The sequence below is a fragment of the Rhodonellum psychrophilum GCM71 = DSM 17998 genome (assembly GCF_000381545.1).
In the GTDB taxonomy this organism is placed as follows: Bacteria; Bacteroidota; Bacteroidia; order Cytophagales; family Cyclobacteriaceae; genus Rhodonellum; species Rhodonellum psychrophilum.
In genome coordinates this window covers 288,358-346,028 of the sequence record NZ_KB906675.1, presented here as the reverse complement: position 1 = coordinate 346,028, position 57,671 = coordinate 288,358, and the positions used below count along the sequence as shown (strand labels likewise).

The 57,671-nt window shown below is 40.1% G+C and carries 49 protein-coding genes (2 of these 49 only partly in view); 20 read left to right on the top strand and 29 right to left on the bottom strand.

What is annotated here, in order from left to right:
* Positions 1-356, bottom strand: the start of a protein-coding gene (gene mtaB, locus F824_RS0107550) for a tRNA (N(6)-L-threonylcarbamoyladenosine(37)-C(2))-methylthiotransferase MtaB (RefSeq protein ID WP_026333559.1). 964 nt of this gene lie to the left of the window's left edge; only the first 356 of its 1,320 coding nucleotides appear in the window; it begins with the start codon at positions 354-356; its stop codon lies beyond the left edge, outside the window.
* A 233-nt stretch (positions 357-589) separates the two neighbouring features.
* On the opposite strand from mtaB, the gene F824_RS0107545 reads away from it, so the two are divergent.
* Together F824_RS0107545 and F824_RS0107535 are read left to right on the top strand one after the other, a co-directional pair.
* Positions 590-2,752: a glutamine synthetase III family protein gene (locus tag F824_RS0107545; protein WP_026333558.1), complete on the top strand. Its 2,163-nt coding sequence runs from the start codon at positions 590-592 to the stop codon at positions 2,750-2,752.
* 319 nt (positions 2,753-3,071) lie between these two features.
* Entirely contained in the window at positions 3,072-4,109 is a 1,038-nt protein-coding gene (locus F824_RS0107535) for a LacI family DNA-binding transcriptional regulator (RefSeq protein WP_019597262.1), read from the top strand.
* A 285-nt stretch (positions 4,110-4,394) separates the two neighbouring features.
* Here the strand turns inward: F824_RS0107535 and F824_RS0107530 are convergent, their stop codons facing one another.
* Entirely contained in the window at positions 4,395-5,633 is a 1,239-nt protein-coding gene (locus F824_RS0107530) for an ROK family protein (protein WP_019597261.1), read from the bottom strand.
* A 254-nt stretch (positions 5,634-5,887) separates the two neighbouring features.
* Here F824_RS0107530 and F824_RS0107520 point away from each other — a divergent pair, with 254 nt between their 5' ends.
* A complete protein-coding gene (locus tag F824_RS0107520) occupies positions 5,888-6,412 on the top strand; it encodes a cupin domain-containing protein (protein WP_019597259.1) in 525 nt (174 codons plus the stop codon).
* A gap of 36 nt (positions 6,413-6,448) precedes the next feature.
* On the opposite strand, the gene F824_RS25645 is transcribed toward F824_RS0107520, so the two are convergent.
* The 8 genes from F824_RS25645 to F824_RS0107480 form a co-directional block, all read right to left on the bottom strand.
* The gene (locus F824_RS25645) at positions 6,449-7,873 is read right to left on the bottom strand and encodes a DUF6600 domain-containing protein (RefSeq protein ID WP_031327036.1); all 1,425 of its coding nucleotides are present in this window, start codon (positions 7,871-7,873) and stop codon (positions 6,449-6,451) included.
* A gap of 351 nt (positions 7,874-8,224) precedes the next feature.
* The gene (locus tag F824_RS27450) at positions 8,225-8,398 is read right to left on the bottom strand and encodes a Lacal_2735 family protein (protein WP_019597257.1); all 174 of its coding nucleotides are present in this window, start codon (positions 8,396-8,398) and stop codon (positions 8,225-8,227) included.
* A 44-nt stretch (positions 8,399-8,442) separates the two neighbouring features.
* Entirely contained in the window at positions 8,443-10,032 is a 1,590-nt protein-coding gene (locus tag F824_RS0107505; RefSeq protein WP_019597256.1) for a toxin-antitoxin system YwqK family antitoxin, read from the bottom strand.
* 84 nt (positions 10,033-10,116) lie between these two features.
* Positions 10,117-10,680: a hypothetical protein gene (locus F824_RS0107500; RefSeq protein WP_019597255.1), complete on the bottom strand. Its 564-nt coding sequence runs from the start codon at positions 10,678-10,680 to the stop codon at positions 10,117-10,119.
* Between the two features lie 10 nt (positions 10,681-10,690).
* Positions 10,691-11,689 (bottom strand): 3-oxoacyl-ACP synthase III family protein, encoded by a 999-nt coding sequence (locus tag F824_RS0107495; RefSeq protein WP_019597254.1) that lies wholly within the window; start codon positions 11,687-11,689, stop codon positions 10,691-10,693.
* A gap of 149 nt (positions 11,690-11,838) precedes the next feature.
* Entirely contained in the window at positions 11,839-12,738 is a 900-nt protein-coding gene (locus F824_RS0107490; protein WP_019597253.1) for an MBL fold metallo-hydrolase, read from the bottom strand.
* Entirely contained in the window at positions 12,738-13,436 is a 699-nt protein-coding gene (locus F824_RS0107485; RefSeq protein ID WP_019597252.1) for an SOS response-associated peptidase, read from the bottom strand. Before F824_RS0107485 ends, F824_RS0107490 begins: the two co-directional genes overlap by 1 nt.
* A 25-nt stretch (positions 13,437-13,461) precedes the next feature.
* A complete protein-coding gene (locus tag F824_RS0107480) occupies positions 13,462-14,421 on the bottom strand; it encodes a YheT family hydrolase (RefSeq protein ID WP_019597251.1) in 960 nt (319 codons plus the stop codon).
* 122 nt (positions 14,422-14,543) lie between these two features.
* On the opposite strand from F824_RS0107480, the gene F824_RS0107475 reads away from it, so the two are divergent.
* From F824_RS0107475 to F824_RS0107460, 4 genes are all read left to right on the top strand, one after another.
* Complete coding sequence (locus tag F824_RS0107475; RefSeq protein WP_019597250.1) at positions 14,544-16,253, top strand: pyruvate dehydrogenase complex dihydrolipoamide acetyltransferase; 1,710 nt, start codon at positions 14,544-14,546, stop codon at positions 16,251-16,253.
* Positions 16,254-16,349: 96 nt separating this feature from the next.
* Complete coding sequence (gene hslV, locus F824_RS0107470) at positions 16,350-16,892, top strand: ATP-dependent protease subunit HslV (RefSeq protein WP_019597249.1); 543 nt, start codon at positions 16,350-16,352, stop codon at positions 16,890-16,892.
* 120 nt (positions 16,893-17,012) lie between these two features.
* Complete coding sequence (locus tag F824_RS0107465) at positions 17,013-17,678, top strand: TetR family transcriptional regulator C-terminal domain-containing protein (RefSeq protein ID WP_019597248.1); 666 nt, start codon at positions 17,013-17,015, stop codon at positions 17,676-17,678.
* A gap of 11 nt (positions 17,679-17,689) precedes the next feature.
* Entirely contained in the window at positions 17,690-19,009 is a 1,320-nt protein-coding gene (locus F824_RS0107460; protein ID WP_019597247.1) for an ABC1 kinase family protein, read from the top strand.
* Positions 19,010-19,071: 62 nt separating this feature from the next.
* Here the strand turns inward: F824_RS0107460 and F824_RS0107455 are convergent, their stop codons facing one another.
* The gene (locus F824_RS0107455) at positions 19,072-20,199 is read right to left on the bottom strand and encodes a PQQ-dependent sugar dehydrogenase (RefSeq protein WP_019597246.1); all 1,128 of its coding nucleotides are present in this window, start codon (positions 20,197-20,199) and stop codon (positions 19,072-19,074) included.
* Positions 20,200-20,294: 95 nt separating this feature from the next.
* On the opposite strand from F824_RS0107455, the gene F824_RS0107450 reads away from it, so the two are divergent.
* Together F824_RS0107450 and F824_RS0107445 are read left to right on the top strand one after the other, a co-directional pair.
* Entirely contained in the window at positions 20,295-22,223 is a 1,929-nt protein-coding gene (locus F824_RS0107450) for an ABC-F family ATP-binding cassette domain-containing protein (RefSeq protein ID WP_026333556.1), read from the top strand.
* A 95-nt stretch (positions 22,224-22,318) separates the two neighbouring features.
* Positions 22,319-23,587, top strand: coding sequence for a type IX secretion system plug protein (locus tag F824_RS0107445; protein ID WP_019597244.1), 1,269 nt, complete (start codon positions 22,319-22,321; stop codon positions 23,585-23,587).
* A 39-nt stretch (positions 23,588-23,626) separates the two neighbouring features.
* On the opposite strand, the gene cas6 is transcribed toward F824_RS0107445, so the two are convergent.
* The 5 genes from cas6 to F824_RS0107420 all read right to left on the bottom strand — a co-directional run bounded on the left by cas6 (position 23,627) and on the right by F824_RS0107420 (position 27,770).
* A complete protein-coding gene (gene cas6, locus F824_RS0107440; protein WP_026333555.1) occupies positions 23,627-24,496 on the bottom strand; it encodes a CRISPR-associated endoribonuclease Cas6 in 870 nt (289 codons plus the stop codon).
* Between the two features lie 104 nt (positions 24,497-24,600).
* On the bottom strand, positions 24,601-25,698 hold the full coding sequence (gene ychF, locus F824_RS0107435) for a redox-regulated ATPase YchF (RefSeq protein ID WP_019597242.1): 1,098 nt from the start codon (positions 25,696-25,698) through the stop codon (positions 24,601-24,603).
* A 14-nt stretch (positions 25,699-25,712) separates the two neighbouring features.
* Positions 25,713-26,795 carry an AI-2E family transporter gene (locus F824_RS0107430; protein WP_019597241.1) on the bottom strand — a complete coding sequence of 361 codons (1,083 nt, stop codon included), beginning with the start codon at positions 26,793-26,795 and terminating at the stop codon, positions 25,713-25,715.
* Positions 26,796-26,920: 125 nt separating this feature from the next.
* Positions 26,921-27,250 carry a DUF3276 family protein gene (locus F824_RS0107425; RefSeq protein WP_019597240.1) on the bottom strand — a complete coding sequence of 110 codons (330 nt, stop codon included), beginning with the start codon at positions 27,248-27,250 and terminating at the stop codon, positions 26,921-26,923.
* Between the two features lie 172 nt (positions 27,251-27,422).
* Positions 27,423-27,770, bottom strand: coding sequence for a 4Fe-4S binding protein (locus F824_RS0107420; protein WP_019597239.1), 348 nt, complete (start codon positions 27,768-27,770; stop codon positions 27,423-27,425).
* 144 nt (positions 27,771-27,914) lie between these two features.
* Here F824_RS0107420 and F824_RS0107415 point away from each other — a divergent pair, with 144 nt between their 5' ends.
* The 4 genes from F824_RS0107415 to F824_RS0107390 all read left to right on the top strand — a co-directional run bounded on the left by F824_RS0107415 (position 27,915) and on the right by F824_RS0107390 (position 36,475).
* Entirely contained in the window at positions 27,915-28,928 is a 1,014-nt protein-coding gene (locus tag F824_RS0107415) for an acyl-CoA reductase (RefSeq protein ID WP_022582179.1), read from the top strand.
* An 857-nt stretch (positions 28,929-29,785) separates the two neighbouring features.
* Positions 29,786-32,047: an aconitate hydratase gene (locus tag F824_RS0107400; protein ID WP_019597235.1), complete on the top strand. Its 2,262-nt coding sequence runs from the start codon at positions 29,786-29,788 to the stop codon at positions 32,045-32,047.
* A 94-nt stretch (positions 32,048-32,141) separates the two neighbouring features.
* Entirely contained in the window at positions 32,142-33,377 is a 1,236-nt protein-coding gene (locus F824_RS0107395) for a porin (protein ID WP_019597234.1), read from the top strand.
* Positions 33,378-33,544: 167 nt separating this feature from the next.
* Positions 33,545-36,475, top strand: a complete 2,931-nt coding sequence (locus tag F824_RS0107390) for a PAS domain-containing hybrid sensor histidine kinase/response regulator (RefSeq protein ID WP_236613201.1) — start codon at positions 33,545-33,547, stop codon at positions 36,473-36,475.
* Here F824_RS0107390 and F824_RS0107385 read toward each other — a convergent pair.
* Both F824_RS0107385 and F824_RS0107380 read right to left on the bottom strand, forming a co-directional pair.
* A complete protein-coding gene (locus F824_RS0107385) occupies positions 36,463-37,404 on the bottom strand; it encodes a tetratricopeptide repeat protein (protein WP_051107548.1) in 942 nt (313 codons plus the stop codon). The genes F824_RS0107390 and F824_RS0107385 overlap by 13 nt on opposite strands.
* Positions 37,397-38,470 (bottom strand): AI-2E family transporter, encoded by a 1,074-nt coding sequence (locus F824_RS0107380; protein ID WP_019597231.1) that lies wholly within the window; start codon positions 38,468-38,470, stop codon positions 37,397-37,399. The genes F824_RS0107385 and F824_RS0107380 overlap by 8 nt, the downstream gene beginning before the upstream one ends.
* Before the next feature lie 166 nt (positions 38,471-38,636).
* Here F824_RS0107380 and F824_RS0107375 point away from each other — a divergent pair, with 166 nt between their 5' ends.
* Positions 38,637-39,626, top strand: coding sequence for a cation diffusion facilitator family transporter (locus F824_RS0107375; protein ID WP_019597230.1), 990 nt, complete (start codon positions 38,637-38,639; stop codon positions 39,624-39,626).
* Between the two features lie 392 nt (positions 39,627-40,018).
* Here F824_RS0107375 and F824_RS0107370 read toward each other — a convergent pair whose 3' ends face one another.
* The 3 genes from F824_RS0107370 to F824_RS0107355 all read right to left on the bottom strand — a co-directional run bounded on the left by F824_RS0107370 (position 40,019) and on the right by F824_RS0107355 (position 44,890).
* Positions 40,019-41,863: a DUF4153 domain-containing protein gene (locus tag F824_RS0107370; RefSeq protein WP_161629735.1), complete on the bottom strand. Its 1,845-nt coding sequence runs from the start codon at positions 41,861-41,863 to the stop codon at positions 40,019-40,021.
* A 59-nt stretch (positions 41,864-41,922) separates the two neighbouring features.
* A complete protein-coding gene (locus F824_RS0107365; RefSeq protein ID WP_019597228.1) occupies positions 41,923-43,965 on the bottom strand; it encodes a M3 family metallopeptidase in 2,043 nt (680 codons plus the stop codon).
* Positions 43,966-44,242: 277 nt separating this feature from the next.
* Complete coding sequence (locus F824_RS0107355) at positions 44,243-44,890, bottom strand: hypothetical protein (protein ID WP_019597226.1); 648 nt, start codon at positions 44,888-44,890, stop codon at positions 44,243-44,245.
* A 76-nt stretch (positions 44,891-44,966) separates the two neighbouring features.
* On the opposite strand from F824_RS0107355, the gene F824_RS0107350 reads away from it, so the two are divergent.
* From F824_RS0107350 to F824_RS0107325, 6 genes are all read left to right on the top strand, one after another.
* Positions 44,967-46,157, top strand: coding sequence for a hypothetical protein (locus F824_RS0107350; protein WP_019597225.1), 1,191 nt, complete (start codon positions 44,967-44,969; stop codon positions 46,155-46,157).
* Between the two features lie 211 nt (positions 46,158-46,368).
* Positions 46,369-46,851, top strand: a complete 483-nt coding sequence (locus F824_RS0107345) for an Lrp/AsnC family transcriptional regulator (protein WP_019597224.1) — start codon at positions 46,369-46,371, stop codon at positions 46,849-46,851.
* Between the two features lie 61 nt (positions 46,852-46,912).
* Entirely contained in the window at positions 46,913-47,452 is a 540-nt protein-coding gene (locus tag F824_RS0107340; RefSeq protein ID WP_019597223.1) for an NUDIX domain-containing protein, read from the top strand.
* Between the two features lie 27 nt (positions 47,453-47,479).
* Positions 47,480-48,853: an MATE family efflux transporter gene (locus tag F824_RS0107335; protein ID WP_019597222.1), complete on the top strand. Its 1,374-nt coding sequence runs from the start codon at positions 47,480-47,482 to the stop codon at positions 48,851-48,853.
* 40 nt (positions 48,854-48,893) lie between these two features.
* Positions 48,894-49,451, top strand: a complete 558-nt coding sequence (locus F824_RS0107330) for an acyl-CoA thioesterase (RefSeq protein ID WP_019597221.1) — start codon at positions 48,894-48,896, stop codon at positions 49,449-49,451.
* A gap of 3 nt (positions 49,452-49,454) precedes the next feature.
* Positions 49,455-50,807 carry a M24 family metallopeptidase gene (locus F824_RS0107325; protein ID WP_019597220.1) on the top strand — a complete coding sequence of 451 codons (1,353 nt, stop codon included), beginning with the start codon at positions 49,455-49,457 and terminating at the stop codon, positions 50,805-50,807.
* Positions 50,808-50,841: 34 nt separating this feature from the next.
* Here the strand turns inward: F824_RS0107325 and F824_RS0107320 are convergent, their stop codons facing one another.
* The 8 genes from F824_RS0107320 to F824_RS0107275 form a co-directional block, all read right to left on the bottom strand.
* Positions 50,842-51,552, bottom strand: a complete 711-nt coding sequence (locus F824_RS0107320; protein WP_081624979.1) for a lysoplasmalogenase family protein — start codon at positions 51,550-51,552, stop codon at positions 50,842-50,844.
* Between the two features lie 184 nt (positions 51,553-51,736).
* Positions 51,737-52,912, bottom strand: a complete 1,176-nt coding sequence (locus F824_RS0107310) for an MFS transporter (protein WP_019597217.1) — start codon at positions 52,910-52,912, stop codon at positions 51,737-51,739.
* 84 nt (positions 52,913-52,996) lie between these two features.
* A protein-coding gene (gene prfB / locus F824_RS0107305; RefSeq protein WP_139189650.1) for a peptide chain release factor 2 occupies positions 52,997-54,098 on the bottom strand; the annotation gives its coding sequence in 2 pieces (ribosomal slippage) (positions 52,997-54,037 and positions 54,039-54,098; 1,101 coding nt in all).
* 62 nt (positions 54,099-54,160) lie between these two features.
* On the bottom strand, positions 54,161-54,682 hold the full coding sequence (locus F824_RS0107300) for a hypothetical protein (protein WP_019597215.1): 522 nt from the start codon (positions 54,680-54,682) through the stop codon (positions 54,161-54,163).
* Between the two features lie 261 nt (positions 54,683-54,943).
* The gene (locus tag F824_RS0107290) at positions 54,944-56,017 is read right to left on the bottom strand and encodes a branched-chain amino acid aminotransferase (protein WP_019597213.1); all 1,074 of its coding nucleotides are present in this window, start codon (positions 56,015-56,017) and stop codon (positions 54,944-54,946) included.
* A 4-nt stretch (positions 56,018-56,021) separates the two neighbouring features.
* Positions 56,022-56,570 carry a cob(I)yrinic acid a,c-diamide adenosyltransferase gene (locus F824_RS0107285; RefSeq protein ID WP_019597212.1) on the bottom strand — a complete coding sequence of 183 codons (549 nt, stop codon included), beginning with the start codon at positions 56,568-56,570 and terminating at the stop codon, positions 56,022-56,024.
* Between the two features lie 83 nt (positions 56,571-56,653).
* Complete coding sequence (locus tag F824_RS0107280; protein WP_019597211.1) at positions 56,654-57,376, bottom strand: ABC transporter ATP-binding protein; 723 nt, start codon at positions 57,374-57,376, stop codon at positions 56,654-56,656.
* Positions 57,377-57,455: 79 nt separating this feature from the next.
* Positions 57,456-57,671 carry the end of a tetratricopeptide repeat protein gene (locus F824_RS0107275; RefSeq protein ID WP_019597210.1) on the bottom strand. The gene runs 2,604 nt beyond the window's last position, so the window shows 216 of its 2,820 coding nt (coding positions 2,605-2,820); its start codon lies off the right edge, out of view; it ends in the stop codon at positions 57,456-57,458.

Sequence of the window (57,671 nt, the reverse complement as noted above, 5' to 3'; positions counted from 1 at the left end):
TTGGTTTCCTGCTCCTTTGCAAATCCATCCAACAATTCGATCAGCCGAAATTTTTCGGCCGCGCCCAGTACAGCATCCACACCAGGAATTTGGGCAATTTCTTGGGGCTTGAGTTGTGCATAGCAACCAATAATGGCCACATAACCATTTGGTGAGATTTTTTTTGCCTCTTTGACGATCTTTTTACACTTCTTATCGGCATTTTCAGTCACCGAGCAGGTGTTGATGATAAAAATATCAGGGTTTTGATCAAAATCTACTTTTAAATACCCCTTTTGCTCAAACATCCTGCTGATCGAGGAAGTCTCAGAGTAATTCAATTTACATCCCAATGTATAAAACGCTACCTTTTTCAACTCAATTCCTTTTTTATGAAGGTCACAAAGTTAATTATTCTCCTGTATTTTTCAATTTTCTATTTTAGGCTCAAATTGATCGGTTTTTTAGCTGTCTTTATTAAAAATGACGCCTATTTATTAGAATTAATGTAAATATTTTGAAAAAATGCCTTTAAAAAGAGTCTTTATCTTGTAAATTAATAATAATTCCTATTTTTGTGGGTATTAAATCAAACCACATATTGTAGAAAATGGCAACTTTAAGACAAACAGCATTAATGATGGCACAAAACAGGCAACGCGTTCCAGTTGTCCCGCCATCCAACAAAATCTCTGATTATTATGGTACCAATGTATTCGGTATCAAGCAAATGAAAGAATCTTTGGCACCATCCGTTTTCAAAAAGGTTGTTGAGGCCATCGATAAGGGAAGCAAAATAGATTCAAGTACTGCTGAGGAAATTGGTTCAGCTGTGAAAACATGGGCACTTTCCAAAGGAGTAACACATTATACGCACTGGTTTCAGCCTTTGACAGGTTCCACTGCTGAGAAACATGATTCATTCTTTGATGCTCAGGCTGGAATTGAGAAATTCAAAGGATCTGCTTTGGTCCAACAAGAGCCTGATGCCTCTTCATTCCCGAATGGTGGGATTAGATCCACATTTGAAGCAAGAGGTTATACTGCTTGGGATCCATCTTCCCCAATATTTATTTTCGATAAGACACTTTGTATTCCTACGATATTTGTAGCCTACACTGGCGAAGCTTTGGATTACAAAACGCCATTGTTGAAATCAATGGAAGCCATCAATGATGCTGCTGTTGAAATTTGTCAATTATTTGACAGAAATGTCAGGAAAATCACTCCTTCATTGGGTGTTGAGCAGGAATACTTTGTGATAGACAAAGCACTCTATGCGACAAGACCTGATTTGGTGATGTCCGGAAGAAGTGTTTTTGGACACAATCCTGCAAGAGGACAACAATTGGATGACCATTATTTTGGATCAATTCCAACGAGGGTGAAGGATTTCATGATGGAATTTGAAATCGAGGCGCTTAAATTGGGTATCCCGGTTTCCACAAGACACAATGAAGTAGCTCCAGGGCAGTTTGAAGTTGCGCCATTGTTTGAAGAAATCAATATCGCGACGGACCACAATCAATTGCTGATGGATCTGATGGATAAGGCCGCTGAAAAGCACAACCTGAAAGTCTTATTCCATGAAAAACCCTTTGCCGGAGTCAATGGTAGCGGGAAACACAACAACTGGTCTTTGATCACGGATACCGGGGTCAATCTTTTCCAGCCGAGCAATTCTGCTAGAGAAAATCTTCAATTTCTTACTTTTCTGATCGCTACCGTAAAGGCAGTTTATGACTATGCCGATCTTCTAAGAGCAAGTATTGCCTCAGCAGGCAATGACTTTAGATTGGGCGCCAATGAAGCACCTCCTGCGATCATTTCTGTATTCCTTGGTTCTACGCTTAGTGGAATTTTGGATGAATTGGAGAAAAATGGGAATATCAAAATCGAGAAAGGTGACAATATGTACATGAAACTGGGAATCAGCAAAATCCCGGAAATCATATTGGACAACACAGATAGAAACAGGACTTCTCCTTTTGCCTTTACCGGGAATAAGTTTGAATTCAGGGCTGTAGGATCTCAAGCGAATGTGGCTGGACCGATGACCGTGTTGAACGTAATCGTGGCAGAAACCTTGAAAAATCTTTCCAAGGATATCGAGAAGGAGATGAATGGTGGTAAAGAGAAGAAATTGGCGATTGTCAATGTCTTGAGAAAATACATCAAAGAAAGCAAAAAAGTAAGATTCGAAGGAGATGGTTACTCTGAAGAATGGGAGAAGGAAGCAGAAAAAAGAGGACTTTCCAACTTGAAAAGCACTCCTTTTGCACTGGATACCTATCTTGATAAAAAATCAGCTGAGGTTTTCATTAAGCACAATGTGCTTTCCAGCATAGAGTTGCACGCAAGACATGAAATCATGTTGGAAAATTATATCAAAAAGGTACAGATCGAATCCAGGGTAATGGGAGATCTTTCCTTGAACCATATCATTCCTACGGCCATTTTGTATCAAAATAAATTGATCAAAAATGCAAATGGTTTACAAGGTTTGGGATTGGACAATACTGCTGCCATAGATACCATAAAGGAAATCAGCCGTCATTTAGAATCGGTTAAATCCAATGTCATCGGCATGACTGAAGCTAGAAAGCAATTGAATAAGGAGGAGAATCTTACCAAGCGCGCAAAAGGTTATAGCGTAGAGGTGAAAGATATGTACTTTGAAAAAATCAGGTATGCTGTCGATAAACTTGAGCTTTTGGTGGATGATGAATCCTGGCCACTTGTCAAATATCGCGAGATGTTATTCATCAAATAAATTGAAAGGGCCACCGATTCGGTGGCCCTTTTTTTCGACAATTATTTTCGAGGTGCTTCCATTCTTTTGGAATCCCAAAAAAATATTTGTTTTAAAACGTGTGAAGTTTATGAAAACAAGTATTTTTATGAACGCACATTTCAGAAGGATTTCAAATTAAATTCAATCCTGAAAGGATTCTTTTTTTGAATCTATACCTTAGGATGAGGTTTGGGGTTTGAAAATTGGCTATGTTGGATTAAAAACCATCAAACAGCTTGTTTGATGGTTTTTAATTTTATCAGTTCAGTGAAAATAAATTTGGGTAACATTACAGAGAATGGCCAAGAAAAAAATCTCCATTAAGGATATCGCCAAGGAATTGGGGGTTTCCATTACCACAGTTTCCTTTGTCATCAATGGTAAAGCCAAAGAAAAAAGGATTAGCGATGTACTTACCCTAAAAGTTGAGGAATACATCAAGGAAGTAAATTACAAGCCAAGTCATTTGGCCCAAAGCCTGAGATCGGGAAAATCTAAGGTCATTGTATTTATGGTGGAGGATATATCCAATTATTTTTTTTCAACCATAGCCAAATTGATTGAGGAAAAAGCTTATGTAAACGGGTATAAAATCATCTATTGCAGCACCGAAAATAAGCCGGAGAAAGCGAAAGAAATGATTGAAACCTTCAAAAATAGAAATGTGGATGGCTTTATCATTACACCCACTCCCGATTTGGAAGTAACCATTCAGGAGTTGTTGGACGAAGATTTTCCAGTCGTGTTGTTTGACCGATGGCTTCCAGCGGTAGACTGCAACTATGTAATTATTGAAAATGAAAAAAGTGCAGCGGATGCCACTGCATATTTGATCAAAACAGGCTGTAAGTATGTCGGTTTCGTGACGCTTGACTCCGATCAAAATCAAATGCAGGATAGGTTGAAAGGATATGTGAAAACCATGCTTGAAAACGGATTTCAAACCAACATCTTAAAAATGTCCTATGAAGGAGCAATTTCTGAGAGGGAAAGCATTGAGGTCATCCAGAAATTTATCCAAACTTCCCCCAAATTGGATTCGATTTTATTTGCGACAAATTTTTTGGCGCTTAAGGGATTGGCAGCCCTTAAGCAGTTAAATTCACAAATCCCAAGTGATATCTCCATAGTCACCTTTGATGACCACTTTTTCTTCAACCTTTACCAACCAAAAATCACTGCGATAGAACAACCACTGGAACTGATTGCGGAAAAGTTGATGGAAGGGATTCTTCTCCAGTTGAAAAATGACAATGATGAAGCACACACCATGAAAGTGGTCTTGCCTACAAAATTTCATATTCGGGAATCAACGATGAAGATTGAGAAAGATTGAGTGTAAAGGTCTTGATAAGAGAATCAAGATAAATTTTTTTCAAAGGATTGATAATTGTAGGCCTTCACAATGGAACAGATGCCATCGATTCATAACGTAAGGCGCATGTATTGTCGACTCTCTAAGTCTGAACGAGACATGCCTAATTCCATCTTAAAACATTGGCGAAGAGCCCTTGTGTCCTTGATCCAACTTGGGAAATGATTCCGGATACAGCCAGTTTTGTATATAGAAACCACCACATTCATTTTTTCAAACGAAGATGTCTGATGATTTTATTTTTTTTTATTGAAGAATGTCATCAAATATTTTTTCATTCACCACAGCCACTCCCCCAAGTAAACCGACCTCTTTTCCCAGTTTGTAAAGGGAGAGCTGTGTATTCTCACGGGATTTTGCCATACTGTAGATATTGAGGGCTTGTTGAATGGGTGTAATGAGATATTGCTTTGCTTCTGCAACTGAACCGCCAATGATGATCAATTCAGGATTGAGCAGTTGGATCAAAATGGATATGCCTCTTCCCAAGTTCAATCCAACTTCAGACAAAATCGTTATTGCCCTCTGATCTCCTGCAAGTGCGGCTTCCACCACCAAAATCGGTTCGATTTCTCCCTGATTTTCTTTTGCCATTCTCCCTAAAATGGATTCAACATCACTCTCAATCGCCTCTTTTGCCATTCGGACAATCGCTGTGCCGGAGGCAACGGACTCAAGACAACCTTTTTTTCCGCAAACGCAGGAAATCTCTCTGGATTCAAAAATGGGGGAGTGGCTGAATTCACCGGCAAATCCAGAAGCTCCCTGGTATATTTTGCCATCGATGATGATTCCCAAACCGATGCCCCATCCAATAAAAATACCCAATACATTTTTGAAATTGTCGTTATGGCCAAATTTGAATTCGGCCAAGGTCATCGCCCTCGCGTCATTTTCCAAAAACACTTTTCTTCCCAACCTGGATTCAAAACTGTCCACCAGACTTTTTTTACCAAATTTCAGATAAGTATGGTTGACGCCGTGGATGGAATCAATCAAGCCGGGCATGGAAATCCCCACGGCGATTACTTTTTCTTCGGGAAGTTGGGAGCTGGCCAAATGCTGTTGGATAAAATCACATATTTTTTCGAAAGTCTCCTTTTCGTTGTTCAATGTGATTTTCATTGTTTTCGCATCCGTAATGGCCTTATTTGAACTGTCATAAATGGCCGTTCGGATCCTGAATTTGCTGATGTCTACAGAAAGGACATAAAAAGAATCTTCTGCCAACCTATACAGATCGGGTTTTCGCCCCCCCTGAGATTCTGCCCTGCCTTGTTTAATGACCTCGCCAGAAGTCATTAAATCTGCCAAGAGTGAGTTGACTGTCGGAAGGCTAATGCCTACTTCATTGCATATTTCACCCGCGGTATTGCTTCCTTTTGAATAAAGGTTTTTGATAAGTTTGATTTTATTGATGTAGTTTTTGGTTTCTACAACACCTTCTTTTTGATCTAAGGATTTTTTCGGGTCAATAAGATTCATACACAAAATTTAATTTTTCAATTACGTGATTTTTTCAAAAAATTCAAAAGGGCTTCATCAAAAAAATAAAAAATGTTAGGAGAAGGTGCTTAAAAATTCAGCCTTAAAAGCATTTGAGAGAGGGTGTTTCTAAAAAGAATCTCCGAAATTCCCCAAATCCATTTTGTTTTGGCAAGGATCGCTTTTTTGGAGGATGTTTATGGAAAAAATATATATTTTTGGAGAAGATTCTAAGGTGTATCAAATACAATATTATGATTGAAAATCAACAGTTGGCTTCTTTTGGTTCAAAAGAAGAATTATTTGACTTTATAAGAGTACTTCTCCAAGAAAAAGGTTTTGAGATCATCCGTGAGGATATGGAAAGGCCATGGGGTGGATTTTTCGCAATCAAGGAAGATCAAATCCTCGCATTCAAGGAAATGTTTTTTGCAGAATTGGATTTGGATGATGCCCAACTCAAACAAAAATTAAGTCCCAAAATATTAATCGTGGGTCCTCACAAAAGACTTTCTTGGCAATACCATCACAGAAGGTCTGAAATCTGGAAGTTGGTGGCAGGAGAAGGAGGAATCGTCAGAAGTGACACAGACCAAGTGGGTTTGGAAAATGATTTGGAAATCGGAGTGCTGATTCGTTTGGCGCAAGGTGAAAGGCACCGTCTTGTAGGGAAAAATTCATGGGGCATCGTTGCAGAAATATGGATGCATACCGATCCAAGCAATCCCTCCAACGAGGAGGATATTGTTCGCGTTGAAGATGACTTTTCAAGAAAGTAAGAGGAAATTAAAAGAGGAGGCAATTTGCCTCCTCTTTTAATTTCCTCCTCTGGATCGATTGGTACTGGTGGTCCTGCTTCCAGTGGTGACTGTCTCGCCCCTTGTGTTGTTGGTAGGGGCAGAAACCCTAGTGTTTGACCTTGTGGGTTGGCTGGCTTGAGTAGAGTTCCTGCTTGAAGAGTTTCCGCTTGTCACTGTGCCGTTATTTCTATTTTGTGTCTGTGGAGCTGTGCTGACCCTTTGATTGCTTCTTGTTTCTCCTTGGACCACTCCAGAGTTTCTTGGCGTTTGTTGGGCTGGCGCAGTTCTGCTTTCTCGCACCGGTGCAGCTTGAGTCCTCACTGCAGGAGTGGATATCCTTTCTTGAGTGGGTTTGCTACTTTGCGCCGCCGATTCTCGAGTCCCGTTGGTCCTTGTAGGGGCTATTGTTCCTTGATTTACCCCTCCCTGACTAGAAACGGCACTTGGCTTTCTATTGGTGTCGATATTCCCTGATTCACTTCGGGTATTCCTGTTTGTAGGAATATTTTGCTGATTACTCGCGGCAGTGTTTGAGGGAATACTTCTCGTCCTTTCTGGTGCTAAAGCGCCATTCGCATTTGCTGTATTGGCTTGGTTTCTAGAAGGCGTTGCTACTGGGTTGTTTATGGAAGTCCCCATAGATTTGGATCTGTACTCTTCGGCCGTAAATGCTCTAGATGGTTTTGGCTGTGCAGCAGTTACGCTTCGTGAATTATTTACTTCAGGTCTGTACATCGCCACGGAATTATTGCTAACTGTGGTTCTTCCAGCTCTTTCGCTGTTTCTAACTTCGTATACAGGTACAGATTGCTTTGTTACTTTTTCGACTTCTCTCCTGCTTGGTCCAGTCACGTAAGTGGTGTTGTTGTACACATAGGTGTTGTTGATAATGGTAGTACGGTTGTAAATATTCACAACCTGATAACTTGGAACATGGTACCTGTGGAAGTTTCTATGTCTGAATCTTCTTTGGGGAACAAAAACCCAGTGGTTTCTGTGAAAATTGATAGAAACATTTATTCCAATTCCTGGGGCCAAAGGTGACCAACCATAATACCCACCTCCTGTTCTCCAATTCACCCAAGCTGGTCCCCACTCATAGCCAGGAACCCAGGCCCATCCGTAGAAATCATCCATGAGCCATCTTCCGTAGTGAAACGGTGCCCATCCCCAAGAATAATCGGAAACCCAAGTGTTGCCATAATTGGTCATTGTCCAATATCCATTGGTGGAGTAGGGGTGGAAATTTCGATCCACATTGGGTATCCAAACATATCCGTATGTTTGATCCATTACCCAATCGCCATAAGGACTTAACTCATTATAGAATATTTGAAAATTTACACCGTATGGTTGGGAAGCTTCAGCATTGTTATATTTAGCCATCCCAATTGTGAGCATTAGGAGAAGCCCGAAATTGAGGATTGTCGTCTTTTTCATAATAGTTTTGGTTAAGTATATTAGTTGGTTTTACGGGGGGATTAAAATAAAAGTTTTGATTATTATTGAATTGAAGAATTAAAATAATAAGAAAATCGATTTAGCAAAATATTAATCTTTTTTAGCTTTCAAATAATACCGATTTTATTTGATTTTCGATTAGAATAAGGCAAAAAAAAGCCCTGAGTTTCTGTCTCAAGGCTTTAAATGGTTCAATGATATGGTTTCGGTCGATTATCTGTCGCCCAAAGAATTAATTTTGAATTTCAAAAGCATTACTTGCCCCCAACTTCCTAAATGAAATTTTAGAATTCAAATGAAGTCAATGAAAAGGTTGCGGTCTTTCACCCACTACCCTTTGGCTTTCAAGGCATCAATTTTCTTTGCGATTTCCTCTGCCTCGGCCATCAATTTATCCGATGCGGTCCTGTCACGTTGCGATTCAAGGTGCGCTTTTCCAAGAATTGTTTTATAGGATTCTTGAAGCTTTTCTAATTCTGATTTTTTCTTAAATAGTCCGAACATGTCTTTTTCTTTTTAAAACCCTAAAAGTCCAGCAGTGTTTAATTTTAATCAAATGGATTGAACTTGATAAGTGGTTCTAGCTCCTTTTCCGGAACCACCTCATCTTCTTCGAAGGTGATGATCTGTTCCAGTCTTCCACTGGTATTGAAATACTTCCAAAGGCCTTCTTTCTTACCGTCAATCATACTTCCCTCTGAAGCCTTCCGTCCATTTTCATGGTAATAGATCCAAGTCCCATCTGCTTTTCCGGATTTGTATTGTCCTTCTGATTCTTTTTTTCCAGTGATATAATAGGTGATCCTTGTTCCATTCCCATCTTTTAAAGTTCCTTTGTCGAGAATTTGACTTCCATCATAACTGTAATAATCACCGACATTCAATAGTCTACCATTGCTCCAAGTTTCCTCCTGAGTCAATTGTTTATTATCATAAAACAAGCCCCAGATACCATTTTCAAATCCCAGGAAATAACTCCCAACCGATTTTAATTGGCCGCCATCATAGTAATAAAACCATTGTCCGTTTTCTGAACCTAAAATGTACTCCCCTTCTGCAACCAGAATGTTTATTTTGTTGAAATATTTCCAAAGGTCTGTTTTCAAGTCATTTTTGTATTCTCCGATGGAAAAAAGCGTTCCGTCCGGAAAGTAATTCTTCCATAAGCCAACTTTCATCCCATTTTCATATTTACCCGTTACTGATATATTTCCATTGGAATGGTGTTCGATGTATTCTCCAACAGGCATGCCCAGGGCATAAGTTTTTCTTTTTGCCAAATTTTGGTTGGGAAAAAACTCTTCCCATGTTCCTACAGGAACGCCATTTTCATATTTTTCAACCCTTGCCAGTCTTTTGTTTTCGTAGTAAAACTTCCATTCTCCCGAACTGTTACCATTGGCATCATAGGATTTTTCCGACTCGACTATTCTTGTCCCCGGAAAATAGGTGATCCACTTGCCTGTTTTTCTGCCCTTTGTGTATTCTCCTTGTTCACCCAACATGTTTTCAAAGGAGTAGCGTTTAAATGGTCCATTTGGAAAATTGTTTTGATACATTACCTCTACTATCAGCTGGCCATTTACGTTGTATTCCATGTATGGACCTTCCAAAATGCCATTCTTGTAGTTCTCCACTATCGCCAATTGGCCGCTATTATAATAGGTGATCCATCTCCCATCTTTTTTCCCATTGACAAAATCGCCTTCCTTCTTTATTTGTTTGGGATTAAAAAAATCAGGGTTTTCTGCGCGGCCGTAGTATTCCCTGTAAGGACCAACAGGGATACTGTCTTTGAAAATCAATTCCAGTTTTAATGCCCCCGTCACATCATATTCCATGAACGCCCCATTGAGCTTATTGCCTTTGTATTCAGCTTCTACATGCTTATTTTTGTTGGGGTGGTACTTGATGGATTTCCCCTCTCTCAGGCCATTTTGAAAAAACATGGTTTGAATGAGTTGGTTTGTTTTCGGGTTTTCAAATCTCCAAAATCCCTCCATCAATCCATTTTGCATTACCCCAGTTCCCATGAAAGTAGAGTCTGTATTATAGATTGTGACAATTTTGTTTACTTCCTGTCCAAATGAAAGGCTTGATAGTATAACAAAGACAAAAATTCCAAAAATTGATTTCATAAGGTTTTCGTTCAATTCCAGCTCTTAAATACGGAATCCTTAAAGGACAGTTCTAAATTAGGTTAAATTGATTAAATTAGGAAGTCATCCAGAATGATAATCCAATATGGATTCTACTTCTCTCGTCAATATGAAAAGTGTTTTTTGACTACATTTCTCAATTGTTATGAATTTGAAAAGCTGCACATGGTTGAATTCGGAAAGATGAATGGCAACATCGAATACCTGTTCAGGGTCAGGACTTAAGATCAATTGGCTGTAATCCCAAGGACTTGAAGTTTTGCTCAAATGAAATTCGGTTGAGATGCGTTCTATCGTTTTTTGAAAGCGGATGGCTGTTGTCGGAGCATAATGGAGGAAAATCATCATGCCATGTCCAAACCAATTCAATAAACGGATGTTGAAGCCAGTTTGGGGATGAAAATCCCGCAAAATATCCAGAACCTGATAGGGGCATTGAGAAAGCTGATTTCCTTTGCTTATTTTCATCCCTTTCGAATAGGGATGGATAGATTTCAACCGATCAAGGGAAATGAGATTGGCCAGTTCAGAAAATATATTTAAGAAATTTTCTGTCTGAAGGTTGATTTCTTCAAAAACATCTCTGTTTTTCCATAAGTCCAGGTTGATTTCTCTTCGATCGGGCATCCTTCGGGGTTTACCAGTACAACAAGGCTGAAGCCCATGTGAATCCACTTCCAAAGGCTGCTAAGCATACCAAATCCCCTTCTTTCAGTCTGCCTTGTTCCCAGGCCTCGCTTAGGGCTATTGGGATGGTTGCTGCGGTTGTATTCCCCAGTTTCATGATATTGTTGAACACTTTTTCGTCGGGCAACTCAAGTTTTTGCTGAATGTAATTGCTTATTCTCAGGTTGGCTTGATGCGTGACCAGAAGGTCAATTTCCGATTTATTCTTATGATTGGTTTGAAGTGCTTCTTCTATCACTTCCTGGAATCTCACTACTGCATGTTTGAAGACCACGTTTCCGTTCATGAACATCTTGAAACTTGGGTTTTCCACGATTTCTGGCGAAAGCCTGACATCTCGGCTGCTTCCTGGATCTTTCAGGTAAAGTTCTTCGGCAAAATCTCCATCTGCATGCAGATGTGTGGACAATATTCCCGGCTCATCTGACCCGACGGCCTGTAATACCACAGCACCCGCACCATCGGCAAAAATGACTGTGCTGGACCTTCCCGCATCACTTTTGTCCAATGCCGAGGACTGAATCTCCGCGCCAACGACCAAGATGTTTTTGTACATTCCCGTCTTAATGAATTGATCTGCAACTGAAAGTGCATAAATGAATCCTGAACATGCATTTCGGATGTCAAGGGCAGGTTTGCCCTGCATACCCAATTCCCTCTGGAGCAATACGCCGTTTCCAGGCACAAAATAATCCGGTGTGATGGTGGCAAATACGATGAAATCAATATCCTTTGCTGTCAATCCAGCACGGTCCAAAGCCATTTTTGAAGCGTTGACAGACATTGAGGTCACGGTGTCAATTCCAGGAGTAAACCACCTTCTTTCTTCTATTCCGGTTCTTTCCACGATCCATTCATTATTGGTGTCAATGATGGTGGAAAGGTATTCGTTGGTGATGATTTGCTCGGGAACATAATGTCCTGCTCCTGTTATTCTGGATCTTTTCATTTGCTGGATGCGTTATTTTGGGTGTTTATTCAAATCAATTTCAGGTGATAAAGAGGACAAATATCCCAATTCGTATCTGGATAACAAATTAAACGCCTCAAGGGACTGAAAAAAGACAATTTTAAGCTTATTTATTTTAACGGCGAGTTTTAAATCCTCCCCTGGCTTTTCAATTTCCAATACCGCATCAATCCTGCGACTGACATCCAGCTTGGATTTGCGTATTCGTATACTTGTATGGTTTTGGCATCCACACCTTTTGCCTCCAATTCACTTTTGGTATATTTCATGAATTCCGGGATGATTTCTTCTTGTGGAATTCCCTTTTCAAAATAAGGTTTCATCCATCCTGACCAGGTGTCCAAAATATCGTCAAGTGCCTCTAAGTGCTCTTCGGGGTTTTCTACGATTCCATAATGGGTCAAAAAAAGCCTCATCGGTTGGTTCTTCAGAATGAATTGGATCGAGTGTTTCCAGTTTTCAATGTGGATATCCGGCGGGGGGCAAGGAGGGACTACCGGGCCATTGTTGATTTTAACCCCAGCTACATCACCCGTGAAAATATCCCCATCCAATTTCCAAGCGATATGATGGACCGCATGTCCGGGTGTATGAAGTGCTTTCAAAGAAACATCTCCAACTTGGATAATCTCCAAATGATCAACAGGCACGAGTAAAGCTTCTGGAATGGGCTCCATTTTCCCCCACAGCCGATCCATATCTTTTCCATAAATGCGTGCAGCGGATTCCCAAAGTTTTTCAGGAGATGCCAAATGTGGCAATCCCAAGGGATGGAGGTGGATTTTTGCTCCCAATTTTGAGAATTGCCAAGCAGCACCTGCATGGTCGAAATGAATATGGGTTAAAAATACATTCTTGATGTCCTGAAGTTGAAACCCCAGTTGTTCAATTCCTTTTTGGAGCTGTGGAAAAGTGCTTTCCGGACCCGTTTCTATCAATATTGGTCCATCACTGGTTTCTATCAAAAAGGAAGCAATGGCTTCTTGGGTTTCCAAAAAGCAAAGGTCAATAATGTGGGTTTTTGCCATTATCCAAACAGGGTATAGTTTCCAAATTGATCCATAGGAGACGTTTTTCGCAAGATTTGTGGGCTGTCATTTCCCACATGGTTGACCAAAGGCGAGACTGTGTAGGACATCATTCCATCTGCTGGGTAGATTTTTAGGATATCCAAAAGAGTGTCTTCAGAGGAATATTTATCCAGCCATTTTTTCTCATCCTCCTTTTTGATAATGACAGGCATTCGGTCATGGACATCAGCCACCAGTCCATTAGGACTGGTGGTGAGAATCAAAAAGGTATGTTGGATAATTCCATTTTCATTTTCGTATTCTTCCCATAACCCAGCAAATGAAAATAGGCTTTCATCGGCCAGCGTAAATCTGTAGGGAACCCTTATTTTTTTCCCAACTTTTTTCCATTCAAAAAAACCATCTGCGGGAACGAGGCACCTTCTTTTTTCAAAGGAAGATTTGAAGGAGATTTTTTCTGTTATGGTTTCGGCCCTTGCGTTGATGAATTTTTGGGAGACAGGTTTGTTCTTCGAAAATTCAGGGGTTATTCCCCAGTAAAAATGGGAAAACCCCCTTGGACTATCTGAAGTGATTACAGGGACAAGTTGGGTGGGTGCTATATTGTACCTTGGATCAAAAGCTTCCAGCATTTCCGCTTGGTATCTTTCTTCCAATTCCAATTTACTTTTGCTGAGTGAATATCTGCCGCACATGTGGTTGTAAATAATAAAGTTTAAATTACTGATCTCCAGTGATAAATTCAAATGCCCTTTGTTCCGACCAATAAATATCCTGTTGTTTTCTTTGGATGAATCCCACATGTCCGCCATATTTCGGGAATTCCATCCATACATTTTCCAGATTTCTTCCCAGTTTGACAGGAAAGCATCTAGGACTCAAAAACGGATCGTTTTGGGCATTCAGGATGAGTGATGGAAGTTTGATGCCTTCCAAGAAATAAAGTGATGAATTTTGTTCATAATAATCATGGGCGTCATCAAACCCATGAATGGGGCCAGTAAAGAAATCATCAAAATCCCTCAAGGTTTTTATTTTTCTTAGCGTACCTGTGGAGATTTCTTTTGGGAATAATTGCGCTTTCTTAATTACTTTTTCTTTTAAGGTTTTGAGAAAGCGGTTTGCGTACATGAAATTTTCCCGGGAGGATATTTTTTCGCAGGAACTTTCCAAATGGACTGGTGCGGAAATGGCAACACCCTTTCTCAATTTAGGAGACCGTTTTCTTTCTTCCCCTAAATATTTTAAAGTGAGATTGCCCCCGAGGCTAAATCCCACCAAAAAAATCTCATCATAATTTTTTTCTGCATGTTCGATCACCGTATCCAAGTCATAAGTGGCTCCAGAGTGGTAAAAAATAGGTTTAAGATTAATTTCTTCTCCACAACCTCTGAAATTCCAATTCAAGACATCGAATCCTTTTGTGAAAAATTGTCTAGCCATCCCCATCATATAAGGTCTCTGGCTATTTCCTTCCAATCCATGGCTGATGATGACGAGTTTTTGTGAGTTGTTCTTGAGCCAATCCAGATCCAAAAAATCTCCATCAGGAGTGTTAATGCGCTCTCTTTCAAAAGCTAAGGGTTGGATGTTTCTGAACAATCCCGGCACGATGGTTTGCAAATGACCGTTGAAAAGCCATTTGGGATTTTCGTATTCGGTCTTGTTGATCAATGGCATTTTAAAACAAACTGTGGTGAAGTGAACTTTAAGATCATGAAAATACTATTATTAAATTTGAATAAGGATATTTTAAGAACTATTTTTGGACTGCTTAAAATTTGAATAAGGAAAACAAGCTTATGGCCGAAATAATACGAATGCCCAAGATGAGTGACACCATGGAAGAAGGGGTTATCGCTGCGTGGTTGAAGAAAGTTGGAGATGAAGTGAAACCTGGAGATATATTGGCAGAAGTGGAAACCGATAAGGCAACCATGGAGCTGGAATCCTATGATGAGGGTGTGCTCCTTCATATTGGTGTGCAAGAAAAAGATGCGGTGCCCGTCAATGGAGTCATTGCCATCATTGGTGAAAAAGGTGAAAACATAACCGATTTACTGAAGGAAATCGAAGGAGGGGGAAGTCCCTCATCAAAAAAAGAAGATAAAAAAGAGGAGGTTTCTTCCGAGGAGACAAAAGAAGAAGCTCCAAAAGAAAAACCAGAAGCCGCTCCAAAGCCAGCCAAAACTGAAGATGTGGACATCTCGGGCATCCATGCCACGGTGATAACCATGCCCAAGATGAGTGATACCATGACGGAAGGAACTATTTCTTCCTGGCTCAAGAAAGTTGGGGATGAGATCAAATCCGGAGATATACTGGCAGAAGTGGAAACTGACAAGGCCACGATGGAATTGGAATCCTACGAGGATGGTACATTGTTGTACATCGGTGTTGAGGCAGGTGATTCTGTTGAAATTGATGGAGTGATTGCCATCATAGGTGAAAAAGGAGCTGATTTCGAGAAACTTCTTCAGGCTCAAAAATCAAAAAACACTGCATCGGAGGCACCTTCCAAGGAAGTGGCTTCTGAGGAAAAAACCGCTGAAAAACCTGCTGAGCCAAAAGCCAAAGAAAGTACAAAAGATGCTCCAGTTTCCGAAGTAGCGCAACCTTCTTCAGAAAATGGGAGAATTAAAGCTTCCCCCTTAGCCAAAAAAATGGCTTCGGATAAAGGAATTGACATTTCCCTTGTAAAAGGATCCGGTGAAGCAGGAAGGATTGTCATGAGGGACATTGAGACATTTGATCCCGCGAGTATCAAGAAACCTGCTGCTCCAGCTGCTGCAGCAACGTCACAGGGAGCCGCTCCAGTAGCAATTGGACAGGAATCGTTCCGAGAGGAGAAAGTTTCGCAAATGCGAAAAACCATTGCAAAACGACTGGCCGAAAGCAAATTCACTGCTCCGCATTTTTACCTGACCATGGAAATCAACATGGACAAGGCAATAGAGGCGAGAAAAAGCATGAATGAGATTTCCCCAGTAAAAATCTCCTTTAATGACATGGTGATCAAAGCGGCAGCAGCTTCTTTGCGTCAGCATCCAAAAGTCAATACTTCCTGGTTGGGTGATAAAATCAGGTACAACGACCACATCCACATTGGTATGGCGGTAGCTGTAGAAGAAGGCTTGTTGGTTCCTGTTATCAGATTTGCTGACAGTAAGTCATTGTCCCAGATTTCAAATGAAGCCAAATCCTTGGGAGGAAAAGCCAAAAACAAAGAACTTCAACCGAAGGATTGGGAAGGAAATACCTTCACTATTTCCAATCTTGGGATGTTTGGTATAGATGAATTCACTGCGATCGTCAATCCACCAGATGCCTGCATCATGGCTATTGGAGGGATCAAAGAGACCGCCATTGTAAAAGACGGGCAAATTAAAATTGGGAATTTGATGAAAGTCACCTTGTCCTGTGACCATCGGGTAGTGGATGGAGCTGTCGGTTCCGCCTTCCTCCAAACCTTCAAAAGTTTGCTCGAGGATCCCGTTAGAATCCTGATCTAACCAATTGTACAAATGATGTCAAAAAGTCCTGTTTCTGCAGGACTTTTTGCTTGCGTATGGGTTTTGTTATTAAAGAAAAAAATAATTCATTCAACTATGGAAAGATTAAAATCAACCACTGTGGTGGCGATACGACATAATGGTGAAGTAGTGATCGGGGCAGATGGACAAGCCACCTTGGGAAATACAATTGCCAAGAGTACAGTAAACAAAATCAGGAAGCTTCAGGGAGGGAAAATCGTGACAGGTTTTGCCGGTTCCACCGCAGATGCTTTTACTTTATTGGAAAAATTCGAAGAGAAATTGGGTGCCTACGGCAACAATATGAAAAGGGCTGCGGTCGAATTGGCCAAAGAATGGCGCACAGACCGGATGCTGAGTAAATTGGAAGCAATGATGATTGTGGCTGACAGTACCGACATTCTGATCATCTCTGGCACAGGTGATGTGATAGAGCCAGACATGGAAATAGCCACTATCGGTTCAGGAAGCATGTATGCCCAATCTGCGGCCAGAGCAATGAAAAAATTCGCCCCCGAACTCACAGCCGAGCAAATGGTTCGGGAAAGCCTCGGGATAGCTGCAGATGTTTGTATTTATACCAATCATAATCTTGTGGTGGAAAAAGTCACGGGCTAACAGCCTTTTGAGTTTTAAGGAAATAAAAAAACCTTGGGTAAGCCCAAGGTTTTTTTATTTATAGATTCCCTAAACCGAAGCGCTTGTTTTTTGGTTATATCCATATCAAATGAAATCACTATGGAAAAAGCACCAGCAAAGAAGGCCGTGAAGACTGATCTAAAATCAAAAATAATTTCAGGTTATATAGAACATGTTTTGGAAAACGGTAAAGAACCTGTTTCTGTGTTTAAGTTCGCAAAAGACTTGAAGATGAAAGAGGAGGAGTTTTACAATTATTTCACTTCATTCGAGGCGATCAAATCAGCAGTATGGGCGCAGCTTTTTGAAAATACAATTGTCAATATTGAATCCCAAGAAGTTTTCAAAGAATACAGCGCAAGGGAGAAGCTACTGGGTTTCTTGTTCACTTGGGTTGAAGAGCTGAAAAAAAACAGGTCTTATTTGTTGTCCATTTACAAAGACCAAAAGTCAATGGATAAATTTTTACCAATGGAAGTTAAGGTCTTCAAAAGCAAATTCAAGGATTTTGCCAATGAGATCATCTTGGAGGGAAAAGAAACGGAAGAAATCGCCAATAGACCTGTGATCAGTGATCGCTACGATGATGCGCTTTGGTTTCAGGTGTGGTTTGTCTTTCAATTTTGGTTGAAAGATGCTTCACCAGCCTTCGAAAAAACGGATGCCGCTATCGAAAAATCAGTAAACCTTGCTTTCGACCTTATGGGGAAAAGCGCTTTGGACACCTTTATCGATTTTGCAAAATTTTTATATCAGAACAAATAATCAAAGGAATCATGGAGAGTAAGGTGAAAGAGCAGCAGAATATTCCCACATCAAAAGTACAGCGTGCAGCAAAATTTCTGACCACAGGAGCAAAGGTAGGTGGGAATTATGTAAAGCATTATGCTAAAAAAGTTGTCAATCCCTCCCATACCAAGGAAGAACTGCACAACAACAATGCAACCGACATTTACAATTCATTGAGCGAACTCAAAGGCTCTGCCCTGAAAGTTGCCCAAATGATGTCCATGGATAAAAATATCTTGCCTCGTGCATATCAAGATAAATTTACGATGGCGCAATACAGTGCGCCTCCGCTTTCTTTTCCCTTAGTCATAAAGACCTTCCAAAAGTACTTTGGGAAAAATCCAGATCAGATGTTTGATACCTTCACCAAGTCGGCCATCAATGCCGCATCCATCGGTCAGGTACACCAGGCAACGAAAGATGGAAAGACCTATGCGGTCAAAATCCAATATCCTGGCGTTGCAGATTCAGTAAGCTCGGATCTAAAATTGGTCAGGCCATTTGCATTGAGATTGCTCAATATGAATGTGAAGGAGTTGGATCACTACATGGATGAGGTGGAGGAAAAACTTCTCGAAGAAACAGACTATGTGTTGGAAGTTGATCGATCCAGAGAAATTTCTGAGGCTTGTGCACACATAAAAGATCTTGTTTTCCCTAAATATTACAGTGACTTAAGCAGTGAAAGGATCATCACCATGGATTGGTTGAATGGTCTTCATATCAAGGAATGGTTGGAGTCGAATCCCACGCAAGAGCAAAAAAACAGAATAGGACAGGCCTTATGGGATTTTTATCACCATCAAGTCCATAACCTGATGCAGGTACATGCGGATCCCCATCCGGGTAACTTTATCATTCAACCCGATGGAACATTGGGGATAATTGATTTTGGCTGCGTTAAAGTCATTCCGGAGGATTTCTATCATGGATACTTCTCATTGATCAAAAGGGATTTACTGATGAATGAAGAGGAGTTGAATGAGATTTTCTACAACCTTGAGTTTATCAGTGAAAAAGACAACGATGAGGAAAAACTCTATTTTAAGAGTGTTTTTAAGGAAATGATCTCCTTGTTGGGAAAACCTTTTCACGTAGACACCTTTGATTTTTCAGATGACACGTATTTTGAAAAAATCTTCCAATTGGGTGATCGGATTTCTAATGAGAAAATGTTTAGAAAGTCGAGGCAAGCAAGGGGTTCACGACATGGCCTTTATATCAATCGTACTTATTTCGGCGTGTACAATCTTCTGAATCAGTTGCAGGCAACTGTGGTCACCACAAAGCCCGATTGGTTGAAATAGTAGTATTCAAAGCATGAAAAAATATAAAATGCTGATTAGATTTAAACCTAATCAGCATTTTTTTATTTCTCATAAGTGATTCTATAAATGCAATTGGCCATATCGTCTGAGACCAAAAGACTTCCATCAGGCATTTCCAAAACATCCACTGGTCTTCCCCAGACTTCCTGGGTTTCGTGATTCAACCATCCCTCAGCGAAAACTGTCTCTTTTTCTACTCCACTGTTGGTGTCTAACGTAATGTTTGTCAGTTGATAACCCACTTTTTTACTTCTGTTCCAAGACCCATGTTTTGCGATGAGGATGGAGTTGCGATAGGTGTCAGGGAACATTTGGCCAGTATAGAATCGCATTCCTAAAGGGGCGGTATGGGCGCCTAGTTTTGCTTTTGGAGCAGTATAACTTCCCATCGATTTCCCTTTGTTTCCAAACTCCGGGTCCTTCACATCGCCAGCATGCCAATAGGGGTAGCCGAAATGCATGCCTTTTTCTGGAGCAGCATTCAATTCACAGTCCGGAACATCATCGCCCATCATGTCACGGTTGTTCTCCGTAAACCACAATTCACCTGTTTCAGGATGCCAGTCAAAGCCAACTGTATTCCTTACTCCTTTTGCGAAAATTTCTGGTTTTGACTGTGGATCGTTGACATCGATTCGGGTGATAGAAGCAAAAATTTCCTCTTCAGGTTCACAGATATTGCAGGGAGCACCCACCGGCACATATAATTTTCCGTCAGGCCCAAAGGCGATAAATTTCCAGCCATGATGTGCTTTGTCAGGAAATTGATCTGAGACTACTTCATACGTTGGGTTTCCCAGTGAATTGGAAATGTCCTTGAACCGCAATATGCGGCTGACTTCAGCCACATAAAGATCACCATCCTTGAAAGCCACTCCATTTGGCATTCGAAGACCTTCCGCCAAAACGTATTTTTTGTCTGCTTTCCCATCGCCATCCGTGTCTTGGAGCGCATATACTTTGTCTCCCTGCCTGTTGCCAACAAAAACGATCCCTTCATCGCTCCTTGCCAGCGATCTTGCATTGGGCACTTGATCTGCCCAAACGCTGATTTTGAAATTCTCTGGTAAGGTGATCGTTTCAAGTTTTATTTCCCCGGACTTGGTGTTTTGCCCCGAACAAGAAAGGCTTAAAAATAGAGAACTGAGGAAAAAAAGAGATCTGAACATGGTGAAAAGGTTTTTATTTGGCCTGTAAGATCAGAAATATCGTTAATTTTTTCCAGTAAATATTTTATGAATGGGAGATTCCGTATTTTTGCACCATGTTATCAATGAACAACCTATCCTATTTTATTGGAGGGAGAGCTTTGTATGAAAATGCCTCTCTGCACATAAAACCAAAAGACAAAATTGGACTTGTCGGCGCCAATGGAACTGGCAAATCCACCTTATTGAAAATAATAAACGGTGATTTTCAACCTTCTTCAGGGGATATCCAAAAAGCCAAAGATTGCACCATTGGATTCTTGAACCAGGATTTACTTTCTTATCTGTCTGAGGACAGTATATTGGATGTGGCTTTAGAGGCCTTTAAAGACACGCTAAAACTTCAGGACGAAATCGATGCAACGCTTAAGTTGATGGAAACCGATTATTCCGAAGAAGTATTGCATAAACTTGCCCATTTGCAGGATCAGTTTGAGGCAAATGAAGGCTACACCATCAAAGCCAAAGCCGAAGAGGTACTGGAAGGAATCGGTTTCAATACAAAAGATTTGAACAGGCCACTGAAGACTTTTTCCGGTGGGTGGAGAATGAGGGTAATGCTGGCGAAGTTGCTTTTGGAAAAGCCAGCATTGTTGATGTTGGATGAACCTACCAACCACTTGGATTTGCCTTCCATCCAATGGGTTGAAAACTATCTGAAGGGATATGAAGGAGCCGTAGTCGTGGTTTCCCACGATCAGGATTTTCTTGACAATTGCATTGATTCGGTGGTGGAAGTCACGAATGAAAGTCTCATACAGTATTCCGGTAACTATTCTTTTTACAAAGAAGAGAAAAAGGAGCGGATGGAAATCCAGCAAAATGCCTATGAAAACCAGCAGCAGATGATCAAGCAAACTGAAAAGTTTATTGAACGCTTCAGGGCAAAGGCTACCAAATCCAATCAAGTCCAATCTCGGGTGAAGGCCTTGGGAAGGCTGGATCGGGTTTCTGAGGTGGTGGACAATAATGTTTCAGTGAATTTCAAATTCAAGTTTTCCCAAAAATCAGGAAGGGACGTTGTTGTTTTGGATCATGTTTCCAAGGCTTATGGAGACCTGGTGATTTTGAAAAACACCACAGTAAGGATAGAAAGAGGAGATAAAATCGCTTTGATCGGTGCCAATGGAAAGGGGAAATCAACACTCTTGAGGATTTTGAGTGGGACAGAACCCGTGGAAGGGAAAAGTGAGCAAGGCTTTAACGTGATCAAGTCATTTTATGCCCAGCATCAGTTGGAGGCTTTGAACATCAACAATGAGATTATCCAGGAAATGGTGCAAGCAGGATCTGACAAGTCAGAGACAGAATTGCGCGGCGTACTAGGCTGTTTCCTTTTTAGTAGCGATGATGTTTTCAAGAAAATAAAAGTCCTTTCCGGTGGGGAAAAATCAAGGGTGGCATTGGCCAAGACTTTGATCTCTGAAGCCAATTTCCTGCTTTTGGATGAGCCAACCAATCACTTGGACATCCAGTCTGTAAATATATTGATTCAGGCGCTGGAGCAGTATGAAGGAACTTTTATCACGGTTTCCCACGATAGACATTTCATCAGGGGAGTTGCCAACAAGATTTGGTATATCGAAAATCATGAGATAAAAGAATATCCAGGAACCTACGATGAGTATGTGGAATGGCAAGCCAAAAATCAGGATAGTGTGGCCGCAAAGGTAAAAAGCGAGCCAAAAGCCAAAGTCGAGAACAAGAAAAAGGATGTTCCTCCTTCCGAAACCAACCAAGCTAAAAAGGACTTAAAAAAAAAGGAGCAGGAATTGACGCTTATTGAAGCGGAGATTCTTCAAATAGAAACCAAAAAGAAGGGATTGGAAGTAGAAATGGCCAGTCCAGAAGTTTTTGCCGATGCGGATAAATTGCAAAAAGCAAATCAAAAATATCTTCAGTTCAAACAAAAAGAAGAAACCTTGAATTTGAAATGGGAATCCTTGGTGGAGGAAATTGGTCTTCTCCAAGAAGTGCTTTCTTAAATCTGCGCATTGTTTTTCAAATAATGCCAAACTACTTTGTAAAGAGATAGTTTGGCATTATTTTTTTATATTGAATGTTCATTAAAATAAATAAGATGAAAGCCTTTCTATCCCTCCTTATTACTGGATTTGTATTCCATGCCCAATTATTTGGGCAACAAGTTATGTTTGACAGGATATTTGAAGAAAACATCCAGTCGGTTAGACTTTTTCCCAATTCAACCGATTTTGCCAGTCAATTGAGTTCTCCAGTGATCGCTTTGGGAGCAAATTTACCACTGAATCTTACCTTTGACGACTTGTCCTTTGACCCTGACCAATATTCAGCAAAGATCATCCACTGCAATTCAGATTGGAGCCCCTCTGATTTGAAAGAAAATGAGTACCTGAATCAGTTCAACGAGTTTAATATACTTGACTATTCTTATTCCATCAATACAAGGATTCCCTACATCCATTACAATTTCCTACTTCCTAAAGTTTCCAAATCTGGGAATTACATCATACAGGTTTACCGCAATAGGGATGAATCGCAAACCATATTGACCAGGAGATTCATGGTGTTTCAAAACCAAGTTCAGGTAGCGGCTAAGGTAGTTCCATCGAGCCAAACTGAGAAAAGAAGAAGTGCGCAGCAAATCAACCTGAATTTGAATTATAACAATCGAGAAGTATTTGACCCAAGAAACACTTTAAAAGTTATCATTCGACAAAACCAGCGCTGGGACAATGTCAAAATGGATTTAAAACCCACCATGGTGCGAGAGGACATCAAAATGATGGAATATCAATTGTTTGATGGAACAAATACCTTTATGGCGGGCAATGAATTTAGGTTTGTTGACCTAAGGTATGTGAGGACTAGAGGTGTCAACATAGCAAAAGTAACTATGGAGGAGGATATTGTCTATGCAGAAACCTTGGTGGATGTGCCCAGGCCTACTTTGACCTATTCTCAATATCTTGATGTGAATGGTCAATATGCGATTTTCAACTTTGAGAGGCAGAACCATGAACTTGAAAGTGAATACCTTCTGACGACTTTTAATCTGGCTTCAGATGGTATCCTTGAACCACCATATATCATTGGAGCACTGACCCAATGGGGGAGAGATCCAAATGCAAAAATGACACTCAACAAAAAAACCAATACTTATCAGGCCAAGCTATTGTTGAAACAAGGTTGGTATGATTATCAATTTGCTTATTTACATGCGAACGGATGGGAAACCAGCAGTTTGGAAGGGGATTATTTTGAAACCGAAAATGAGTATGAAGTTTTGGTTTATTACCGGGATATGGGATCCAGGTATGACGAACTGATCGGATATGTCAATCTTAATCCAAACAAAAGAAGGCTATAAAAAAAAATCCCGATCATTTGATCGGGATTTTTGAGGATGTTAATTTTCTTCGGTTTTCTCTTCAGATTCAGAGGGTCTGGTTCTTTCCTGAGCTTTGTAAGGAATAAAACCTTCTCTTTTGAACTTGTAGGTTTCCGTTCTTTGGACAGTGGCATGGTTTGCTAAATCCAGCATACCGAAGCCCTTGTGGGTGAAGGCACCCAAACCACATTTGAACACGAAATCTTGAACTTCTGGTGCTGCGTACAAGGTAAAAGGTAAAGTATATCCTCTCACCTCATATTTCACATCCATGTCATAGACGGAGTAGATTCTAGCAAATTTCTTTTGCTGCTCTCTCAGCTTATTTACATAATTCATATCCGGAACCACTTGGAACTTGTAAAAAGATTCCATTTGTTCCTGGCTATACCAACCTGATCTTTCCATACGAGTAAGGGTGGATTCATACAACAGATCAGAAAATTCATCTGTATCCGGGTTGATAAATCTTTTCCCCGACTCATCATTGAATGATGGAGTCAAAAGTACCAATGGAGAAATACAAACAAACTTGTTTGATGTTTCCAAGGTAGGTTCAATTTCCTGCTCGGTGTACTCAGGAGTGAGAATCAGATTGCCTAACTCAATTTTCGGAGTGTCAAATACTTGCTCAAGTAGATAGTCCATAAACTCTTCATTGGGTGATGAAAGCACTAAAGTGACTAAACTTGAGTAATAATGTAATCCGCTTCGACTTACTTTGGTCTGTCCTTTTAGACCAGAGAAATTGAAGTAATTGTAGTTGAAAAATTCTTCTCTCCCACCTTTTACGATGAGACCTTTGAGGAATTGCGCCAGTATATACTGGTGATGAAAGGGTAAATAAGCACCTTTGTTTTTTAACGAAAATATTAATCTTATTCTCACGGGTTTTTAAAAAAGAAAATTAAACAAAAATTTAAAACTGATAATTAAACGTTTTACAAACTGTAATGCTTCTTGCAAAAGTACAAAAAAAATTTAAGAATATATTATACATTAAACCTAAAATGCATGATATCACCATCTTGAACCACGTATTCTTTTCCTTCGATGGAAATTTTACCATTTTCCCTACAGGCAGCCTCAGTTTTAAATTGCTCGTAGTCAGGAAGTTTTATGACTTCAGCCTTGATGAATCCTCTTTCGAAATCTGTGTGGATCACTCCAGCGGCTTGCGGTGCTTTCCAGCCTTTTTTAATCGTCCAAGCACGTACTTCCTGTACTCCAGCCGTGAAATAGGTGATTAAATCCAATAATGAGTATGCTGCCGTGATCAATTTATTCAATCCGCTTTCATCCAATCCATATTCTGAAAGGAAAAGTGCCTTTTCTTCTGGCTCATCAAATTCCGCAATCTGCTCCTCGATGGAAGCACAAAGTACAATAACCGAAGCATTTTCTTTTTCAACTTCTGCCCTAAGCTTATCCACAAAGGCATTGCCTGTTAAAATACTTGCTTCGTCCACATTGGCGACATAAAGGACAGGCTTCAAGGTCAATAAATGCAAATCCCTAAGAACTTCAAGATCCTCTTTTTCTACGTCAATTGATCTTGCATTTTTACCCTCAGTAAGTTCTTTCTTGAACAACTGAAGGGTTTCCAATTCCCTTCTAGCCTTAGCATCTCCGGATTTGGCAACTTTTTCAGTTTTTTGGATTTTTTTATCCACCGAATCAATATCCTTCAGCTGTAATTCTGTGTCAATGACTTCTTTGTCAAAAAGCGGATCGACTCCGCCTGCTACGTGCACTACATTGTCGTCATCAAAACACCTGATTACGTGGATAATGGCATCAACTTCCCTGATATTTGCCAAGAATTTATTTCCCAAACCTTCGCCTTTGCTTGCGCCTTTGACTAGGCCGGCAATATCGACAAATTCGATGACCGTTGGCAAAACCCTTTGTGGTTTTACAAGTGCTTCCAAGATCTGTAATCTTCTGTCCGGAACAGTAACCATCCCGACATTGGGCTCAATAGTACAAAAAGGGAAATTTGCCGCTTCGGCTTTTGCACTGGATATAGCATTGAATAAAGTAGATTTTCCAACGTTGGGAAGTCCAACGATACCGCATTGTAAAGCCATTTTTGATTTTTATGTTATATTTTAAATATTTTGTATTCTCTATAACCTCTGTAGAATTCCAAAAACGAAACTCTAAAAATGGTATATATCGGAATGGCAAAGATCATTCCCAGCACACCGGCAATTTTTGCCCCCGCAAAGATAATAACAAAAATTTCAAGTGGATGTGCTTTTACGGATTTAGAGAAAATTAATGGCTGAAGGATGATGTTATCCATTATTTGAACCACAGAAAACACGGACAATATTTTAAATAGAAAGAAGTAAATCTCGTTTGGATTTGCAAATTCAGCAGTCGAGAGCCCGACAAGTACGCCAAAGGTAGCGCCAAGAAGTGGGCCTGCATAGGGAATCAAATTGGCTACTGCCGCAAAAACCGCTATGGTAAGCGCATACTCCACTTCCAAAATGGTCAATCCGATGGATGCCATAGAAAAAATGGAAGTCATCTGAATCAATAAACCAACCAGATAATTGGATAACAGTTTCTCAACTATATTGAATGTCGAAACCGAAATCTCAAAATAAGCATTTGGGATCAAATTGAGGATGTTTCTTCTGAGCAAACCATTTTCCAGCAACAAAAAAAAGGTGATGAAACCTATTGCCAAAATGGCGATAAGGAAGGAGCTTGTTGTATTAAGGACCGAATTGATGAATCCCTGAAGATTGATGATGTTTAGATTGGTGATTAAATTCTCCCGAACCTGAGTAATCAAAAAACCAGGTTCACTTTTCACGATTTCGTACCGGATAAGCAAATCCTCAATCCGACCTACGGGATTTTGAATTTGCTCATAAAGGAAATCCAAATCATAAGAGGCAATCAGGTTAATTTGTGCACTGATCAGGGGGATGAACATCAATCCGATGGAAAACAGCACCAAAAAGATGGCTCCATAGGAGAACAAAACCGCTATCCACCTTGGGACGTGTCTTCCAAGTAAATGGATTGAATTGATCCTATTGGTCAAGGGACGTAAAACTGCCGCAATGACCAGAGAAAAAATAAAATAAAGGGTTATGTTCGAAAAATACCATCCTACAAGTAAGAATAGAATGATGAAAATGAGAACGTAGATAATCAGCTTCTGCATAAGTGCAAAAATGAAACAAGAGAAAGAAACATACAAGCCTTAATTTTTGATTGACGCGTTTCCTCGGTAATTTTTACACTATCGAAGGTTTTGATTCTTTCTCCTGTTTGTTGTTTTTTGGGGTTTTAATCCCATTTTAGCTCATCATCAAACTCGCTTTGGGATGTTTCACTTTCAAACTGCTCGAAATCAAAATCCGCCATCAAATCATTTTTGACATGATCAACAGTTTCTTGAAGCGCCCCAACAAATTTAGCAAAATCCTCTTTGTATAGGAAAATTTTGTGTTTTTCGAAAACAAAAGTATCGTCTTTCAGTTTCCTTTTGCTTTCCGTGATGGTAAGGTAATAATCATTTGATTTTGTGGACTTTACATCAAAAAAGTATGTCCTTTTTCCTGCTTTTACTCTTTTTGAGAAAATCTCTTCCCTGTCATTACCTCTGTTGTCTTCCACTTTCCAAAGTTTTTGTTGTCTGAATTCAAAACTGATTTGAATGACAAGTTAAATGAATTCAACAATGAAATTCAAGAGGAATTTTAGTTTTTTTTAGATATAGAGACTGAAACCTAGAATAAACAGTCAAATCAAAGCTTCAAAAGAATAAAAAGTGGGAAACTCCCACTTTTTATTCTCCGTGCATAAATTCCTTTTTCGCCATAAGTTCTTCATCCGTTTCTCTATGGTCGGGATCATCCACACAGCAGTCCACCGGACACACTGCCGCACACTGTGGTTCCTCATGAAATCCAGTACACTCCGTACATTTTTCTGTCACAATATAATAAAACTCATCCGACACGGGTGGCAGCTTTTCATTCGCATCCACCACCGTCCCATCTGGTAAGGTCACTTCTTTTAGGTTTGTCCCGCCACCCCAAGTCCACTGTATACCGCCTTCATAAATCGCAGTATTTGGACATTCTGGTTCGCATGCACCACAATTGATGCATTCATCGGTTATCATTATTGCCATGGTAAATTCTATTTAATATTTTGCAAAATTAATAACCATTTAACAAATGAAAAAATAAAGTTGTTGTACGAATTAATTTATATTCATTTTATCTGGAATTTTTCTCTCTAAAAACAAATATCTTTGCCCTATAAACCGATCAAAATGACATTAGGAGAAAGAATTGCTGCATTTCATCTTTTGGGAAAAAAAATCCAAAAATTGACGGAAGATGAGCTGAATGCCCTGGCTTGGAAGGTTGAAAACAACAATAATTGGTTTACTCCGGAGCAAACCAAAGGTGCACTTCAGGGATTGATGGCTTTTTTGGACCAAGACAAGATCGAAAAATGGCTTTCACCGTATGAATTCCCGGAGACACCAAACCCTAAATCGGTAGGAATCTTGATGGCAGGCAATATTCCCGGCGTTGGTTTTCACGATATGTTGGCGGTATTGTTAACAGGACATCGGGCCTGTGTTAAACTGAGTTCTTCGGATCAAGTCTTGATTCCTTGGCTTGTCCAAGAATTGATAGAAATTGAGCATGAATTCAAGGATTTGGTGCTTTTCGAGGAAATGCTCAAAGCAAAAGACGCATATATCGCCACTGGAAGTGATAACTCGGCCAGGTATTTTGATTATTATTTTGGAAAATACCCCAGCTTAATCAGAAAAAATAGGACCTCCATCGGTGTTTTAGATGGGAGTGAAACCAAAGAGGACTTTTTGGAATTGGCAAAGGATATTTTTCAGTATTTTGGATTGGGATGCAGGAATGTATCCAAGATTTTTGTGAAAGACCAAGGTGATTTAATCAAATTCCTAGATGCCATCAATGAACTTAAATCGGTTGCCAATCACCACAAATACAACAATAATTATGATTACAATAAATCTATTTACTTGGTAAATGGCGTCGTTCATTTGGACAATGGATTTTTGCTTTTAAGGGAAAGCAAAGAATTGGTTTCACCCATTTCGGTCATTTATTATGAAACTTATGAAGATCAAGGCTCCCTTGATGAACGGCTATCGGAAATTTCAGAAAAGACACAATGCGTTGTCACCAGAAATGGATGGCTCAATGGAAGTTTAGTTTTCGGGCAATCCCAATGTCCCACTTTGGAAGACTATGCAGATGGAGTGAATACAGTTGAGTTTTTATCCAAATTGTAAATGAATTTTTAGGAAGCCTCTTCATTGTTTGGGGGAAGTTCAAAGCAGAACTGGCTTCCGTTTTCAAATTTTACTCCATAAAAGTTTTTATATGTCATTTTTGATGCAATCCCACGCCAAAAGAATCCCTTAACCTTTGCCGATTTTTTTCACACCTGTTGTACATTACCAACCCTATTTCAGTCTTAAATTGCTTGATAATCAAGAAATTGTTTGTGGTTTTTGACTCCACGATATCGATTTTGCATTGTTCTACTAATATTCTGATCCTCTTACATTTTCAACCGCTTAATAGGAAACCTAATGCATATTTCCATCTAACTTAATCAAGTTAGATGCTTTACGTTACTTTTTTGGTGTCTTAGAATTCGGGTTTAATTTTCAGGAATTTTCTTTTAGAATCTGCGAAACTCCAAATGATGCTCCGTAATCGATTGATCTCTCCATCGCTTTAGATGCTAAATAAATTGGGGACTGTATGGAAATGAAAACCAAAGAAATTATGTCAAATGATACTTCTTGATAACAACAGGATCTAGGTAATTATTGGACTTCATTCACATTTGGCCATGGCGAAAAATATTCAAGTGGGATTGCTCAAAAAAATTCAGATTTGTTTAAAAATAAAGCAAGCGATTTCAAAAGAAACTATCCCATTCTTCTTGGGATACCGGCTTGATTTTATTTTGAAAAACCGCTTATCTGTTATTTATCAGTAATTTCGGCAGTTTTCAACCTTCTATTTAGGCTTTGTTTAAATATCGACCAATGAAATGATTTTCCTTCTATTCTTAGGCTATTTTTTTATCTTTGTCAACGATTAAAATTATCATTTTCAACATAAACAAAATATTTCAATGGCATTTGATATAGAAATGATCAAAGCAGTCTATTCAAAATTCCCTTCTCGTATAGAGACTGCAAGAAAAGCAGTTGGAAGACCGCTTTCGCTGACTGAAAAAATATTGTATTCACACCTTTCTGAAGGGGCAGCATCCAAAGCCTACGAAAGAGGGGTTTCTTACGTTGATTTTAGGCCTGATAGGGTTGCCATGCAGGATGCTACCGCGCAGATGGCACTTTTACAATTCATGCAAGCGGGTAGGGATCAAGTTGCCGTTCCTTCTACGGTACATTGTGATCACTTGATCCAGGCAGAAGTCGGTGCTATTGCCGATCTTGACAAAGCAAAAGATAAAAACAGAGAGGTTTATGACTTTTTATCCTCTGTTTCCAACAAATACGGAATTGGATTCTGGAAACCAGGTGCAGGTATTATCCACCAAGTGGTTCTGGAAAATTATGCCTTCCCAGGCGGATTGATGATTGGTACGGATTCCCATACACCCAATGCCGGTGGATTGGGAATGATAGCCATCGGAGTTGGTGGAGCTGATGCCTGTGACGTAATGGCAGGCTTGCCATGGGAATTGAAATTCCCTAAATTGATAGGTGTAAGGTTGACAGGAAAGCTTTCTGGTTGGACTTCTGCAAAAGATGTAATTCTTAAAGTGGCAGGAATCCTTACAGTGAAAGGTGGAACTGGAGCTATTGTGGAATATTTTGGTGAAGGAGCAAGATCACTTTCGGCAACAGGTAAAGGCACGATTTGCAACATGGGTGCTGAAATAGGTGCGACTACTTCAGTTTTTGGATATGATGAGAAATCAGAGGCCTATTTAAGAGGGACTGAGAGAAGCGAAATTGCTGATCTGGCAAATGAAATCAAGGAACATCTTATGGGCGATCCAGAGGTGTATGCTCAACCTGAAAAATATTTTGATCAAGTGATCGATATCAACCTTTCGGAGTTGGAGCCTCATATCAATGGTCCATTTACCCCTGATCTGGCTTGGCCACTTTCTAAATTTGCTGCTGCAGTGAGAGAAAATGGTTGGCCGGCAAAGCTTGAAGTGGGATTGATTGGATCTTGTACCAACTCTTCCTACGAAGATATTTCCCGTGCGGCTTCATTGGCCAAACAGGCAGTAGACAAAAAGCTGATTGCAAAATCCGAATATACCATTACTCCTGGCTCTGAATTGGTCAGGTTTACAGTGGACAGGGATGGATTTCTTGATATTTTTGAACAAATGGGAGGCGTAGTCCTCGCCAATGCTTGCGGACCTTGTATCGGTCAGTGGGCCAGACATGGTGCTGATAAACAAGAGAAAAATTCCATCATCACGTCATTCAATAGAAATTTCGCAAAAAGGGCGGATGGTAACCCCAACACGCATGCTTTTGTAGCATCTCCAGAGATCGTTACGGCCTTAGCCATTGCGGGAGACTTGACTTTCAATCCTATGACTGACAGTCTTATCAATGAGGATGGGGAATCGGTGAAACTAGAAGGGCCGAGCGGTTTGGAATTGCCAAGCCTTGGGTTTGAGGTGAGAGATGCAGGATACCAAGCCCCAGCGACAGAGGGATCACAGATTCAGGTAATCGTAGATCCAAAATCCGAAAGGTTGCAACTTTTGGCACCTTTCATGCCATGGGAGGGAATCGACCTAAAAGGATTGAAATTATTGATAAAAGCCAAAGGAAAATGTACCACCGATCATATCTCCATGGCAGGTCCTTGGCTTAGATTTAGAGGCCATTTGGATAATATTTCCAATAATATGTTGATCGGAGCAGTGAATGCTTTCACTGATCAGACCAATAAGGTCAAAAATCAGCTGACGGGTGAATATGGGGAAGTCCCAGCTGTTCAGCGTCAATACAAACAACACGGCATCGGGTCTATTGTAGTGGGTGATGAAAACTATGGTGAAGGTTCTTCCAGAGAGCATGCAGCCATGGAGCCTAGGTTCCTAGGTGTTCGCGCGATTTTGGTGAAATCCTTTGCAAGGATCCATGAAACCAATTTGAAAAAGCAAGGAATGTTGGCCTTGACTTTTGCCAATCCTTCCGATTATGATTTGATCAAGGAGGATGACTCCATCGATATCGTCGGCTTGGATTCTTTTGCGCCAGGAAAACCACTATCTATGAATTTCTTTCATTCCGACGGAAGCATGGATAAAATCATCGTCAACCATACCTACAATGAGGGACAGATTGAATGGTTTAAAGCGGGTTCTGCATTGAATTTGAGCAAAGAACAAGTCTAAATATTCAATTTTCAAATGAAGGCTGTGGAATTTTCCACAGCCTTTTTTATGCACTAATTTTGTCAATTTTAGTTGTTAAACTATTTTAGAAGTTATGAAAACATATTTTTTCGCTGTTCGATCCAAAAATGTTCTAAAAATCATTTTTGGATTCCTTCTCCTGTTCTTCCTTCAGCCAATCTTCCTCGCAGCACAGACTGTGGAATCGGATGAAAGAGCGCTAATAAATGTCGAGGAAGGAATCAGTATCTCCAAAGATTCACTTTTTCTCTTGAATTTGAGATTTAGAATGCAGAACAGGGCTGGATTCAATACGGTCAGTGGAGATTTGCTCAATGTCAATGAATATGAGATGCGTGTGAGGAGGCTTCGGCTCCGATTAGATGGTTTTGTATTGAGCCCGAGAGTTCAGTATTACATTCAACTTGCATTTTCGAAGGCAGATCTTGACTTGGAAAGTGGGGACATTGCCCAGCCGATCAGGGATGCAATTATCTACTACACTTTCAATAAAAATTTTTATGTGGGTTTTGGTCAATCGAAACTGCCTGGCAATAGGCAACGTGTCAACAGTTCAGGAAATCTTCAATTTGCGGATCGGTCTGTTGTCAACGGGTTGTTTACGCTGGACAGGGATTTTGGCTTTTTTGGCTATTACACATTCAATTTCCCCAATGAATCCATTTTGCAGCTCAAAGGTGCAATATCCACTGGAGATGGCAGAAATGCCTCCAAGATAAATGATGGATTGGCTTACACGGGTAGGTTGGAAATCTTGCCTTTTGGAAATTTCAAGAACAATGGAGATTACTCAGAAGGAGACATTGCGTTCGAAACCGACCCGAAGTTGTCCCTTGGGCTTACTTTTTCCAAAAATAACAAAGCAAATAGAACGGGTGGCCAACTTGGTCAGGAACTTTATGAGTTTAGGGATATGAACAGCTTAATTATTGATGGGGTTTTTAAGTACCAAGGTTGGGCTGTATTGTCGGAGTACATGAATCGTACATCACCCGACCCCATCACGACCAATGCCCTCGGGGATGTCCGATTCGTGGTGGTGGGTGGAGGCGTCAACACCCAAGTGAGTAAAATGATCAACAAGAAATCCGAATTGGCATTGAGGTATGCATATGTGATTCCCAACTCACAGATTTCCCAGTTCCAAAACCGGATCGATGAATCCTTGCTTGGTTATACCAGGTATATAAATGGGCATAGGATAAAAATGCAGGCGAATATCGGCTACAGATGGCTGGAAGGTTTGACTGATCTTGACCGCGCAGGCAATACGTGGACAGGTATGTTTCAAGTTGAGTTTGGTATTTGAATTGAAATGAAAAACATTTTTAACAATTTTAAAAACATTTTATTTGGTATAAAAAACATTTAATTGTATGTTTGTTTATCGGAACTGATCTATCACCCAATTAGTTGATTTCCGCACCCGCTTTAATTTCTCAGATTATTCCGATGAAGGAAATAGGTATAAACAGTATGTTTAAGAAAATAATCTTTGAATCTTCAGAGATGGTTTTTTTGGCGGATGATACTTTTCCCTATAATATTTTTTATACCAATTCGGTTTTTGAACAACAGGTAGGACAATTCTTGGAAGATAAAAGCCTTGTGGGGCTGGGATTGGATATCAATTCTTATATTTTCAAGGAGGAGTTGATCATCGATTTTCACGGCAGAGCATATTCCTTTCATTTAGAGTTGCCCCAAGACAATGGCTCAAATTACTTTTTGTTTTACAAAGGCAAGGAAGTAAAGGGAAAGCATCTGCCTGATTATAAGGATTCAGAAGTGTTTTTTAAAAACAGCATTGATCTCATTGGGATTGGGCAGGAAAATTTTCTCACTTGGGTGAGCGATTCCATTTATGAACTTTTGGGATATTCTCCGGAGGAGCTAATCAATGTAGATCTTTGTCAATTTTTCCATCCGGATGATCTTGGGATGGTCAAAGAAATATTAATTGGGGCGAAAAAAGAGAAAGAAAAAAATCGATTTTCAGCAAGATTTTGCGCCAAATCAGGGAATTTCTTTTGGATCGACTGGCAGATTCATTTTATGGAAGGCAAGTTCTATGCCATTGGAAGAGATATTACCGAAAGTCAAAACAAAAAGATTGAGCGTGAAAGGCAAAATGAATTGCTTCGTCATGGGGTAGAAATATATGGATTGGGTGTTTGGGAATGGGACCCGAAGGAACATGCGTTTTATGGGAACGATTTATTGTATTCCATTCTTGAAATAGAAGAGGCAAAAGTATCTGGCATTGAACAATACATAGGTTTTTTCCTTCCTTCATTTCAACCGGTAATGCAAAAATCCTTGGATGATATGTTTACCGAAGCCAAGGAATTTGACCTTGAGCTTAAGATAAAAACCGAAAAGGGAAATGAAAAATGGGTTAGGGTAACGGGAAAGCCAAGATTTAAGGATAATCAAGTGTCCACTGCACTTGGGACCTTTTGCGATATTTCTGAGAGAAAGTCCCATTTGGACGAAATCGGATTGTTTAAAGAACTTTATAACCTTTCGCCGGATGGGATTTTGGTGATGGACATAGCGGGCGAAATTATTTTTGCCAACCGAGAAATTCTTAGGAAGTCGGGACTTGCTGATCCCAAAACAAAGAAATCCGATATCAGGGATTTGGCTATTGGCTTCTTGGATGGCGAAGTTTGGGAGGATTATCTATTGGATTTGAAAGAAAGCAATTCCAGGATTTTTCAAAGTGAACTCGGGCATGTTGATGGATCTAAATGCACAGTGGAGGTGAATTGCAATCTTATTCAAATCCAAGCCGTAAGTTATATAATTTCCTTTTTCCGGGATATTTCAGAAAGGGTATCCTTGGAGAAAACCTTAAGACAATCCTCCGACTTTTTATTGCATCTAGCGGATCAAGTCCCTGGAGCCCTTTATCAATTTGTGTTGGACAATGAAGGTAAAATGAATTTTTCCTATCTGAGCCCCGGCATCATGACCCTCCTCGATTTGACAGAAGAGGAATTTTCTAAAATCGGGGACATCAGTATGGTGATTTCGAAGATCCATCCTGAAGATATCAGTCAGGTTCTCAGCACCTCAGTTATTTCTGCCAGAAAAATATGCCCATGGTCGTGTCAGTTTAGGGTCAAAAAATCCGGTATTGGTGATTTCAAATGGGTAATGGGGGGAGCAAGACCCGAATTGCTGCCTAATGGGGATGTGGTTTGGTATGGCTACCTGACCGATATTTCCGAACAAAAGGATTTTGAAGCTGATCTGAAAAAAGCACGGGAATCAGCCGATGAAGCCAATAGGGTAAAATCCGAATTTCTTTCCATGATCAGTCATGATTTGAGGACGCCTTTGAATGCGATCTCTGGTTCGGTTTATTCTCTTGCCCAAGAGGAACATAGTTTTGCTCAGGGGGAAATAATCAATACAATCAGCTTTGCAGCAGATAATCTCATCATTATGATAAACGATCTCTTGGATTTTCAAAAGATCGAGGCTGGAAAACTATCCCTTGAGAACAAATCGATAAACCTGTCAGAGGTGGCAAGACAAGTCATCAAAGGCTTGGAATTCCATGCGAAAGAAAGCTTTAATAAATTGAACTTGTATTTAGACCCAGACCTTGATTTGATGGTGATGGGGGATAAGGTTAGAATTGCTCAGGTGCTCAATAATTTGATTACCAATGCCTTGAAGTTCACGAAAAATGGTCAGGTTGAAGTGTTCATGAAACTCAAGAGTGACCTTTCTGATAGGATAAATGTGTATTTTGAGGTGAAGGACAATGGGGTTGGCATTGCAAAAGAATATCAAGATAGGATTTTTGAGGATTTTGATCAAATTCAGTATTCTTTCAATAAGAAATATGGAGGAACTGGCTTAGGACTTTCCATTACAAAAAAGCTATTGGATAGAATGGGAAGCAAAATCAATTTGGAATCAGTACCCGGTTTTGGGTCTTCCTTCTTCTTTGACTTGGAATTGGAAAAGGCCAAAGTACTCCCGCAGCAGCCAAAGGAGATTTCCATTGAATCCACAAATAAGCCAAAAATCCTTGTTGCAGAGGACAATGATGTGAATGCTTTGGTTTTGGGCAAAATCATCAAGAAATGGGGATTTGAATTTGATAGAGTTTCGAATGGTGAAGCCGCTGTGGCCATGGTCAGAAATGGGAAATATGATTGTGTATTGATGGACATTCAAATGCCCATAATGGATGGGATAGAGGCAACAGCATTGATAAAAAACATTTCCTCGGTTCCAGTGATTGCGCTTACTGCGGCTTCCAAAGCAGAAATCTTGGAAAAGATACAAAAAAGCCAATTTGATAGTTTTGTTTCTAAACCGATAGATGCAGAAGAACTTCTGAAAAAAATAAAAGATTTGGTTTTGGATTTAAATTACATTTCCTGAGCCTTTTGATAGTATTCCTGGACCATTTCCAAATCCGGATCTTTTTGGAAAACTTCTCCAAGATACCTTAGGGATTGATCTTTTTCACCATTGAGGTAGTAATAAATCCCTTTGTTTCTTAGGGCATAAATGTTTTTTGGATTTTGTTTGAGGCTTAAATTTATATCCTGAAGGCCCTGGTCCAGATTTCCCAAAAACAGAAAATACAGACCCCGGTTGTTGTAAAAATAAGCTTCTCTGTCGTTTTTTTGGATTGCTATTTCAACCCATTCCAAGGCTTTTGTGTACTCCTTTTCCTCGAAGGCGATCATGGATCGAAGGTTATAAATATTAGCCTCCTCCGGGTTTAATTTCCCTGCTTTTTCCAACTGCTTGCTTGCTTCCAAATACTCCTTTTGGTAGAATAGGATGGTGGCCTTGTTTACCAAGAGCTCTGTGTTTTCACTATCGATTTTGAGTCCTTTCTCGAAAGCATCCAATGCTTCTGGATATTTTTTCATCCGCTCGTGGACAAGCCCCAAAAGGAAATAACTTTTCCAATTTTCGGAATCCAGACGGATGAGTTGGTTGGCATCATCCAAAGCTTTGTAATATTCACCGTTATCCATTGAGGCAAGGCCCTTTTGAAACAAAGCGGCAACATTATCGGGATTGATCCGAAGAACTTCTGCGTAATCCATGATCGCCTCATCCAGGCGATTGAGCTTTTGGTAAACAATCCCTCGGTTATAAAAAGCATCGGCAAACTCCCCATCGATCTTGAGTGCTTCACCGTAGAATTCTATGGCTCCCTGAAGGTCATTTTCTTTCAATTTTTCATTTCCTTTCAACAGGAATCTACCTTTTTTGTCATTGGCACTATCGCATCCCGAAAATATAATCAGGAGTAAAACGATTACGACCGTGAAATTATAGTTTTTCCTAATCATCTTTTTCATCATCAATTTCTTCTCCAAGCAGGAAAGCATAAGGTTTCGAGGATTCGCTTAATTCAAATATTTTTCTGAGAACTGCCAATGTGGGGATTATCAAGATCATCCCAATTACTCCCCATATCGAGGCTCCAATCAATAAGCCAATGAAAGTAATAAAGGCATTTAAGTTGACATTGCTACCAACGATTTTTGGCGTGAGGAAATTGCTTTCGATCAATTGGATAATCTGAAAGGCTACCACTACACCAATGGGATAGAATAAACTGTCCATCGTCAAAAAAGCATATAAAGTTGGAAGAATAGCCCCTAAAAACGGCCCCAAATACGGGATTATGTTGAGTACTGCAGCAAATACGGCAAAGAAAATGGCGTGTTTAATACCCAGCCCGAGAAGGACAGCGGTATTCATAACTGCCAATATGGCCATTACTTTCACCATTCCTATAATGTAGTTTTGGACCAGTCTGCGCAAATTCTTGATTTCTTTTCTTATATTTTCTTGGTCATTTTCGGCATATATCTTTACGATGAATTTTGTCAAGTGATCCCGATACAGCAAGAAGAAAAAGATAAAAACAGGGAGTAAAACGACGCCAGCAAGAGATCCTAAAGTCCCCAACACAAATTCTGAAATACTGGAGCTATTGGATTGTAGCATATCGATGATATACTCCTGGTCGATGCCATTGCCGATACCTGTTTCCAGTTTGAAATTGCTCTTCAAAAAATCATCTACATCCCTCAGGTTGGAATTTAGTTTCCCTCCGACATCTTTCAAGTCCTTTGTAAAACTGGCGACTTGAGTAACGACGAAAGCAATAAATCCTACGATCAATAACAAACTTGAAAATAAAGCGAAAAAAGTGCTGATAATCCTCGAGAATTTTTTGCTTTCCAGCCATTCCGTGACGGGGGTGAGCAATACTGCAATAAATCCAGCTAAGAAAAGAGGGATTAAAATGCTTCTTCCAATAATCAATATAAACACAATGATGATGATCAAAGTTAGGATCGCCAATGCTTTCAGATAGGAGGGGATTTTGAATTTGGGCGGATTCATGTTGTTTTTTTAAAAAGATTTTGGAAGTATGTGATGAAATAAATGAGGGTGATTGTATTATTATAGAATCAGGTCAATTCAAATTTGATGACAACATTAAGGCCAATAATTATATTTTGGTAAAATTAGCGCTAATTTTGACCGATTCAAAAAAAGTGTTTAGATCGTGGAAAAGGAAAAGTCAAAATGGATTGTAGTAGCATTTTTGGTGAGTTTTGTGTTGCTCTTTGTCAAATTCTATTCTTATTCCCTTACCAATTCTACAGCAATCCTTACTGATGCCCTGGAGAGTATCGTAAATGTGGTGGCTGCGGGTTTTGCATCATACAGTATTTATTTAAGTTCACGACCCAAGGATGACAATCACCCCTATGGTCATGGGAAAATCGAATTTTTCAGTGCAGGAGTAGAGGGTACTTTGATCATTCTTGCTGGAATTTTCATCATTTTTCAAGCGATCAATAATTTCTTTGACCCTCGGGAACTTGACCAATTGCCGATAGGGATTGCCTTAATTGGCATTTCAGGGCTTATCAATGGAATGCTTGGGTTTGTTCTTCAGAAAAAAGGGGTTGAACTAAAAAGCTTAACAATTGAGGCCAGCGGCAAGCACTTGATGACAGACGCCATTACCAGTTTGGTATTGATCTTGGGTGTGGCAATCATCTATTTTACAAGTCTGTATTATTTGGATTCTGTCATTTCCATATTGTTTTCCTTGTACATTATCTATTCAGGATATGCATTGGTGAGAAGATCTGTGGGTGGTTTGATGGATGAAGCGGATCCCAGTTCTGTCGAGGCCATTGTAGGGCTTCTCAACAATACCAGAAAGCCAAATTGGATCGACATCCACAATTTGCGGGTGCAACAGTATGGAAGCGATCGACACATCGATCTCCATTTGACTCTTCCTTATTACCTTGATTTGAATCAAGTGCACGATGAGGTACAGGGCGTGGAAAAAGTATTGGAAGAAGATTGGCCGGGAATGATGGAGGTATTTATCCATGCTGATCCATGCATCCCCGAAAACTGTTGTCACTATTGCCAACTTACGGCTTGTCCGGTAAGAAAAGCACCGATTACGGTCAAGATTGAATGGACGGTAGCCAATATGTCCAAGAATCAAAAACATTATCATGATTCCGTATAATGCCTATTGTTTTTTGGGATAATTCAAACTCTACCCAACGCTTAGGCCTATCGCATATTGCTTTTTTTGATGTATTTTTTTTCAAAAAAAAACATTGTTCCTCGATTTTCTGCAAAATAGTTTGTATATTATACAAAAAAATAGCTATGAACGAGGATAAACAATTTCGATTGCTGTTGGCGGTTTCGTCAGTGGTGTGGTTGGTTCTTGTTGGATTCTTAATTATAATCTAACAAAGCCCTAGTTTTAAGGTCTGTTTTCAAACATGAAATGCTTTTCAAATGGATTAGAAATTATAGAAAAGGGGTATGTTTATACATACCTTTTTTTATTGGCATCGTGTTCATCGCTTGATATGTGAAAGGAAGATCATCGAAGCCAAGTCATTTCGGTTATTTTTCAGAATTGGCTATAGACATTGTCCCAATCAATAATTTCACATTTACAAATTCCACCCGAGTCTTCTCCTCTTGTTGATTCAGTTGAATAGTCGAAAACAGGAATCTGACTTTTAAGCCTTCAAATTCCTTTTCCAAAGTCAAAGCTTCCTGCTCAAAATCAAATTTCGAATGGAGGTTTCTTTGGGCAATTAAATCCAAAATCCAGGGCTTGATATCCAAAGTCAAAGTTTTGTCGTTCCAAATCATTACCAATTTCTCATCAATGTCTGACGGAAAGTTGACATCTAAGCGGTTTTTGCCCAACTCCGTTACCAAGGCTTCTTTAGGCTCGGCAGCAAACCAGGTATAATGGATCAAATAATCAAATCCTGATATTTCCGTTTGATTTTGAGATTTGGCCATCAAAACAATAGGTAGTAAGCCATTCTTTCCTTCCAACGGGCCAAAATCAAGTCTAAGGCCCATGGTTTCCATATAGAGAGTTGCCGGATCGGGTTTTTCCCATGGTTCCTTGTTTGCGGAGGCTTGGGAAATGAGCTGGCTCAAATCTTGGTCAAACCATCTTTTCAGTTTTCCGAATCCATGAAAATCTCCCAAATATTTCAAAATCGAAGAAACCTCTCCCAAATCTTTGGGTTTTATTTTCTGAATATTCCCAAGTTTTTCCCCTTGGAGATTCCCTTTGGTATCCATGTCCCAAATGACTTCATTTTGGATTTTTCCTTCCCTTAAAATCCCGGAACCCTCCAACATTGTTTTTAATCGGTTCAGCTGGCTTTTTTCACTGATGGCAAACATCCCCCAAGGACCAAAGGACCCAATGAGCATGAAGAGACTGAGCGAAATGGGAATGGTTTTTAAATTTTTGAAACCCAAAATAAAATAGAATGAAATCAAGGAAAGCCAAATCCCCAACAAAATGATGATGTATCGGTTCACGGTTATCCCATATTGGCCAACTCGGATCCCTACTGCCACAAAAAGCAAAACAATTAAGGGTACCAATAGAAAATAATACACCTTAAAAAATTTCTTCATCCAAAGATTGTTTTCGGAATTCTGAAAGGGAAAGAGCAGCAGATTGGTGAAAACTCCCAAAATCGACACTGCAATGATCATGTAGGTGACAATTCCACTTGGCCAATCCCATGTCAAAATGATCTTTGCGCCATAGGCATACAAAATCACCAGGTAAACAGACAGCAGAGGCAAAAGAAGGTACTGCGAAAACACCTTTAGTTCTCTTGGGAAATTCGATTCAGATTCGGACTTTGAAAAATCTTCTGGGATACCAGACAAGAAAAACCAGGTATTAAATATTCCCACTACCACCAAGAACAGCCTAAGGTAAAATTCTGGTGTGATATTCAATTTAAACAATAGATGAACTGCCCCCAAAGCCAGAGTTAGACCCAAAAACAAGACAAAGGAGTAAAACGCCCCTGTAACCAAACGAATAAAAAGTACCTTGTTGTAATTCCAAAATACATTCAAATCCTTGTTGGCCAGGTAGGGGGAAAATGCGACCACCAAATGAATCGCCAAAAAATAGACAATGTATCGGATATACGGGGCATGCGTATTTTCAGGAGCATCCCTGACAGGGAAATTCAAAAAAATCAATATTAAAACAAGGGTGGCAACCAAATAACCAAGAGGTTTTTGGATGCCTTTCAAGATTTTTTTCTCTGATAAAACACCAACGGAAAAATAGAGAGGAATTCCCAATGCTGCCGTGAGCATCAAATTCAATCGGGTCAAATTCACCCAATCATTCTTTTCATGGACAAGAGAAATTGCCAAGCCAGTAGCCAAAACGGCCACAAAAAGACTCAAAGGGAATCTTTTTGCGGCCGTCTTGGCTGATTGTAAAATGAATTCTAAAGAAGGAAACCTCATTGGTCTTTCGTGGAAACAAGTCCAGCTCTTTTCAACAAGGCATCTGGTTTTGGCGCACGGCCTCTAAATCTTTCGAATAGGATAGACGGATGCTCTGTGCCACCTGCAGAAAGAATGTTGGTCATGAAAGACTCAGCTGTTTCCGGATCGAAAATCCCTTTTTCTTGGAACAATTCAAATGCATCCGCATCCAAAACCTCAGCCCATTTGTAGCTATAGTATCCCGCCGCATAACCCCCTTGAAAGATATGGGAAAAAGAAGTACTCATCAAGGTGCCTTCGACATCTGGAAGCAAGTTGGTTTCTTTCATCGCTTCTTGCTCAAATTCTTTAATGTCGCTGATAAATCCGGGATCCACGCTGTGGAAAGCCATATCCAACAGACTGAAGCTAATTTGTCTGAGCGTCTGATAACCCTGATGGAAATTCGACGCGTTTTTGATTTTTTCGATCAAGGAAGCCGGTATGGTTTCCCCGGTTTGATAATGTTGGGCAAACATGTCCAAACACTCTTTTTCATAACACCAGTTTTCAAATATCTGGGAAGGTAGCTCCACAAAATCCCAGAACACACTCGTTCCTGATAGGGATTCATAATTTCCCTTGGCGAGCATTCCGTGAAGCGCATGTCCGAACTCATGGAATAGGGTAGTGACTTCATTGAAAGTGAGCAGTGAAGGCTTGGTTTTGGTAGGTTTGGTAAAATTACAAACAATGGAGATATGTGGTCTTTGGTCCACTCCATCCTTGATTTTCTGACCTCTGAAACTGGTCATCCAAGCACCATTTCTTTTTCCTGCTCTAGGGAAAAAATCCGAATAAAACACTGCCAAGTGCTTCCCTTTCAAGTCTTTCACTTCATATGCCGTGACTTCGGGGTGATAAACCGGGATTTCCTTATTGACCAAAAACTGAATGCCATAAAGCTTGCTGGCTGTACTGAACACACCTTCGATGACATTTTCCAACTTGAAATAAGGTCTTAGCAATTCATCGTCCACTTCAAATTTCTGTTTTTTGAGTTTTTCGGAATAATACCCAAAATCCCATTTTTGGAGAATGTCGATGTCTTCCAATGATTTTGCGAAAGCTTCCAATTCGGCTACTTCCTCCTGTGCTTTGGGCTTTGCTTTTTCCAAAAGATTGTGCAAAAATTCCATGACTTCGGGACCACTTTTGGCCATTCTTTCTTCCAATACAAAATCAGAAAAACTAGCGTACCCCAGGAGAACTGCTCTTTCGTTTTTCAATTTGAGCATATCAAGAATGTGCTCCTTGTTGTCCAGTTCATCCCCTTTGCATGCTTTGGTATTGAAAGCGATGAAAAGTTCTTTCCTCAAATCTCGGCTATCAGCATATGTCAAAAAGGGGACATAGCTCGGATAAGCCAAAGTGAAAACCCATTTGCCGGCTTTTCCTTTTTCCTCTGCCGTTTGTGCGGCGGCTTCCTTTACGGCCTCAGGAAGTCCGTCCAAATCTTTTTCATTCTCCAAAACCAATTCGTATTTATTGGTTTCTGCAAGGACATTTTCGCCAAATTTCAGGCTCAGCTGGGATAAATCCCGGTCGATTTCCCTTAGGCGAAGTTTTTGGTCGCCATTCAGATTTGCCCCGTTTCTGACAAAGGATTTGTAGGTCTTGTCCAGGAGTGTTTTTTCTTCCTCCGTAAGCTGGAGCTGGTCTTTTTGTTGATGTACTTTTTGGACCAAGTCGAAAAGATTTTCGTCAAGAAGGATATCATTGCCGTGGGCAGTCAAAAGTGGGGAGATTTCCCTTGCCAATGCCTGGATTTTATCGTTGGTTTCGGCGCTGTTTAGGTTGAAAAAAATGGAGGAAACGATATTTAGTTTTTCCCCAGCATTGTCCAAAGCCGCTATTGTGTTTTTGAAATCTGGTGTGGCTACCTTCTTGATTTCCTCAATCTCTATTTTGGCTAATTTTATCGCTTCCTGGATGGCGGGAAGAAAATGGTCTGTCTGGATAAGATGGAAAGGAGCGGTATCAAATGGAGTATCGAAATTACTCAAAAGTGGATTCATATGGATTGTGTTTTAATATTGGAAAACTTACGAAAAGTGGACGTTCAAAGTTAAGCAATCTTTTTAAGCGGTATGAAATCCCCTGCCGATAATCCCCTGTTTTCAAAATGGATTTTTGTATCAAAAATTAAATTTTATGTCAAGGGAAAACCCGACTGGAATATTCCTCAAGAAAAGCAGCGGATGGAAAATTGCAATTGGAAATGAAATCGAAACTCTGGCTATACTGGCAGAGCATCCAATGGTGTATTCAGCCATTGGGTGCTCTACGAATGCTTTATCTGTATGACATTACATAAAAAACCAACCAAATAAGCAAACCAAATCCATAGCTGCTCAAAACCACCAAAGTGGAAATTTTGAGGCTTCTATTGCTGATGCTGTGAAAACCCAAGATCAACAGCATCCAATATAGGATTTCAAAAAGATTCAGGGTTCGGAGGGGATAATGGAATTTTGTTGCGACTTCCTGAGGATTGATCCAAGAATAAAGTGATAAGGGTGCATAACCTTTTATTTCATCTGTAGTTAATTGACCCGAAGTCGTCATGATAAAAAGCAATTTGATCAATTCCGGAAAAATGAAGACGATCTCCGCGACCATCACAAATTGCCAAAGTTTTTTGAAGGACACTTTATAACCCCAAGAAAATGCCCCTATCCAAATGATAAATGCGATAACGGTAAATTTCCAGAGAAGGGCAAAAGGTGTCCATAAATAATTCAAGGCATTGAAGATAAAGAAAATGGAAAGCGAACCATCTTCCTGCAATTGTTCGTATCCGGGAATGGATTTGACCAGGACGTCATTGGTCAGAAATCGGATTGCATAAAATAGGAGCAACAGTAAAATAAAAAAAATGCGCTTATCGAAATTTATTGACTCTTCGATGCGTTGACCAATTTGGGATCTTACTTTGACCATTTGAGAAATTAAATGTTGTCAAATTTAATTTTTTGTTTGGAATACCATCTAATTTTACTAAAAATTTAAAAAAAAAATGCGAATTAAATTGGTGTTAACAGGCTTGATCTGGCTTTCTTTTTTTGGAAATTCGGAGGCACAACAAGCTTTGGCAATAGATAAAGTTGAGAATCCGGGATACCTTTTGTTGGATAAAAGTTTGCAATTCAGAATTACAGAATCTGTTAACAGTCTCTATAATTTTGATTTTGAATCTGCTGAAAGAGGTTTTCGGGTCTTGCAATATCAATACCCGGAACATCCGCTTCCATATTTTTTGATGGCCTTGAGTCAATGGTGGAAAATAGCCCCGGATATCGAAAACAAAAGGTTCGATGATGCCTTTATCCGTCAAATGGATATGGTGATCCAAAAAGCAGACAAAATGTATGACCAAGACCCTACCAACAAGGAAGCTGCATTTTTTTTGGCAGGCGCATATGGATTCCAAGGCAGGTTATACAGTGAGCGAAAAAGCTGGACTCGGGCAACATTTGCGGGGAAAAATGCCCTGAAATACTTGAATTTGAGTAGGGGTGAGGATGAATTAAATCCTGAACTTATGCTCGGTGATGCCCTTTTCAATTATTTCTCAGTTTGGATTCCCGAAAATTATCCAATGTTGAAACCCATTGTGGCTTTTTTTCCAAAAGGGAACAAGGAACTTGGTCTGAAGCAATTGGAAGATGTGGCACAAAATGCCTTTTACGCAAGAGTGGAGGCACAGTATTTCCTTTTCAGGTTGTATGCTTCTGATGAAAAACAGCCCTACAAAGCCTTGGCCATCACGGATTATCTCCACCAGAAATTCCCCAATAACCCATACTTCCACCGGTCTTTTGCAAGGCATCTTTATGCAGTTGGCAGGATGGCAGAAGCAAAGGATGAATCTTTGGAAATCCTGAAAAGAATTGATGAAAAATGGAGTGGATATGAGTCCAATAGTGGAAGATATGCCGCATTTTACATTGCCCAATTTTTTGAGAAGACCAATAATGGGCTGGAGGCCAAAAAGTATTATTTGAAGACACTGTCTTATGGAGAAGAATCCGAAAGTCAAGAAAGTGGGTATTACCTATATTCCTTGATAGCCTTGGGAAAACAGGCGAACCTGGAAAAAAACAAGCCTCAGGCCAAGGCTTATTTCAATCAAGTGAAGAAATATGCCAAGCGAAAACACCCTGCACACAAGGAAGCCAGAGATTATATCAAAAAGAATAAACTTTAAATCTTTTTGGACGTTTGCTTAAATGCGAATACAGGAGATTATTTGAATAATCAAGAGAACGTAATGGTTTTCAATCGAAAAAATCCTCCAATCCACTCAATAAAATAACAATATTTTGTATGTGTGGTCGTATTTTGTTGGGGAACGCTTTAAAACAAAAGTAAATTATATTAACTTTGTGCCACATATTATTTTGAAAATTCTTTAGATCATGGATAATAACATAAGAGTGAAATTCGATAAAATAGACCGAAAGATCCTTGAGATCCTACAGGCCAATGCAAAAATAACAAATGCTCAGCTTTCAAAAGATATAGGACTTTCTCCTGCCCCGACTCTGGAGCGTGTAAAAAAATTGGAGCAATCAGGAATCATCAAGAGCTACCATGCAAAATTGGACTCTGAAAAAATCGGTTTGGGTGTAAGTACTTTTGTACTTGTCAGTTTGATCGGTCACAATAAAGGCAATATTGATGCTTTTATGAAAGAGATCAACGAAATCCAAGAAGTCATTGAATGTCACCATATCACAGGTACAGGTGATTTTATTTTGAAAATCATTGCAAAAGACATCACTTCTTACCAGAAATTGATGTTGGAAAAGGTAAGTGAAATCAGGGAAGTGGATTCCATGCAGTCTATGGTAATTCTTTCTACTTTTAAGGATAGCAAAGTATTGCCTATTCCAGTCTGATAAGCCGATTCAATTCATTGAAAGGGTGGCTGATCGTCACCCTTTTTTTATGCACAATACTATGGAAAATCCTTGGAAAACCAAGAAAATCAAACCTATCTACGAAAATCCCTGGATCAAAATCGAGGAACACGATGTGATCAACCCTTCTGGAAAAGATGGGATCTATGGCAAAGTTTGTTTTAAAAATAAAGCCATTGGAATCATCCCCGTGGATGAAAATGGAAACACTTGGCTCGTCGGCCAATACCGATATGCCTTGAATGAATATTCCTGGGAAATACCGATGGGAGGTAGTCCCAACGACCTGGATATTCTGCTTGGTGCGCAACGGGAATTGAAGGAAGAAACAGGTTATAGTGCAAAAAAATGGACTCAAATCATGCGGATCCACCCTTCCAATTCCGTGACCGATGAGGAAGGGTTTGTATTCCTTGCAGAAGAACTGACTCCGGGAGAAACGGAATTTGAGGAAACCGAAAAAATCATTGTGCTTAAATTGCCACTTAAAGAAGCGATCCAAAAGGTCATGGATGGGGAAATTACGGACAGTATTTCCATCGCCGGGCTTCTAAAAGTTGCGAAATTATTCAATATTTGAATTTAGATCATCAATTTTACCTTCACCATGTCTCTGATCAATTTTAAAGACCATTATTCTAAGACTTTTTATTTGGCTTATCCTGTCATGTTGAGCCAATTGGGGCAGGTATTGGTAGGAGTTGCAGACAGCATGATGGTGGGTCGATTGGGGGCAATACCACTGGCGGCGGCATCTTTGGCGAACAGCATCTTCTTTGTGGTCCTGATGTTTGGCATTGGCGTGTCCATGGCGATTACACCCATGGTGGCGATGGCAGATGGAAAGGAGAAAAAAGGAAGGATTGCCAAACTTTTCCGACATGGATTTGTCCTGAACATGGCAACGGGTATTGTCCTATTTATTTTTATTCTCCTCTTTTCTCCCGCATTGGAATTCATGAATCAGCCTCAGGAGGTCGTGGTTTTGGCGATTCCGTACTTGGCCATTATCACCTTGTCCCTCTTGCCGTTTATGTTTTTTCAAACCTTCAAACAATTTGCCGAAGGACTTTCACAAACCAAGCAGGCCATGTACATCACTATTTTTTGCAATGGATTGAATGTTTTTTTGAATTGGGTCATGATTTATGGGAATTTGGGTTTTCCGGCATTGGGACTGAACGGTGCTGGTTGGGCAACTTTGATTTCCAGGGTTTTGATGGGTTTGATGATGGCTTATTATGTCTGGAATTCAAAGAGATACAAAAATTTCAACATCAATTTTAGTCTCAAAAATCTCAGTTTCCCGATGATTTCCAAGCTGATGAAGATTGGAATTCCTACCGGAATGCAATTTGTATTTGAGGTTGGCGCCTTTAGTACTGCCGCAATCATGATGGGTTGGATAGGCGTCAATGCTTTGGCAGCACATCAGATAGCGATCAACCTTGCTTCGGTCAGCTACATGATGGCCTCAGGCTTGTCTTCCGCCGCAATGGTGAGGGTTGGGAATCAATTGGGTAGAAACGATATAAAAACCCTCCGAGAAGCAGGTTTTACGGTATTTGCGATGGTTGCTTTGTTTATGTGTTGTTTCGCGGTTCTCTTTATTTTGTTTCGGAATTTCCTTCCCTCCCTGTATATCGATGATCCAGAAGTGATCAAAATGAGTGCAAGTTTATTGGTTGTAGCAGGATTGTTTCAATTGTCCGATGGTATTCAAGTGGTGGGACTTGGTGCACTGAGGGGGATGTCAGATGTTAAGATGCCAACCATCGTTACATTGATAGCCTATTGGGTGATTGGCTTGCCACTGGGTTATGTCTTGGCATTTGTTTATGGATTTGAAGAACTGGGGATTTGGTATGGACTATTGATTGGGCTTACCCTCACCGGGGGGATGCTGCTCTACAGGTTCAATAGTTTAAGTGCCCGGCTTTTGGTCAATAAAGAAGCGCAAAAAATCTCTGGTGTAGTTTAGTTTTTTTTATCTTTTTTTATTCCCTATTTTAAGAAAAAAAATGGAAGAAAAAGAGGCCAAACCATCGCGTTTTTCAAGAATTGTTATCACCGAGTTGATGATCCCCTCGTATGCCAATTTTGGAGGAAAGATCCATGGAGGAATACTTCTTTCTCTTATGGACAAGGTTGCGTATGCTACTGCGAGCAAACACAGCGGGGCTTATTGTGTGACTGTTTCTGTGGATACTGTGGACTTTTTACAACCAGTGGAAGTAGGGGAGTTGGTTTCATTGATGGGCTCCATCAATTATGTTGGGAATAGTTCAATGGTCATTGGGATCAAGGTGATTTCGGAAAACGTAAAAACCGGCACAATCAAACATACCAACACCTGCTATTTTACGATGGTGGCCAAAGGGGATGACGACAAACCGACCCTTGTTCCAAAGCTTATCCTAGAAGACAAAACCGATGTCAGGAGATTTGTGGAGGCCATTTATAGAAGACAATTCAAGAGAGAATACGAAGAAAACCTAAGTAAAATCAAAGAAGACTGGGATAAGCAGGAAATAGAGATTTTACTTTCCAACCACCGTTGTATCAATCAATCCCATTAAAATATGAAAAAATGTTTTCTGCTTTTTGGAGCATTTCTACTCCTTAGCCAACTTGTTTTTGCCCAACATCCCCATATTTTGTCCGAACGGGCCAGAGCCAATGTCATTGATCAATGGCTGGAAGAAAGAATACAAACCGTGTTGCCTGAAATCATGGACCGCACTGGAATTGATATGTGGGTGATCATCTCTCGAGAATACAATGAGGATCCTGTGATCAAAACATTCTTGCCCGCGACATGGCATGCTGCCCGTCGTAGGACAATGCTGGTCATGTTCAAGCCAGAAGGAAGCCGTGAGGTGGAAAGCCTTGCTGTTGCAAGATATGCGGTGGGAAAATCCTTCCAAAAAGCCTGGGATCCCGATACGGAGCCAGATCAATGGAAAGCGCTTGCACAATTGATTTCAGATCGAAATCCCAAAAAAATAGGAATCAACATGGCCAAGGATTATGGACATGCCGATGGCTTGAATGTCACGGAATACAATTCCCTGATCGAAAATCTTCCTGAGGAATTAAAAAGCAGAGTCACTTCGGCACAGGATCTTGCTGTGGGTTGGTTGGAGACAAGGACTGCCTCAGAGATGGCGACTTACAAACACCTCCAAACCATTGCCAACACAATCATTGCTGAAGGATTGTCCGAGGCTGTCATTACGCCAGGAGTCACCACGACAGAGGATGTGGTATGGTGGTATAGGGAAAGGATACTAGAGTTGAAACTTGACACTTGGTTTCACCCTACCGTGGACATTCAAAGGGCCGATCCATCTTCTCAAGAACATTTGAGGTCATTTGCCGTGAAGCCGGAATCTGCCGTGATCATGCCCGGCGATTTGTTGCACATTGATTTTGGGATCACTTATTTGAGATTGAATACAGATACGCAGCAATTGGCATACGTACTCAAGCCTGATGAAAAACAAATCCCTCAATATCTCAAAGATGCGCTTATGGTCGGAAACCGGTTACAGGATATCTTGACTTCCCAATTTGTCGCAGGAAGATCCGGCAATGCCATTTTAAGGGAAACCAGAAAAATAATGGAAAAGGAAGGGATAAAAGGGAGTATTTATTCCCATCCGCTTGGGTTTTATGGACACGCGTCTGGACCTACCATCGGTATGTGGGACAATCAAGGTGATACACCTGGAGCCGGTGATTATCCCTTGTTCCCAAATACCGCCTATGCGATCGAACTCAATGCGGTTGTTTTTGTAAAAGAATGGAATAAAGACATTAGGGTCATGTTGGAAGAAGGAGCTTTTTTTGACGGAGAAAAAGTAACCTATTTTGATGGACGCCAAAGAGAAATCCTCGCTATTCCCAGGATCCGACCCTATTTGGGAAATTGATAACAATCTTCTTTATCAGATTTGAAAAGACAAGCTAAAAGTTTGTCTTTTCTTCTTTCACTTCCTCAGTAAATTGTTCCATCAGGCCATAGGTGACAAACCAATGGCCCATTACGTAAAAAACCAAAGTCAACCCTTCCCACAAACCGTCTTTCAATGAAAAATTCATACCCATAAATATATCGCTCACCAAAAAAAACAATGCACCCCTGATTACCATTGAATAATTATTTCGAGAAACATAAAATCTTCGGTTGAGGGCCATTAAAACAGCCAAAACGCTCACCATTCCATAGATCAGTCCAGGGAGGAAAAAGTCGCCAAGCGACTTTGAAAAATAGAAAAAAGCACCTAAAAGTATAAATATAGTGATTATTTCAGGCCATCTTTTATTCCAACTCACGATATGGAAGCGTGTATTTTTTGAGGATAAAAAGTACAACATCACATAAGCGACTTTTGAAACAATAAAGGTACAAAGTCCCAAAAGTTTAAAGAGGCTTTCTTCAACAGTCACGATGAACAACAAATCTCCCATAAACGAAAAAAAAGTAGCCACAAGAAGCAATGGGATTAGTGGATGCTCTAAATTTTTGAATTTGATTAAAATAATTCCGATTAGAATGGGAACAATCATTGGTTTGAAAATTAAATATCCAATATTGAAACCCAAAAAAAACGACACGATGCAGCAGGATGAAGTAAATATATATCCTATTGTCAATATTTTATTTAGATTCAACATCTGAATACCATTTAAAAAGCTACATTAATTTACACTTATTTAAGAATAAAAAATAGAAAAAATACAAAATAAAGATTGATAATTCTTAGAATATCGATAAAACAATTTTTTTATCTTTCTTTGCTTTATTTCCGCATAAATAAAAAATTTAGGATAAGATCCAGCATGGTTCAGTGCTTATTCTCTAGTGCCGAACGTCCTTCAATTCCTTAGGTAAAAAGAAAAGGTATGAAAAAGCGAATAAGGAAGTGATTGCACCCAATGAAAATACGAGTGGAAAGTTACTTGGGTCATTGTTGTAAGACCATCCCGAAACCAAAGCCCCAATCCCAATTCCAGCTTCCAAAGCAATGTACATGGTGGCCAAGGCACGCCCCCTCAAAGCATCTAATGATAGATCAATCGTCCAGGCTGAGACCGTGGGAGAATTCATTCCTGTGGAACAACCGAAAATAACCGCACCAAAAAGGAACATGTTTTTTGTGGTGGCGAATCCAATGACCACCATAGAAATGGCCATAGAAAGTGTCGCGATTTTCATCACCGGAATTCTTCCATATCGATCGGATGCTTTTCCTGCAAGAATTCGAATACCAAGCGATGCAAGTGTGAAAACAGCAAAAAACAAACCCTTGTTTTTGATGCCCAAGCTTTCGGAAAAGTCAGGAATAATCGTCAAAACCGTACCAAAGCAAAAAACAGTCAAAAAAAGAACAAGGGATGGGGCCAGCACTCTTTTCTCAATGATTTCGTGTCTGTTTAGCTTGAAATGATGGATCTGAAGAGGTTCTTTGTCTTTTACAGTCTCTTTTAAGCCGATCAAAATGAGGATGGAAAGAACAGCAGTGAACGAAGACGTATAAAAAAGTGGGTTGATCCCCCATATTCCCGCGATATATCCGCCCAAGGCTGGACCTGCAGCCATTCCCAATGAGCCGAAAAGCGATTGGATTCCCATGGCCTCACCTCTTCTGGTAAAAGGCACGATATCGGCCACATAGGCAGAAATACCAGTAGGAGTGAATCCAGTAGAAAACCCATGGAAAAACCTTAACAATAAGAATCCCGCAATTGAACTGATCAAGGGATAAAGGAGACTTGCAAAAATACAGATGACGGCACCAAAGATCATCACTGGGACCCTTCCGATCTTATCAGCAAGTTTACCACTAAAAGGCCTCGATAATCCTGCCGTAAGGGTGAAAAGTGAGATGATCAACCCCTTGTAATCTTCACCGCCCAAGGAGCTCAGGTAGGAGGGCAGTTCCGGGATAATCATGTTGAAGCTTGCAAAAAACAGAAATGAGCTGGCGCAAAGCAAAAAGAAATCCAGTGTAAAAAATGCAGGAAGGATTTTCATTTCTTGAATTTTGAAACAAGTACAAAGAACAGGTTCTGGAGCAACAATGAATTGCAGAAAAACTTGTTCTTTGTACTTTGGGAGTTAATCTTGTTTGGCCTCTTCCTCACTTTGAGCGAGTAGGTAGGCTTTGATAAAGTCATTCAGGCCACCATCCAAAACAGTTTGAACGTCGGAGGTTTCATGTCCCGTTCTTGCATCCTTCACCAACTTATAAGGATGAAGCACATAGTTTCGGATCTGTGAACCAAAATCGACCCTTAACTTACCGGATTCGACCTTTGCCCTTGCTGCATTTCTTTTCTCCATCTCCAATTGATAAAGTCTTGATTTTAGCATCTGCATCGCCTTTTCCCGGTTGGCAAGTTGGGAACGTTCTATCTGACAAACCACCACGATGCCTGTTGGCTTATGGGTCAGCTGAACTTTGGTTTCCACTTTGTTCACGTTCTGACCACCGGCTCCTCCGGATCTGGATGTATGAAGATCCACGTCACCAGGATTGATTTCGATTTCGATCGTATCGTCCACCACGGGATAAGCATATACCGAAGCAAAAGAAGTATGTCTTCTTCCACCACTGTCAAAGGGTGAAATCCTGACCAATCGGTGTACACCGATTTCTGATTTCAAGAAACCATAAGCCAGGGGACCATCAAATTCCAAAGTAACGGATTTTATTCCTGCAACTTCACCTTCCTGAAGGTCCACTTCCCGAACTTTGTAGCCGTTTTTTTCTCCCCACATGATGTACATCCGCATTAAAATGGATGCCCAATCATTGCTTTCGGTACCACCGGCACCGGGATTTATTTCAACCATCGCACTGAGTTGGTCTTCCTCGTTGCTCAGCATTTTTTTGAGCTCCAATTCTTCAACTTCTGTTTCGACTTTTTTGAATTCAGCTTTAATCTCCTCCTCGGAAACATCACCCATTCCATAAAAATCAAACAAAACCTCTAAATCCTGTATATGGGTTTCTGCTTTTTCATAAACACTCGTCCATGCTTTTCGGGCTTGGATTTGTTTCATGATTTTTTCTGCCTCTTCCGGAATATTCCAGAATTCAGGTTGGGCAGATACAGCCTCTAAATCTTCGATCTCAGCTTTCTTACGATCGTAGTCAAAGATACCTCCTCAAGGCCGAAATACGGGCCTTCAAGTCTTTCAACTTGTCTGATGTCATAATTTATTTTGTTTTTTTGAGATGCAAAAGTCGTAAAAATTCCCTTCTAAACCTATTTCCCCCTATTCGCCATAAAGAACGATTAGCTGGATTTTGTTCCTGCCCTTGTTGTCAAAATACCGGTAGCGAATCCTAGAAAGAATAAAACCAGTACCTATCATGATGCCTGATGTCACCAATGTCCCTTGTCCAATGGATGGTCTTCCTTCCTGATATAGACCATTTACACCATCCGCCAACAAAAAGACGAATCCTCCTGCCATGCCTAAAGTAGAAAGATTTTTGAGCGTTCTATTTCGGGGGTCTTTGTCGTAGATGTCTATGGAAACAATATCCTCCGGTCTCAGTACATTTTCAGATAAAACAAGGATATCATTTTGAATGTCGGTAATCTTATCGGTAATGAAAAAATCGTTGGTTTTTGATTTGTAGGTAATGACTTCTCCGATTTCATATTTTAATCTCGTCTTCTGGTTGGATCCCTTTTGGAGCAATAAGAATTTTTGTGAAACAGCCTCATTTGATCCGAAAAAAAACACCATCGAAATCAACAGCCAGAATTTCTTGATAGTGCGATGGTCCATTTTGGTTAGGAATAGAATCAATATTTAGAAATTGAATTTATGGGATTTATTTGTTTTTCAAAAGCGAAGGGTCCGATTCGGTTTTGAGGATTTTCTTTCTGAATAGCAGCGATTCCCTTAGTTTTGGAAATTTTATTGCCTTGTCAAAATCTGATCAAACCTAATTTTATGGCTTACTCTTCAAAAACAAAAGAGCTTAATGACGATCACTAAGCTCTTTTACTTGATTCCAATTAGAAAATCATTCGAATTTTAAGAAACCTATTTGATCTTAATTATCCAGTCATGAGTATCCGCAATTTTGCCGTATTTGATGGCGTCCAAGGTATTCAAGATTTTGGAGGAAAATGAATCTTCCTTAATTTCAGGAAGCACATAATCACGGCCATTGATATGGATTTTCGAGATATGCGCAATCGTGGCCGCTGTTCCAGTTCCAAAGGCCTCTTGGAGGGTGCCGTTTCTCAAGGAATCTTCAAGTTCTGTTACCCTCAAAAATCTCTCTTCCACTTTCACACCCATTTCCTTTGCCAGTGTCAAAACACTGTCTCTTGTAATTCCTTTCAGGATGGTTCCTGTAGTGGTAGGGGCAGTGATTAGTGCATTGTTGATCAAGAACATGACATTCATGGTCCCGCTTTCTTCGATATGCTGATGCGATTTCCCATCAGTCCAAAGAAGCTGATCATAGCCCTCTTTTTGGGCTTGAAGCGCGGGTAGTAAAGATGCAGCATAATTTCCGGCAGCTTTTGCTGCTCCCGTACCGCCTTCTGCTGCCCGGGTATATTGGCATTCGACTTTTACCGAAACCGGCTTGGAATAATAAGCACCAACCGGGCAGGTGAAAATCATGAATTTGTATTTTTCTGATGGCCTGATACCCAAGTAGTCATCTGTGGCAAATATAAAGGGCCTTACATAAAGTGAATAACCCGGCCTGTTTGGAATCCAATCCTTGTCAAGTTCCAATAGTTGCCTTAGACCTTCCATGAATAATTCTTCTGGGACTTCTGGTATGCACAGCCTTTTGGCGGATTCATTTAGTCTTTTTTGATTGGCATCGGCTCTGAAAACAAGGATTTCCCCTGCTTCATTTTTATAAGCTTTCATCCCTTCAAATACAGATTGACCATAATGCAACGTAGCATTTGCAGGATTTAGGGACAAGGGTGCATAAGGTTCTATCCTTGCATTCGACCATTCTCCATCTGCGTAATCGGCAACAAACATATGGTCACTGATGGTTTTGCCAAAGACCAAATTCGTGAAATCCGTATCGGGGATTTTTGAAGCATTGATTTTGGTGATATCGATCTTTAGGGTGGTATTATTCATGGTGTTAGGATCTTGGTTTCCAGGTTACTTCTTCTGTTCCTAATTCTTGGGCCATCAACCTGCCCAAAACGAAAAGGTAATCCGAAAGTCTGTTCAAATATTTGATTATGATTTCATCAACGGGCTCCATTTCCATGAGCGCAATGACGCAGCGTTCAGTTCTTCGGCATACCGTTCTTGCCAAATGGCAGAAAGAAACCGATTGGTGTCCTCCGGGAAGTATAAAATTACGCAAAGTGGGAAGATTCGCTTCCATTAAGTCAATTTCTTTTTCCAGGGCCTCCAAATCCGATAGATGCAGATCTGGTTTTTTCAGGTTTTCCTTGCCAGGTTCTGAGGCCAATGTTGCCCCAATAGTGAATAGCCTGTCTTGGACTTCTTTGAGAAATCCGCTCCTGTTTTGATTGATTTCCTGATCCCTCAGCAAACCGATGAAAGCATTGAATTCATCGACTGTTCCATATGCTTCGATTCTCAAATGGGCCTTGGATACTCTTTTCCCACCAAAAAGGGAAGTGGAACCGGAATCTCCGGTTTTCGTATAAATTTTCATTCAAATCCGTAATTAGAGATTGTTAATTGCCTATTGCAGGGGATTGCAAAATTAGCAATCTATTTGCAATAACTTAAATGTTTTTATTCGGCAACGATGGGCTGATGACCTCTGATCGGATTTGGGTTGATATAATCGGATTCAACCAAACCATCTCTTAATCTTACAATCCTGTGTGCATAATGTGCAATGTCATCTTCGTGGGTCACCATGATGATGGTATTTCCTTTCTGGTGAAGCTCGTCAAACAGCTCCATGATGCCGTAAGAGGTTTTGGAGTCAAGATTTCCAGTGGGCTCATCTGCCAGGATAATGCTGGGATCATTCACCAAAGCCCTTGCGATCGCCACTCTTTGTCTTTGACCTCCAGAGAGTTCGTTTGGACGGTGATTGACGCGGTCGTCCAAACCCACACTTTGGAGGGCTTTGAAGGCTTTTTCGGAGCGGTCTGCTTTGTTCAAGCCTGCATAGATCAAGGGAAGCGCCACATTTTCAAGGCAGGTTGCCCTTGGTAAAAGGTTAAATGTCTGAAATACGAACCCGATTTCCTTATTTCGGATTTCGGCCAACTCATTCTCAGACATATCACTTACGTCCTTGTCTGCCAAAATATAAGAACCTGAAGTTGGCGTGTCCAGACAACCAATGATGTTCATCAAGGTTGATTTTCCGGATCCTGATGGCCCCATAAAAGCAACATATTCACCTTTGTTGATTGTAATGGAAACTGATTTTAAGGCTTGTATTTCCTCCATACCCATCCGGTAAGTTTTCTGGATTTGCGTGGTTTCTATTATTTTTTTCATCAGTGACTTGTTTAAGCTTTGAATCTAATGGGAAAAGTGAAAAAGAAAAAGTTTCTTTCTCAAATAACGGTAATTGAGGTTACAAGTTTTTCATCTGTAACTTTTCTATTTCATTGGTATCCAGCCATCCCTGCATCTCCACCAATGCGTTGGTACCATAACTCTCCAGACCGATTTTTCTGCTTTGTTTTACAAAATTAATCCACAGCAAAGGATCCTTATTGAATTGACTCGCTTCCTGAAGCAATTCATATTTTTTTAAATCGTCTTTCTCCTTTTCTACAGCCTTCAATAC

Bases quoted from the DNA above. Each gene is read 5' to 3' on its own strand.
- F824_RS0107545 (WP_026333558.1), top strand. From the start codon at position 590: ATGGCAACTTTAAGACAAACAGCATTAATGATGGCACAAAACAGGCAA.
- F824_RS0107535 (WP_019597262.1), top strand. From the start codon at position 3,072: ATGGCCAAGAAAAAAATCTCCATTAAGGATATCGCCAAGGAATTGGGG.
- F824_RS0107530 (WP_019597261.1), bottom strand. From the start codon at position 5,633: ATGAATCTTATTGACCCGAAAAAATCCTTAGATCAAAAAGAAGGTGTT.
- F824_RS0107520 (WP_019597259.1), top strand. From the start codon at position 5,888: ATGATTGAAAATCAACAGTTGGCTTCTTTTGGTTCAAAAGAAGAATTA.
- F824_RS25645 (WP_031327036.1), bottom strand. From the start codon at position 7,873: ATGAAAAAGACGACAATCCTCAATTTCGGGCTTCTCCTAATGCTCACA.
- F824_RS27450 (WP_019597257.1), bottom strand. From the start codon at position 8,398: ATGTTCGGACTATTTAAGAAAAAATCAGAATTAGAAAAGCTTCAAGAA.
- F824_RS0107505 (WP_019597256.1), bottom strand. From the start codon at position 10,032: ATGAAATCAATTTTTGGAATTTTTGTCTTTGTTATACTATCAAGCCTT.
- F824_RS0107500 (WP_019597255.1), bottom strand. From the start codon at position 10,680: ATGCCCGATCGAAGAGAAATCAACCTGGACTTATGGAAAAACAGAGAT.
- F824_RS0107495 (WP_019597254.1), bottom strand. From the start codon at position 11,689: ATGAAAAGATCCAGAATAACAGGAGCAGGACATTATGTTCCCGAGCAA.
- F824_RS0107490 (WP_019597253.1), bottom strand. From the start codon at position 12,738: ATGGCAAAAACCCACATTATTGACCTTTGCTTTTTGGAAACCCAAGAA.
- F824_RS0107485 (WP_019597252.1), bottom strand. From the start codon at position 13,436: ATGTGCGGCAGATATTCACTCAGCAAAAGTAAATTGGAATTGGAAGAA.
- F824_RS0107480 (WP_019597251.1), bottom strand. From the start codon at position 14,421: ATGCCATTGATCAACAAGACCGAATACGAAAATCCCAAATGGCTTTTC.
- F824_RS0107475 (WP_019597250.1), top strand. From the start codon at position 14,544: ATGGCCGAAATAATACGAATGCCCAAGATGAGTGACACCATGGAAGAA.
- hslV (WP_019597249.1), top strand. From the start codon at position 16,350: ATGGAAAGATTAAAATCAACCACTGTGGTGGCGATACGACATAATGGT.
- F824_RS0107465 (WP_019597248.1), top strand. From the start codon at position 17,013: ATGGAAAAAGCACCAGCAAAGAAGGCCGTGAAGACTGATCTAAAATCA.
- F824_RS0107460 (WP_019597247.1), top strand. From the start codon at position 17,690: ATGGAGAGTAAGGTGAAAGAGCAGCAGAATATTCCCACATCAAAAGTA.
- F824_RS0107455 (WP_019597246.1), bottom strand. From the start codon at position 20,199: ATGTTCAGATCTCTTTTTTTCCTCAGTTCTCTATTTTTAAGCCTTTCT.
- F824_RS0107450 (WP_026333556.1), top strand. From the start codon at position 20,295: ATGTTATCAATGAACAACCTATCCTATTTTATTGGAGGGAGAGCTTTG.
- F824_RS0107445 (WP_019597244.1), top strand. From the start codon at position 22,319: ATGAAAGCCTTTCTATCCCTCCTTATTACTGGATTTGTATTCCATGCC.
- ychF (WP_019597242.1), bottom strand. From the start codon at position 25,698: ATGGCTTTACAATGCGGTATCGTTGGACTTCCCAACGTTGGAAAATCT.
- F824_RS0107430 (WP_019597241.1), bottom strand. From the start codon at position 26,795: ATGCAGAAGCTGATTATCTACGTTCTCATTTTCATCATTCTATTCTTA.
- F824_RS0107420 (WP_019597239.1), bottom strand. From the start codon at position 27,770: ATGGCAATAATGATAACCGATGAATGCATCAATTGTGGTGCATGCGAA.
- F824_RS0107415 (WP_022582179.1), top strand. From the start codon at position 27,915: ATGACATTAGGAGAAAGAATTGCTGCATTTCATCTTTTGGGAAAAAAA.
- F824_RS0107400 (WP_019597235.1), top strand. From the start codon at position 29,786: ATGGCATTTGATATAGAAATGATCAAAGCAGTCTATTCAAAATTCCCT.
- F824_RS0107395 (WP_019597234.1), top strand. From the start codon at position 32,142: ATGAAAACATATTTTTTCGCTGTTCGATCCAAAAATGTTCTAAAAATC.
- F824_RS0107390 (WP_236613201.1), top strand. From the start codon at position 33,545: ATGTTTAAGAAAATAATCTTTGAATCTTCAGAGATGGTTTTTTTGGCG.
- F824_RS0107385 (WP_051107548.1), bottom strand. From the start codon at position 37,404: ATGATTAGGAAAAACTATAATTTCACGGTCGTAATCGTTTTACTCCTG.
- F824_RS0107380 (WP_019597231.1), bottom strand. From the start codon at position 38,470: ATGAATCCGCCCAAATTCAAAATCCCCTCCTATCTGAAAGCATTGGCG.
- F824_RS0107365 (WP_019597228.1), bottom strand. From the start codon at position 43,965: ATGAATCCACTTTTGAGTAATTTCGATACTCCATTTGATACCGCTCCT.
- F824_RS0107355 (WP_019597226.1), bottom strand. From the start codon at position 44,890: ATGGTCAAAGTAAGATCCCAAATTGGTCAACGCATCGAAGAGTCAATA.
- F824_RS0107350 (WP_019597225.1), top strand. From the start codon at position 44,967: ATGCGAATTAAATTGGTGTTAACAGGCTTGATCTGGCTTTCTTTTTTT.
- F824_RS0107345 (WP_019597224.1), top strand. From the start codon at position 46,369: ATGGATAATAACATAAGAGTGAAATTCGATAAAATAGACCGAAAGATC.
- F824_RS0107340 (WP_019597223.1), top strand. From the start codon at position 46,913: ATGGAAAATCCTTGGAAAACCAAGAAAATCAAACCTATCTACGAAAAT.
- F824_RS0107335 (WP_019597222.1), top strand. From the start codon at position 47,480: ATGTCTCTGATCAATTTTAAAGACCATTATTCTAAGACTTTTTATTTG.
- F824_RS0107330 (WP_019597221.1), top strand. From the start codon at position 48,894: ATGGAAGAAAAAGAGGCCAAACCATCGCGTTTTTCAAGAATTGTTATC.
- F824_RS0107325 (WP_019597220.1), top strand. From the start codon at position 49,455: ATGAAAAAATGTTTTCTGCTTTTTGGAGCATTTCTACTCCTTAGCCAA.
- F824_RS0107320 (WP_081624979.1), bottom strand. From the start codon at position 51,552: ATGTTGAATCTAAATAAAATATTGACAATAGGATATATATTTACTTCA.
- F824_RS0107310 (WP_019597217.1), bottom strand. From the start codon at position 52,912: ATGAAAATCCTTCCTGCATTTTTTACACTGGATTTCTTTTTGCTTTGC.
- F824_RS0107300 (WP_019597215.1), bottom strand. From the start codon at position 54,682: ATGGACCATCGCACTATCAAGAAATTCTGGCTGTTGATTTCGATGGTG.
- F824_RS0107290 (WP_019597213.1), bottom strand. From the start codon at position 56,017: ATGAATAATACCACCCTAAAGATCGATATCACCAAAATCAATGCTTCA.
- F824_RS0107285 (WP_019597212.1), bottom strand. From the start codon at position 56,570: ATGAAAATTTATACGAAAACCGGAGATTCCGGTTCCACTTCCCTTTTT.
- F824_RS0107280 (WP_019597211.1), bottom strand. From the start codon at position 57,376: ATGAAAAAAATAATAGAAACCACGCAAATCCAGAAAACTTACCGGATG.